Annotated in this window: 53 protein-coding genes; 8 read left to right on the plus strand and 45 right to left on the minus strand. The window is 57.1% G+C overall.

Features of this window, described 5'->3' with window-relative positions; genetic code table 11:
* Together ABFT80_RS19600 and ABFT80_RS19605 are read left to right on the plus strand one after the other, a co-directional pair.
* Positions 1–865, plus strand: an 865-nt coding sequence (locus tag ABFT80_RS19600; protein ID WP_347973631.1) for an NAD(P)-dependent oxidoreductase, incomplete at its 5' end; no start/stop codon positions are given.
* 88 nt (positions 866–953) lie between these two features.
* Positions 954–1,928, plus strand: a complete 975-nt coding sequence (locus ABFT80_RS19605) for a LysR substrate-binding domain-containing protein (RefSeq protein WP_347973632.1) — start codon at positions 954–956, stop codon at positions 1,926–1,928.
* A gap of 21 nt (positions 1,929–1,949) precedes the next feature.
* On the opposite strand, the gene ABFT80_RS19610 is transcribed toward ABFT80_RS19605, so the two are convergent.
* Genes ABFT80_RS19610 through ABFT80_RS19640 form a run of 7 tightly spaced genes read right to left on the minus strand, consistent with a single transcriptional unit; the run spans position 1,950 to position 10,070 of the window.
* Entirely contained in the window at positions 1,950–3,758 is a 1,809-nt protein-coding gene (locus tag ABFT80_RS19610; protein ID WP_347973633.1) for an ABC transporter ATP-binding protein, read from the minus strand.
* 4 nt (positions 3,759–3,762) lie between these two features.
* A complete protein-coding gene (locus ABFT80_RS19615; RefSeq protein WP_347973857.1) occupies positions 3,763–4,689 on the minus strand; it encodes an ABC transporter permease in 927 nt (308 codons plus the stop codon).
* Entirely contained in the window at positions 4,689–5,663 is a 975-nt protein-coding gene (locus ABFT80_RS19620) for an ABC transporter permease (RefSeq protein WP_347973634.1), read from the minus strand. The genes ABFT80_RS19615 and ABFT80_RS19620 overlap by 1 nt, the downstream gene beginning before the upstream one ends.
* A gap of 1 nt (position 5,664) precedes the next feature.
* Positions 5,665–6,639 carry a nucleoside hydrolase gene (locus tag ABFT80_RS19625; RefSeq protein WP_347973635.1) on the minus strand — a complete coding sequence of 325 codons (975 nt, stop codon included), beginning with the start codon at positions 6,637–6,639 and terminating at the stop codon, positions 5,665–5,667.
* Positions 6,636–7,595: a nucleoside hydrolase gene (locus tag ABFT80_RS19630; RefSeq protein WP_347973636.1), complete on the minus strand. Its 960-nt coding sequence runs from the start codon at positions 7,593–7,595 to the stop codon at positions 6,636–6,638. Before ABFT80_RS19630 ends, ABFT80_RS19625 begins: the two co-directional genes overlap by 4 nt.
* 35 nt (positions 7,596–7,630) lie before the next feature.
* Positions 7,631–8,512, minus strand: coding sequence for a dihydrodipicolinate synthase family protein (locus tag ABFT80_RS19635; protein WP_347973637.1), 882 nt, complete (start codon positions 8,510–8,512; stop codon positions 7,631–7,633).
* 7 nt (positions 8,513–8,519) lie between these two features.
* Positions 8,520–10,070 carry an ABC transporter substrate-binding protein gene (locus tag ABFT80_RS19640; RefSeq protein ID WP_347973638.1) on the minus strand — a complete coding sequence of 517 codons (1,551 nt, stop codon included), beginning with the start codon at positions 10,068–10,070 and terminating at the stop codon, positions 8,520–8,522.
* 138 nt (positions 10,071–10,208) lie between these two features.
* Between ABFT80_RS19640 and ABFT80_RS19645 the strand changes: the two genes are divergently transcribed.
* On the plus strand, positions 10,209–11,105 hold the full coding sequence (locus ABFT80_RS19645; RefSeq protein ID WP_347973639.1) for a LysR substrate-binding domain-containing protein: 897 nt from the start codon (positions 10,209–10,211) through the stop codon (positions 11,103–11,105).
* Positions 11,106–11,112: 7 nt separating this feature from the next.
* Here ABFT80_RS19645 and ABFT80_RS19650 read toward each other — a convergent pair whose 3' ends face one another.
* From ABFT80_RS19650 to ABFT80_RS19670, 5 genes are all read right to left on the minus strand, one after another.
* Positions 11,113–11,838 carry a ribonuclease activity regulator RraA gene (locus ABFT80_RS19650; RefSeq protein WP_347973640.1) on the minus strand — a complete coding sequence of 242 codons (726 nt, stop codon included), beginning with the start codon at positions 11,836–11,838 and terminating at the stop codon, positions 11,113–11,115.
* Between the two features lie 15 nt (positions 11,839–11,853).
* Positions 11,854–13,590, minus strand: a complete 1,737-nt coding sequence (gene araD, locus ABFT80_RS19655; protein WP_347973641.1) for an L-arabinonate dehydratase — start codon at positions 13,588–13,590, stop codon at positions 11,854–11,856.
* A gap of 39 nt (positions 13,591–13,629) precedes the next feature.
* Positions 13,630–14,499, minus strand: a complete 870-nt coding sequence (locus ABFT80_RS19660) for an ABC transporter permease (protein WP_347973642.1) — start codon at positions 14,497–14,499, stop codon at positions 13,630–13,632.
* Between the two features lie 5 nt (positions 14,500–14,504).
* Positions 14,505–15,323, minus strand: coding sequence for an ABC transporter ATP-binding protein (locus ABFT80_RS19665; RefSeq protein WP_347973643.1), 819 nt, complete (start codon positions 15,321–15,323; stop codon positions 14,505–14,507).
* A gap of 62 nt (positions 15,324–15,385) precedes the next feature.
* On the minus strand, positions 15,386–16,390 hold the full coding sequence (locus ABFT80_RS19670; protein WP_347973644.1) for an ABC transporter substrate-binding protein: 1,005 nt from the start codon (positions 16,388–16,390) through the stop codon (positions 15,386–15,388).
* 145 nt (positions 16,391–16,535) lie between these two features.
* On the opposite strand from ABFT80_RS19670, the gene ABFT80_RS19675 reads away from it, so the two are divergent.
* Positions 16,536–17,225, plus strand: a complete 690-nt coding sequence (locus ABFT80_RS19675; RefSeq protein ID WP_347973645.1) for a GntR family transcriptional regulator — start codon at positions 16,536–16,538, stop codon at positions 17,223–17,225.
* Positions 17,226–17,270: 45 nt separating this feature from the next.
* Here ABFT80_RS19675 and ABFT80_RS19680 read toward each other — a convergent pair whose 3' ends face one another.
* The 9 genes from ABFT80_RS19680 to ABFT80_RS19720 form a co-directional block, all read right to left on the minus strand.
* Entirely contained in the window at positions 17,271–17,684 is a 414-nt protein-coding gene (locus ABFT80_RS19680) for a type II toxin-antitoxin system VapC family toxin (RefSeq protein ID WP_347973646.1), read from the minus strand.
* Entirely contained in the window at positions 17,681–17,929 is a 249-nt protein-coding gene (locus ABFT80_RS19685) for a type II toxin-antitoxin system VapB family antitoxin (protein ID WP_347973647.1), read from the minus strand. Before ABFT80_RS19685 ends, ABFT80_RS19680 begins: the two co-directional genes overlap by 4 nt.
* A 128-nt stretch (positions 17,930–18,057) precedes the next feature.
* Positions 18,058–19,248 (minus strand): GGDEF domain-containing protein, encoded by a 1,191-nt coding sequence (locus ABFT80_RS19690; RefSeq protein WP_347973648.1) that lies wholly within the window; start codon positions 19,246–19,248, stop codon positions 18,058–18,060.
* 152 nt (positions 19,249–19,400) lie between these two features.
* Positions 19,401–21,818 carry an EAL domain-containing protein gene (locus ABFT80_RS19695; RefSeq protein WP_347973649.1) on the minus strand — a complete coding sequence of 806 codons (2,418 nt, stop codon included), beginning with the start codon at positions 21,816–21,818 and terminating at the stop codon, positions 19,401–19,403.
* 193 nt (positions 21,819–22,011) lie between these two features.
* Entirely contained in the window at positions 22,012–22,983 is a 972-nt protein-coding gene (locus ABFT80_RS19700) for an ABC transporter permease (RefSeq protein ID WP_347973650.1), read from the minus strand.
* A gap of 1 nt (position 22,984) precedes the next feature.
* Positions 22,985–23,944 carry an ABC transporter permease gene (locus ABFT80_RS19705; RefSeq protein ID WP_347973651.1) on the minus strand — a complete coding sequence of 320 codons (960 nt, stop codon included), beginning with the start codon at positions 23,942–23,944 and terminating at the stop codon, positions 22,985–22,987.
* On the minus strand, positions 23,941–24,678 hold the full coding sequence (locus ABFT80_RS19710) for an ATP-binding cassette domain-containing protein (RefSeq protein ID WP_347973652.1): 738 nt from the start codon (positions 24,676–24,678) through the stop codon (positions 23,941–23,943). The genes ABFT80_RS19705 and ABFT80_RS19710 overlap by 4 nt, the downstream gene beginning before the upstream one ends.
* Positions 24,671–25,408 (minus strand): ATP-binding cassette domain-containing protein, encoded by a 738-nt coding sequence (locus ABFT80_RS19715; protein WP_347973653.1) that lies wholly within the window; start codon positions 25,406–25,408, stop codon positions 24,671–24,673. Before ABFT80_RS19715 ends, ABFT80_RS19710 begins: the two co-directional genes overlap by 8 nt.
* A gap of 63 nt (positions 25,409–25,471) precedes the next feature.
* A complete protein-coding gene (locus ABFT80_RS19720; protein WP_347973654.1) occupies positions 25,472–26,662 on the minus strand; it encodes a substrate-binding domain-containing protein in 1,191 nt (396 codons plus the stop codon).
* 273 nt (positions 26,663–26,935) lie between these two features.
* Here ABFT80_RS19720 and ABFT80_RS19725 point away from each other — a divergent pair, with 273 nt between their 5' ends.
* Positions 26,936–28,036, plus strand: coding sequence for a lactonase family protein (locus tag ABFT80_RS19725; RefSeq protein WP_347973655.1), 1,101 nt, complete (start codon positions 26,936–26,938; stop codon positions 28,034–28,036).
* A 123-nt stretch (positions 28,037–28,159) separates the two neighbouring features.
* Here the strand turns inward: ABFT80_RS19725 and ABFT80_RS19730 are convergent, their stop codons facing one another.
* From ABFT80_RS19730 to ABFT80_RS19780, 11 genes are all read right to left on the minus strand, one after another.
* Positions 28,160–28,879 (minus strand): transporter substrate-binding domain-containing protein, encoded by a 720-nt coding sequence (locus tag ABFT80_RS19730; RefSeq protein WP_347973656.1) that lies wholly within the window; start codon positions 28,877–28,879, stop codon positions 28,160–28,162.
* On the minus strand, positions 28,876–29,856 hold the full coding sequence (locus ABFT80_RS19735) for an ABC transporter substrate-binding protein (protein WP_347973657.1): 981 nt from the start codon (positions 29,854–29,856) through the stop codon (positions 28,876–28,878). The genes ABFT80_RS19730 and ABFT80_RS19735 overlap by 4 nt, the downstream gene beginning before the upstream one ends.
* A 22-nt stretch (positions 29,857–29,878) precedes the next feature.
* The gene (locus ABFT80_RS19740; RefSeq protein ID WP_347973658.1) at positions 29,879–30,694 is read right to left on the minus strand and encodes an ABC transporter ATP-binding protein; all 816 of its coding nucleotides are present in this window, start codon (positions 30,692–30,694) and stop codon (positions 29,879–29,881) included.
* Positions 30,691–31,521 carry an ABC transporter permease gene (locus tag ABFT80_RS19745; RefSeq protein WP_347973659.1) on the minus strand — a complete coding sequence of 277 codons (831 nt, stop codon included), beginning with the start codon at positions 31,519–31,521 and terminating at the stop codon, positions 30,691–30,693. Before ABFT80_RS19745 ends, ABFT80_RS19740 begins: the two co-directional genes overlap by 4 nt.
* 9 nt (positions 31,522–31,530) lie before the next feature.
* The gene (locus ABFT80_RS19750) at positions 31,531–32,400 is read right to left on the minus strand and encodes a sulfurtransferase (RefSeq protein WP_347973660.1); all 870 of its coding nucleotides are present in this window, start codon (positions 32,398–32,400) and stop codon (positions 31,531–31,533) included.
* A gap of 40 nt (positions 32,401–32,440) precedes the next feature.
* Positions 32,441–33,817, minus strand: a complete 1,377-nt coding sequence (locus ABFT80_RS19755; protein ID WP_347973661.1) for an NtaA/DmoA family FMN-dependent monooxygenase — start codon at positions 33,815–33,817, stop codon at positions 32,441–32,443.
* Positions 33,818–33,970: 153 nt separating this feature from the next.
* Positions 33,971–35,401: an NtaA/DmoA family FMN-dependent monooxygenase gene (locus ABFT80_RS19760; protein ID WP_347973662.1), complete on the minus strand. Its 1,431-nt coding sequence runs from the start codon at positions 35,399–35,401 to the stop codon at positions 33,971–33,973.
* A gap of 23 nt (positions 35,402–35,424) precedes the next feature.
* Complete coding sequence (locus tag ABFT80_RS19765; protein ID WP_347973663.1) at positions 35,425–36,891, minus strand: NtaA/DmoA family FMN-dependent monooxygenase; 1,467 nt, start codon at positions 36,889–36,891, stop codon at positions 35,425–35,427.
* A 19-nt stretch (positions 36,892–36,910) separates the two neighbouring features.
* Positions 36,911–37,687: an ABC transporter ATP-binding protein gene (locus tag ABFT80_RS19770; protein WP_347973664.1), complete on the minus strand. Its 777-nt coding sequence runs from the start codon at positions 37,685–37,687 to the stop codon at positions 36,911–36,913.
* A gap of 17 nt (positions 37,688–37,704) precedes the next feature.
* On the minus strand, positions 37,705–38,706 hold the full coding sequence (locus ABFT80_RS19775; RefSeq protein WP_347973665.1) for an ABC transporter substrate-binding protein: 1,002 nt from the start codon (positions 38,704–38,706) through the stop codon (positions 37,705–37,707).
* Positions 38,707–38,735: 29 nt separating this feature from the next.
* Positions 38,736–39,593 (minus strand): ABC transporter permease, encoded by an 858-nt coding sequence (locus ABFT80_RS19780; protein ID WP_347973666.1) that lies wholly within the window; start codon positions 39,591–39,593, stop codon positions 38,736–38,738.
* A gap of 252 nt (positions 39,594–39,845) precedes the next feature.
* On the opposite strand from ABFT80_RS19780, the gene ABFT80_RS19785 reads away from it, so the two are divergent.
* Positions 39,846–40,868 (plus strand): aldo/keto reductase, encoded by a 1,023-nt coding sequence (locus ABFT80_RS19785; protein WP_347973667.1) that lies wholly within the window; start codon positions 39,846–39,848, stop codon positions 40,866–40,868.
* Between the two features lie 35 nt (positions 40,869–40,903).
* Here the strand turns inward: ABFT80_RS19785 and msuE are convergent, their stop codons facing one another.
* On the minus strand, positions 40,904–41,464 hold the full coding sequence (gene msuE, locus ABFT80_RS19790; RefSeq protein ID WP_347973668.1) for an FMN reductase: 561 nt from the start codon (positions 41,462–41,464) through the stop codon (positions 40,904–40,906).
* A 286-nt stretch (positions 41,465–41,750) separates the two neighbouring features.
* Positions 41,751–42,740: a hypothetical protein gene (locus ABFT80_RS19795; RefSeq protein ID WP_347973669.1), complete on the minus strand. Its 990-nt coding sequence runs from the start codon at positions 42,738–42,740 to the stop codon at positions 41,751–41,753.
* A 218-nt stretch (positions 42,741–42,958) separates the two neighbouring features.
* Between ABFT80_RS19795 and ABFT80_RS19800 the strand changes: the two genes are divergently transcribed.
* Complete coding sequence (locus tag ABFT80_RS19800; RefSeq protein WP_347973670.1) at positions 42,959–44,527, plus strand: hypothetical protein; 1,569 nt, start codon at positions 42,959–42,961, stop codon at positions 44,525–44,527.
* Between the two features lie 41 nt (positions 44,528–44,568).
* Here ABFT80_RS19800 and ABFT80_RS19805 read toward each other — a convergent pair whose 3' ends face one another.
* The 4 genes from ABFT80_RS19805 to ABFT80_RS19820 form a co-directional block, all read right to left on the minus strand.
* Positions 44,569–45,186: a hypothetical protein gene (locus ABFT80_RS19805; RefSeq protein WP_347973671.1), complete on the minus strand. Its 618-nt coding sequence runs from the start codon at positions 45,184–45,186 to the stop codon at positions 44,569–44,571.
* 152 nt (positions 45,187–45,338) lie between these two features.
* Positions 45,339–46,451 carry a CaiB/BaiF CoA transferase family protein gene (locus tag ABFT80_RS19810; protein WP_347973672.1) on the minus strand — a complete coding sequence of 371 codons (1,113 nt, stop codon included), beginning with the start codon at positions 46,449–46,451 and terminating at the stop codon, positions 45,339–45,341.
* A gap of 9 nt (positions 46,452–46,460) precedes the next feature.
* The gene (locus ABFT80_RS19815) at positions 46,461–47,231 is read right to left on the minus strand and encodes an SDR family NAD(P)-dependent oxidoreductase (RefSeq protein ID WP_347973673.1); all 771 of its coding nucleotides are present in this window, start codon (positions 47,229–47,231) and stop codon (positions 46,461–46,463) included.
* 140 nt (positions 47,232–47,371) lie between these two features.
* Complete coding sequence (locus ABFT80_RS19820; RefSeq protein WP_455189972.1) at positions 47,372–48,595, minus strand: ABC transporter substrate-binding protein; 1,224 nt, start codon at positions 48,593–48,595, stop codon at positions 47,372–47,374.
* 330 nt (positions 48,596–48,925) lie between these two features.
* Between ABFT80_RS19820 and ABFT80_RS19825 the strand changes: the two genes are divergently transcribed.
* A complete protein-coding gene (locus ABFT80_RS19825) occupies positions 48,926–49,657 on the plus strand; it encodes an IclR family transcriptional regulator (protein ID WP_347973675.1) in 732 nt (243 codons plus the stop codon).
* Here the strand turns inward: ABFT80_RS19825 and ABFT80_RS19830 are convergent.
* The 7 genes from ABFT80_RS19830 to ABFT80_RS19860 form a co-directional block, all read right to left on the minus strand.
* Positions 49,654–51,708, minus strand: coding sequence for an oxidoreductase (locus tag ABFT80_RS19830; protein WP_347973676.1), 2,055 nt, complete (start codon positions 51,706–51,708; stop codon positions 49,654–49,656). The two genes, ABFT80_RS19825 and ABFT80_RS19830, sit on opposite strands and share 4 nt — an antisense overlap.
* 85 nt (positions 51,709–51,793) lie before the next feature.
* Positions 51,794–52,567: an amino acid ABC transporter ATP-binding protein gene (locus tag ABFT80_RS19835; RefSeq protein ID WP_347973677.1), complete on the minus strand. Its 774-nt coding sequence runs from the start codon at positions 52,565–52,567 to the stop codon at positions 51,794–51,796.
* Positions 52,551–53,384, minus strand: a complete 834-nt coding sequence (locus tag ABFT80_RS19840) for an amino acid ABC transporter permease (RefSeq protein ID WP_347973678.1) — start codon at positions 53,382–53,384, stop codon at positions 52,551–52,553. Before ABFT80_RS19840 ends, ABFT80_RS19835 begins: the two co-directional genes overlap by 17 nt.
* Entirely contained in the window at positions 53,381–54,127 is a 747-nt protein-coding gene (locus ABFT80_RS19845; protein ID WP_347973679.1) for an amino acid ABC transporter permease, read from the minus strand. Before ABFT80_RS19845 ends, ABFT80_RS19840 begins: the two co-directional genes overlap by 4 nt.
* A 53-nt stretch (positions 54,128–54,180) precedes the next feature.
* A complete protein-coding gene (locus tag ABFT80_RS19850) occupies positions 54,181–55,041 on the minus strand; it encodes a transporter substrate-binding domain-containing protein (RefSeq protein ID WP_347973680.1) in 861 nt (286 codons plus the stop codon).
* Positions 55,019–56,629: an FAD-dependent oxidoreductase gene (locus ABFT80_RS19855; protein ID WP_347973681.1), complete on the minus strand. Its 1,611-nt coding sequence runs from the start codon at positions 56,627–56,629 to the stop codon at positions 55,019–55,021. Before ABFT80_RS19855 ends, ABFT80_RS19850 begins: the two co-directional genes overlap by 23 nt.
* Positions 56,630–56,736: 107 nt before the next feature.
* Entirely contained in the window at positions 56,737–57,639 is a 903-nt protein-coding gene (locus ABFT80_RS19860; protein WP_347973682.1) for a LysR substrate-binding domain-containing protein, read from the minus strand.
* Between the last annotated feature and the right edge of the window lie 32 nt (positions 57,640–57,671).

A 57,671-nucleotide genomic window follows, 5' to 3' on the forward strand; every position in this document is an offset into this window, starting at 1 on the left:
GTTCGTCGGGCTAGGCTCAATGGGCCTGCCTATGGCCGGAAATCTGGTCAAAGCAGGTCATGACGTGCGCGGTATCGACATGCGGGCCGAGGCGATGGAGGCACTGGCGGCATCTGGAGGAACCAGATCCGGCAGTGCGGCTGCCGCCTGTGATGGCGCAGATATGCTCATCCTGATGGTGGTCAATGCCGGGCAGGCGCGCTCTGTGCTGATCGAAGCGGGAGCGCTGGATGCATTGCCGCAAGGTGCCCACATCTGCCTCATGGCCACTTGCCCGCCGGATGAAGTGATCAAGCTGGCGGCGGAAGTCGAGGCATCCGGCAAAATCCTTGTCGATTGCCCGGTTTCCGGGGGTGTGGTCGGCGCGAAAGCGGCCGCCCTGACCATCATGGTGGGTGCGCCCGACGAGGCCTACAAAGCGGTCGCGCCCATCCTTAGGCTGATGGGCGACAAGCTCTACCATTGCGGACCGCAGCAAGGTCAGGGCGCAGTCGTCAAGGCCATCAACCAGCTTCTCTGCGGTGTGCATCTGGCTGTTGCGGGCGAAGCTTTGTCACTTGGACAGAAGGCGGGCGTCGATACGGCAACCCTGCTGGAAATCGTATCGGGATCGGCCGCTTCGAGCTGGATGCTGAAGGACCGCGGAGCACGGATGCTCATGGAAAAACCGCCCGTGACGAGCGCTGTCGATATTTTCGTCAAGGATCTCGGTATCGCTCTGGCTGCGGGACGCTCAGTCAGCATGTCTCTGCCGCTTGCCGCGATCGCCCATCAGATGTTTCTGGCGGAAAGCGGCAGTGGCAACGGCCTGGCAGATGACAGTCAGGTCATAGAAGTATATCGGCGCCTGAACGGCATCTCTTGACACAAGCAGCGTGCGGGCCGCATTGACGAAGGCTCGCGCGCTCGTTCTTCCATCAAGGAGTGCTCGAAACTCCGGACTGGAGGCAGGCTTGCCGATCAACCCAAATCTAAATTCACTGGCCTATTTCGAGGCGGTGGCGCGAACCGGCCGGGTTTCTCTTGCCGCGGCTGAGCTGGGGGTTTCGGCAGCAGCCGTCAGCCAGCAATTGAAGCAGCTCGAAGAACAATGGGGCGTGCTGCTTTTCCGCCGCAAGGACCGGCGCCTCAGCCTGACCATCGACGGCGAAATGCTGTTCCAGACAACGACGACCGCTTTCCGCATGATCCGCGGCGCCCGCTCGGCGGTCTTGCGTCAGGGCAATAACCGGCAATTGAACCTTCGCTGCAGCCCAAGCTTCGCAGTACGCTGGCTTACGCCGCGCCTCAAAGGTTTCCTCGATGCAAACCCGGAATGGGGCGTGCGGGTCGATGCAACACCGGAATTCTCCGATTTCGATACGGAGGTGATGGATCTCGACCTGCGATACGGTTCAGGCGCATGGGAACGGCTTCATACCGAATGCATCATCAACGATTTCGTCCTGCCCATGTGCAGTCCCGAATACCGCGACCGGTTGCGTGCAGTTAACGACGATCCCGCTCTCCTGTTTTCCCAGGCCCGGCTTATCCATTCCGTGAAGACGCTTTACCAATGGGATGTCTGGCTGGTGGTTCACGGCATCGATCCGCCCACCGAGCAGGCTCCGCTGCGCTTCGATCGCTCATCGATGGCGATCCAGCTTGCACGCGACGGCGCTGGCATCGTGCTGGATTCGGCAACTCTGGCGCAGGAAGACCTTGAGCGCGGCACTCTCGTCCCGCTCTCCACCGCATTCGACGTCGTGGAATTCCCTGCCTACTGGGCCGTCTGCCCTACCCGTCACACCAATCGACGTACGGTTCGATTGTTCACGGACTGGATACGTGCGGAAAGCAAGGAATTCGACAAGTCCGCCCGGGCGCTTCTCAAGAAGCTCGGATGCCGGCTTCGCATCGCGCGCGAAGAAGAGCCCAGCCTTCGCTAAGGCTCTCCACGATACGCGTTTTCAATCTGGAAGCTGGTAAAAATGATCCGCTCCAAGCTTCTCATACCGGCGCTTTGGCGGAACGAAATCTGCTGGCCGGTAGGGGCTTTTGATCTCGTCGTTGGAAATCCGCCGGATCTGACGCCGCTTGGGGTCGGCGATCGGAACCGCTGACATCAGGCGCTTCGTGTACTCATGCTGCGGATTTTCGAATACGGCATTACGCGGTCCGATCTCGACGATTTCGCCCAGATACATGACTGCAACGCGGTGGCTTATCCTTTCGACGACTGCCATGTCGTGCGAAATGAAGAGATAGGCGAGGCCATATTTCTCCTGCAAATCCAGCATCAGATTGATGACCTGCGCTTTGACGGAAACATCGAGAGCGGAGACAGATTCGTCGGCCACGATCAACTTCGGCTGCAAGGCAAGCGCACGCGCGATACAGACACGCTGACGCTGCCCGCCGGAGAACTCATGCGGAAAGCGGCTCGCCATCGATGCCGACAACCCGACCCGCTCGAGAAGGTCGCCAACGCGCTTCTTCGCCTCCGCTCTGGTGGCAAGACCATGCGATACGATAGGCTCAGCGATCGCAGAACCAATCCGAATGCGCGGGTTCAGGCTTTCGAACGGATCCTGAAAGATCATCTGCGCTTCACGACGAATGCCGGCAAGGCTTGATTTGCTGGCGCCGACAACGTCCTTTCCATCAATTCGAATCTGACCTTTGGTTGGATCGGTCAGGCGGATGATGGAACGGCCGGTGGTGGATTTTCCGCAACCGGATTCGCCGACAAGCGACAGTGTTTCGCCCTCACGCAGATCGAGCGAAATGTCTTCGACAGCGTGAATGCGGCCTACTGTTTTGCGCAAAAAGCCCTTCTTTATGTCAAAACGCGTGACGAGATGATCCACTTTGAGGATAGGCTCTGCATCGATTTTGACGGTATCGGCAGTCGGCTTGACCGGCTCTGCCATGCCCGTTTTCAAATCGACAATCGGGAAACGCAGAGGCTTGTTCGTACCGGTCATCGAGCCAAGCTGCGGAACAGCGGAAAGAAGTGCGCGCGTGTAGGGATGATTTGCCGAGGCAAAAATGTCTTCGGTCGTGCCTGTTTCGACCGCCTCGCCCTTGTACATGACGACGGTTCGATCGGAGATTTCGGCCACCACGCCCATATCGTGCGTGATGAAAAGGACCGACATTCCCTCCTCTTCCTGAAGGGTCTTTATCAGTTCAAGAATCTGCGCCTGAATCGTGACGTCGAGCGCCGTGGTCGGCTCGTCAGCGATCAACAGTTTCGGGTCGCACGCAAGCGCGATTGCGATGACGACGCGCTGACGCATGCCACCGGAAAAGCTCATAGGATATTCGTGGAGCCGCGACCTGGCGGAGGGTATCCTGACCTTCTCCAAAAGCCGAACAGCTTCGGCCTCTGCTTGCGATTGAGACATGCCGCGATGCTGTCTCAGAACTTCGGTGATCTGTTTCCCGATGGTCAGAACCGGATTGAGACTCGTCATCGGCTCCTGAAAGATCATACCGATGCGATTGCCGCGTACCTTCTGCATCGCATCCAGCGGCAGGTCGAGCAGGTTGCGGCCTTCGAACTCGATTTTACCGGTAACGCGCGAATTCGCCGGAGACAGAAGGCGCATGATGGACATTGCCGTCACGCTTTTCCCGGAGCCGGACTCACCGACCACGGCGACCGTTTCTTTGGGGCCGATGTCGAAGCTGACATCGCGCACCACATTCATCCACTCGCCGTTGACGCGGAACGACGTGTTCAGTTTTGAAATGGAAAGTATCGGCTCAACCATCGGATCAGCCCTCCCTTCTCGGGTTCAGAATATCGCGAAGGGAATCGCCGATGAGATTGATGGAAACGATCAGCAACAGAAGCGCGAGACCCGGAAAGAAGCTGATCCAGTAGCTGCCGGACAGGAGATATTCGAAGCCGTTGGAAATCAGGAGGCCAAGCGAGGGCTCGGTTACCGGCAGCCCTATGCCGAGAAACGAGAGAGTCGCTTCGAGCATGATCGCATAGGCCACGCGCATGGTCGCAACGACGATCAGCGGCGGCATGCAGTTGGGCAGGATATGCCGGAACAGAATGCGGCGATCAGGAAGTGCCATCGAACGGGCGGCATCCACATAAGCGCGTTTGCGCTCGATAAGTGCCGATCCGCGTATGGTTCGCGCGTAATAGGCCCATTGCGTGACGACCAGAGCGAGAATGATCTTGTCTACGCCTTGCCCAAGAATGGCGAGAAAAATCAGCGCAATGAGGATCGCCGGGAAGCTGAGCTGGATATCGACGATGCGCATCAAGATGGAGTCGACGCGATTGCTGGAATAGGCGCTGATCAGCCCGACTGACGCGCCGATGACAAGCGCAATTGCGGCACTCGACAAGCCGACGAGAATGCTGGTGCGCAGCCCATAAAGAATGGCGCTCAGCAAGTCCCGCCCCTGATCGTCCGTCCCCATCAGATAGACCAGGCCGTTCATGCTCTCGGAGCCCGGCGGCAAACGGTTGTCCATGATGTCGAGTTGCGCGAGATCGTAGGGGTTCTGAGGCGCGATCAACGGCGCGAAGATGGCTGCCAGAATGAGGATCGAAACCACGATTATCCCAATTAGTGCCAGACGGTCGCGCAGAAGTGCGCCGAGCGCTGCCCGGAAAGGCGACTGCGACGGTGGCTGCTGACCGGTATCGCGCGTGTGAACCGATGTGCTTTCCTGGCTCATCATGAGTTCCCTTCAAGGCGTACGCGGGGATCGACGACCGAGTAAAGAATATCGACCAGCAGGTTGATGAGGCTGAACATCACGACGGTAATCATCAGATAAGCCAGGATAACAGGCCGATCCAAAACGCTGATCGCATCGATGATGAGCTTGCCCATTCCGGGCCACGCGAAGATGGTTTCAGTGACAACCGCGAAGGCAATCAGCGAACCGAGCTCCAGTCCGATAACCGTGATCAGAGGGATCAGCGTGTTCTTCAGTACGTGGACAAGGACAATGCGGCTTTCAGGAAGGCCCTTGGCGCGCGCAAAACGAACGAAGTCGAGTTGCATCGTCTCCATGACGCCCGCCCGCGTTAGCCGTATGACCAATGAAATCTTGAAAAGTGCGAGGTTAAACGCGGGCAAAATCAAATGTGACAGCCCGTCGAGCGTTAGAAAACTCACAGGAATGCCCAATATCGGCACCGTTTCGCCACGCCCCGACGCAGGTAGCCAGCCTAACTGAACGCTGAAGACCATGATCATGACCAGCCCGATCCAGAAGGTCGGCAGGCTGAAGCCAAGGATCGAAAAGGTCATGATGGATTTTGAAATCCAGCCATTCGGGCGCAGCCCTGCATAAACGCCGAGCGGTATTCCGACGACCAGCGCCATAAACAGCGCCACGAATGCCAATTCCAGCGTCGCGGGCATGCGGTTCATGATGAGTGTGAGGGCAGGCTGATTGAAGACGAATGAGTTTCCGAGATCGCCGGAAAGCGCGCGTGACAGAAACAGCCAGTATTGTTCCCAAACCGGTTTATCGAGGCCGAACGACTGAATGACTTCCATTCGCTCCGCAGGCGTTGCCGTCGAGCTGAGAAGGACATCGACCGGATTGCCAACCAGATAGAGGCCGACAAAAACCAGAACGGACATGACGAAAAGCGTCAGCACCGTCTGCAGCGATCTGCTTAGCAGGTAACTTGACATATCATCCTCCCAGCGATTTTGACGCATCGGCAGACTGGCCGTACGTGCTTATTCGCTCGATCATCAGATTTATGAACCCGGCTTCATCGACATCGGAGATGACGAGTGAGTTCGCCGGGCGATCTGTTTTCTTGTAAAAGTCGGCATAGCTGTAACCAGCCGTCCTGCCGGTGACCTGCACGCCCACTGCGGCGGTTCGCCCGGAAAACAGCTCAGGTTTTAGAAGCCATGCGATTGTCGTCGCATCGTGCAAGGGGCCGCCGGGCCGGCCGAACCTAGTTTCATCGCTGCGGTCAAACGCGAATAACAGATTTGCAAGGCCACGTCCGGCGTCCCCGCCAAGATCATGAAATTGTTGGAAATGCTCTCTGGTGAACAGAGCCTGGAAGGTCATGTCGAGCGGCATAACGACAACAGGCACGCCGGACCCATAGACGATTTCGGCAGCATGCGGGTCGGCGTAGATGTTGAACTCCGCCCAAGGCGTACGGTGGCCCAACGCCGTAAAGGCACCGCCCATCGATACGATCCGTTCGATGCCGCGCGCGACATCGGGATGCTGGATCAAAGCCAAGGCGATATTGGTCAACGGCCCGATCGCGCAGATCGTAATCGGATCGTTTGCCAGTGCAGCTTCTCGCGCGGTGCGAATGAGAAAATCGACTGCATGCTCGTCCGATGGCTTGATATCGGTCGGCCTCACGAGCTGGTCGCTGAACGCGCCGATACGCGCATATTTGCCGAATACCTGCTCGCGCACCAAAGGACCGGGAGCGCCTGCGAAAATTTCGACATCCGTGCGGCCCGACATCCCGACAATCTTGCAAGCGTTGGCCAGCGTGTCTTCGAGAGGGACATTGCCACCCACCACGGAAATGCCGAGCACCTCTATTTCAGGCGAGGCCAGCGCCAGAAGAATGGCAGCCGCGTCATCGACGCCCGGATCGGTATCGATGATGATCCTGTGCTTTTTCATACGGCGGCTTCCAGTGCGTAACGCGACAACCGATCCAGAAACAAATCGATAACGCCTTGAGCATCAACCTTGGTGACGATCTCGGCATTGGGCTCCAGACCACTTTTGCCGTACCAGTCGGCGATGGTCTGGCCCATGCAAAGTTCGCTTTCGTGCTCGACGAAAATTCGCGCCTTCTGTGTTTCGAAAAGCTCAGGCGCCAGCAGATAGGCGACCACCAGAGGATCGTGAAGCGGACCGCCGCGCGACCCGTAGCGGGCGACGTCGTTGCGATCCCAGAAGGCCATGAGCTCGGAGAGTGTTTGGGAAATTCTGCCGCTGGCCGCAGCGAACTTTGCAACATGCTCAGGCTTGAGAATGACCTGATGCGTCGCATCCAATGACAACGCGACAATCGGAATGCCGCTCGAAAACACGATATGCGCAGCATGCGGATCGGCCAGAATGTTGAATTCGGAGGTCATGGTGCGGTTTCCCGCTTCCCGATAGGCACCGCCCATCATGACCACACGCTCGATGCCGTCTGCGATCGACGGCTTCATGCGCAAGGCAACGCCGAGATTGGTCATCGGCCCAAGGCAGCAAATGGTAATTTTGCGACCTGCCGACGCCGCAGCCTTCAGGCTTGCGATTAGGAATTCGACCGCCGAAGGAACTTCCACCGTCTTGGCAGGCTCCGGCAGAACCGTGTTTCCCAAGCCCGTTTTACCATGAAACTGGCCATAGATCGGCTCGCGGAAAAGCGGGCGAAAACATCCTGCATAAACGGGAATATCCGTACGATTGCCAAGTTCGCACACTTGGAGCGTGTTTTTCAAAACACGATCGAGCGGCTGATTTCCGCACACAGGTGTAATGCCCAGTATTTTGAGTTCCGGAGAGACGAACGCCGTAAGCAGGGCGATCGTGTCGTCGATGCCGGGATCGCAATCTATGATGATCGGAATTGCAGTCATTGGGTACTTTCGTGCGTTCAGTTGCCCAGCGCCCTTTAAAGAGCGCCTACCCCGCGCAGCACTTCGGCTATTTCCGACCGTGCGTTTTCATCCAGAGAGCGTTGCGGAGCGATAGGGTCGCCGACGGCAAAGCCCTGTAGGTCGAGAGCGGTCTTGATGCAGGCGGCAATCGAGTATTTCGCGAAGATTTCGTTCACGCGCCAAAGCGGCCGCTGCAGTTCCATCGCGCGCGACCAGTCACCGGCCTTGGCAGCCTCATAGAGCGCAATGCTCTGCCGCGGCACTATGCATGCGGGGCCAGCCATCCAACCCACGCCGCCTATCATCATCACGCAAACCGGGATGTGCGCGGAAGCTGCAAAGACTTCGAGACGACCGCGCGTGCGTTCGATGATGGATAGAAGGCGTCCCGTATTGGTCGACGCGTCCTTGATATAGCGGATGTTTTCGACATTGCTCAGCCGTTCGATGACCGGCAGCGTCAAATCCGAACGCTGGAATTGCGGGTTCGTGTAGATAACGACAGGGCGTCCCTTTGCAGCCTTCGCAATCGCCGTGAAATAAGCTTCGACGCCATCGTCCCCGACCGGGAAATAGGCTTCGAGGATCGCCAATATCCCGTCTGCGCCCGCAGCAACCATATGCTCGGTCTGGGCAACCGCATCCGGGATGCTTGTCGATGCAACGCCCGCAATGACCGGCACGCGGCCGCGATTGGCCGCCAGAACCGTCTCAACAACTCTGTAGCGCTGTTGGTGCGTCAGATAGGCGAACTCGCCTGTGCTCCCCAGCGGCGCAAGCCCATGAACACCGGATGCGATCAGATGCTCGACAAGGTCGGTGAGAACGCCATCCATGATCTCACCTGTCGGACCGACAGGTGAGACGAGATAGGGAAATACTCCGCTGAAGGACATTACGAACTCAGTTCGGCTTGACGTAGTAAGGAAGCGTGTAGCCGTCGGAGCGACCCTCATAGGTCAGATTGCTTTTCGTCGCCCATGTGTTCGCAAGGAAGAAAACCGGGATGACGCCGAGGTCCTTCATGGCGATTTCGGTGGCCGAGCGAAGAAGCTGCTCACGCTTGGCGTCGTCCAGCGTGGACCGCGCCTCACCAAGCATCTTGTCGAACTCCGCATTGGAGTAGCGTCCGCGATTTCCCTGACCGGCCTTGTCGCCGAAAGTTTCGAGGATAGGTCCGAGAACGCCAGAGGCTTCGCCGGTTTCTACGGCAGCACCACCCATGATGAAGCTGAATTCGAGATTGGAAGCGCGCGAGAAATAAACGCTTCCCGGCAGTGTGGAGACTTCCGTCTTGACGCCCGCACGGTTGAAGAACTGCCCGATTGCCTGTGCGATCTTTGAATCGTTCGGATAACGGTCATTGGAGGCATGGAAAGTCAGATTGAAGCCATCGGGATATCCCGCTTTGGCCAGCAATTCCTTTGCCTTTGCCGGATCGTACGGATCGACCTTGATGTTCGGATCGTAGCCGAAATAGCCTTCCGGCACGAGCTGACCGGCTGGCAGACCCTGTCCGTCCATGATGCGATCGACCAGCGCTTCACGGTTGATCGACAAGGACAAAGCGCGACGCACATCGGCGTTCAAAAGCGGGTTCTTGCCATCCGGGCCTTTTGCGAAAGGAGACTCTTCGCGGTCCTGATCCATATGAAGATACATGATGCGGTTGCCGGCGACATTCACGACATTCAGCGCGTCATTGCCTTCAAGATTACGGGTATCGGCGGTGGGAATGCTTTCGATCATATCCACATCGCCAGAAAGCATAGCGGCGACACGCGCGCTGCTGTTCTTGAAGATCTTGAACGTCACACGATCCCAGGCAGCTTTTTCACCCCAGTAATCATCCCAGCGCTCCACAACGACATTGTCGTCCGGTGTCCATGAAACGAATTTGAACGGACCCGTCCCGATGACGCCCTTGCCGGAATTGAGTTCGCCGGTCGGCGTTTTTTCCATTTCCGCAGGCAATATCGCGATGCGGCTGAGATTGTTCAGCAGCAGCGGCGTCGGGCCATCGGTTTTGATCCGAACGGTGAGAGGATCGACCGCCGTGATTTCCGTGATCGCTTTTACATAGGCTGCGAATGAGCTTGGGCTGTTGGTTGACGCAAGCGGCACGCGCTTGATGCTGGCAACCACATCATCGGCGTCGAAATCGCTGCCATCGTGGAATTTCACATTGGGCTTGAGTTTGAATTCCCATGTCGTGTCATCGATGATCGACCATGATTCTGCCAATGCCGGCTGAATTTGCTGTTTCGAATCCTGATTGACCAGACCATCGAAAATGTTACGCGCCATCGCGCTGTTCGGCCCGACCACGTAGAATTGCGGGTCCATCGAAGTCGTGGAGGCTGCGAGACCCACCCTCAGTTCGGCAGCTTTGGCAGATATTGGCGCGACAAAAACCGACACCGCCAAAGCGGCGGCAAATTTCGACATTCTCATGATTGGGTCTCCTGCCCGTTTCCTCCTGGGCGCCGATGAAGGCAGCCCATAGACCCTTTGCTTACAATAGCGTTCACTTGAGCTAAAATGGTATTTTCTGTTAATAGCATAACCAAATGTTATGCTGAGAGGATAGCCATGCGCATCAATCCGCGTCAGGTGGAAGCGTTCAGAAACGTTATGCTGAGCGGCAGTATCACCTCGGCCGCCGAGATGATGAACGTCACGCAACCAGCGGTGTCGCGGCTCATTCGCGATTTCGAATTCGCGACCGAACTGTCGCTTTTCGACCGGGAAGGCAGCAGACTGCTCATTCGCGCGGAGGCAATCGAGCTCTACCGGGAAGTCGAGCGGCTATATATCGGGCTCGACGGTATTGGACGCGCGGCAGACGACATCCGAACCGCGAAAGGCAAGGCGCTGCGAATGGTTGCGGTTCCATCGCTCGCATCGCAATGTCTTCAGGAGGTTGTTGCCGATCTGGCGATCTCGCACAAATCGCTGTCCGTTGTTTTCGACGTGGAAAGCACCGCTTTCGTCATCGATATGATGACGAGCCATCAATATGATCTCGGCTTCGCTTTCGGATCGCCCCGTCTCGCCGGACTACCCATTGAGATGCTTGCAGAAGCATATGCGGTCGCAGCGTTCCCGATCGACCACGAATTCGCCAAGCACAATTTCATCACCGTCGACATGCTGGCGAACACGCGATTGCTTCTGCCGGGGCGCAAAACGCCTTTGCGCCAGGCGCTGGATGCACAATGTGCCGCGACCGGCTTCCAGATATCGAATGCGATCGAAACGTCGATCATCAATTGCTGCGGGCTGGCCGCCAGAGGAACGGGCGTCGCTATTGTCGATCCGCTCATCGCCACGGAGTTTTCCGGGACGCTGCTGACGCGCCGCATCGAACCGCGAATATCCGTGACCTATGTAGCGGTTCGTCCGCCAAACGCGCCGAAATCCAGACTGCTCGAGAGCATCATCGACGACGCGCGAAATACCATCACCAAAGCTCTTGGCCCGCAGTGATCTACGGTTATCGCCCGTTTGATTTCCGCCATTCGGCAAATTCGTTACGCGGGGCATCGCTGGTGGGCGGGTAGAGACCGATTATGGTCGCTCCTGCCAACACTTTCTCGGCCACGAAGTCTTCATAGGCCGTCATTTCTACGGCTTCAGTGGCAATTTCGTCGGCAAGATGCGCGGGTATGACGATGACCCCCTCATCGTCACCAACCATCACATCACCCGGCCAGACCGCGACGTCGCCGCATCCGATCGGCACATTGATATCCAGCGCCTGATTGAGTGTCAGGTTCGTCGGCGCAGAAGGACGATTGTGATAGGCGCGGATACCGAGTTCGGCGATTTCGGGGCTGTCGCGAAAGCCGCCATCCGTGACCACGCCAACGACGCCGCGCACCATCAGACGCGATATCAGGATCGAACCTGCAGAGGCGGCACGAGGGTCTTTTCGGCTGTCCATGACCATCACCGATCCCGGCGGGCAGCGCTCGACGGCGGCGCGCTGGGGGTGTTCCGGGTTTCGGAATACCTCAAGCTGATTCAGGTCCTCGCGCGCCGGAATGTAGCGCAAAGTGAACGCCTGGCCGACCATGTTCCGCTTTTTTGCAGATAGCGGATGCACATCCTGAATGAATTGATTGCGGAGGCCGCGCTTGTAAAGCGCAGTCGCGAGCGTCGGCGTCGCAACCCCCATGAGCTTATCGCGCGTCGCGTCGCTCAAAACATATTCGGTCATTTTCGGTCCCCTTATTCAATAAATATCGGGCTCGGCTGCAGTGGGGCCGAAGCTTGTTTCCAGAAAATCGAAATCCGAGCCGGTATCGGCCTGGCTGACATGCCGGGCAAACATCCAGCCATATCCCCGGCCGATCTTGTCAGCGGGCTTGACCCAGGCCGCGCGGCGGCGTTGCAATTCGTCTTCCTCCACCAGCATGTCGATGCTGCGCGCTTCCAGATCGAGCCGGACGATGTCGCCGTTCTTGAGAAGCGCCAGCGGCCCTCCAACATGCGATTCCGGCGAGACGTGAAGAATGCAGGCCCCGTAACTCGTTCCGCTCATCCGCGCATCGGAAAGGCGCAGCATATCGCGATGGCCTTGCTTGAGAAGGGCTTTCGGGATCGGCAGCATGCCCCATTCCGGCATGCCCGGCCCGCCTTGGGGACCTGCCCCGCGCAGGACCATCACATGGTCCGGGGTAATGTCGAGGTTTTCGTCATCGACGGCGGCCTTCATCTCCGGGTAGCTGTCGAAAACGAGCGCGGGTCCTTGATGCCTGTGAAAGCGAGGATCGCATGCCGCAGGCTTTATGACCGCGCCATTGGGGGCTAGGTTGCCTTTCAAAACGGCAAGCGAGCCTTCGGGATAGACGGGGTTGTCCAGCGACCGGATGACATCGTCGTTGAAACACTCCGCGCCTTCCAGCGTTTCGCCAAGCGTGCTCCCGCAAACCGTCAACACAGACAGGTCGAGAATATCGCCAAGCTTCGCCATCAAAGCGCGCAGGCCCCCGGCATAATAAAAATCCTCCATCAGGTAGGTTTTGCCGGTTGGACGAATGTTTGCGAGCACCGGGGTCGTGCGTCCTGCACGGTCCAGATCGTCGAGCGTAAGATCGACCCCCGCCCTTCGTGCCATAGCCAGCAGATGCACCACCGCATTGGTCGAACAGCCCGTCGCCATGGCAACGGCAACTGCATTGTTCACCGCAGCCCTGGTGACGATCCTGTTCGGAACGAGGTCTTCCCAGACCATGTCGACGATCCGGCGCCCGACGGCCGATGACATGCGAATATGATTGGAATCCGCAGCCGGTATCGAACTCGCGCCGGGCAGCGTCAAACCGAGAGCCTCGGCAATCGCCGTCATGGTGCTCGCGGTGCCCATCGTCATGCAATGACCATAGGAACGGGCAATGCCGGCCTCGACCTCAACCCATTCCTTCTCGTTCAGCAGTCCTGCACGTCGCTCATCCCAGAATTTCCAGGCGTCGGAACCGGAGCCAAGTGCCTGCCCGCGATAATTGCCCCGTAACATCGGGCCTGCCGGCAGATAAATCATCGGCAATCCCATGCTGATGGCGCCCATGACGAGACCAGGCGTGGTCTTGTCGCAACCACCCATAAGAACCGCGCCATCGACAGGGTGCGAGCGCAACAGCTCTTCAGCCTCCATCGCGAGCATGTTGCGGTAGAGCATGGTGGTCGGCTTCACATAGCTTTCGGAAAGCGAAAGAGCCGGAAGCTCAAGCGGAAATCCGCCCGCCTGCAAAATACCGCGCTTCACGTCCTCCACGCGATGCTTGAAATGCGCATGGCATGGATTGGCATCCGACCATGTGTTGAGGATTGCGATGACCGGCTTGCCCATCCATTCTTCGAGTGCATAACCCATCTGCATCGTACGCGAACGGTGGCCGGAGCTTCTCAGATCGTCGGGCGCAAACCAGCGAGCGCTTCTCAGCGTCTCGGGAGACTTTTTCTGCTGCATGAGTTCTGCCTTATGATGAAACGCCGGAGTAAAGGATGCTCATTCCTTCATTCCCCATTTCTGGATCGTGTGACGCTCGATCGTCTGGAAAACGAGATTTTCGACCACGAGACCGATGATGATGACGGTGAGAAGCCCGGCGAACACTGCAGGAATATCGAGCAGATTGCGGTTCTCGAAGATAAACCAGCCAAGGCCGCCCTGGCCGGACGAGACACCGAAAACGAGTTCCGCCGCGATCAATGTGCGCCATGCAAACGCCCAGCCGATCTTCAGGCCGGTCAGGATCGACGGGAATGCAGCCGGTACGAGAATTCGCAAGACATAGGAAATTCCCGTCAGGCCATAGTTGGCGCCCACCATGCGCAATGTACGCGAGACACCCAGAAAGCCTGAATGCGTGTTCAAGGCGACGGCCCAGAGAACCGAATGGATCAGGACGAAGACGAGGCTGGACGCGCCTAGGCCAAACCAGATCAGCGCGAGAGGCAGGAGCGAGATCGCAGGCAGCGGATTGAACATGGCGGTCATGGTTTCAAGAAAATCCGTACCGATCCGCGTGTTGATCGCGAGCACCGTCAGTATCGCTGCGAGCACCGTACCTGCCGCGTACCCCATGGAAAGGATTTTCAGCGTCGTCCAGATCCGGTTCGGCAAGGTTCCGTCGACGAACCGGTCGTAAAGCGTGATGATCGTGTCGCTAAGCGTTGGGAAGAGCAGCGGATTGTCGAGGTAGGATGCATAAACCTGCCAGACGATCGCCAGAAAAACGATCAGAAGCGTTTTGCGGACGGCACCGACGCTCCACAGCGTTTCGAGCGGTCCAAGCTTCTGTTCAACCGCACTGACATTGTCGAATTGATTTGCAGCCTCGTTGTCCGAGGCGAGAATGATTTGCGGTGAGGTCATGACCGTCACTCCTTGTGGCCGGGCTCGGAGGAAAACAGCATGTTATGGATGTCGCGTTCCAGCGCAGCCGCACTGCCATCATCCGTGCGCGCCGCGTCTACATTCACGACTTCGGCTTTAACGCGCCCCGGATGCGGCGAGAGCAGCAGAATGCGGTTCGAAATCTTGATCGCCTCGGCAATCGAGTGGGTGACGAAAATGACCGTAAACTCGGTATCTTCCCACAATTGCAGCAGTTCATCCTGCATCTGACGGCGTGTCAGAGCGTCCAGGGCGGCGAAGGGCTCGTCCATCAAGAGAATGTCCGGCTGCATCGCCATGCCACGGGCAATGGCAACGCGCTGCTTCATTCCACCCGACAAAGTGTGCGGATAGCTGTCGATCGCGCGTGTCAGCTTCACCTTCTCGATATATTCGCAAGCAAGCTCTTTTGCCTCCTGCGCCGGCAGCTTGCGCGCCACCAGCAGCGGAAACATGACGTTTTCCAGAACCGTCTTCCACGGCATGAGCTGGTCGAATTCCTGGAAAACCATCATACGATCCGGCCCAGGGCGCTTGACCTGCCTGCCATTGATATGGATCGCTCCGGCCGACGGGGTCATGTAGCCGCCAATCGCCTTGAGCAATGTGGATTTTCCACAGCCAGAAGGCCCCAGAAGAACAAATCTGTCGGATTCGTTCACCGAAAAGCTGACGTTTTCGGTAGCGGTAATCAGAAGATTTGGCGTCTTGTAACGCAGCGTGACGTTATCGACCTTGAGAAGCGGTGCCTTGTCGGGCTCCAGCCTGCTTTTGTCATTGATGGCGGCGGTAGCCTGCAGCATTGAAATCCACTCCGTTCAGGATTCGGCGGCAGCGATATGCGCTGCCGCCGAAAGCGTTGCGATCAGTTGCCGTTCAGGTAGGCAGAGTCGGGGAGGTAATAATCGGTCCACGCTTCTGGCATGGTTTTCAGCGTACCGATCTTGTACAGATGCTCCGCGAATTTCATCGTGCCCTGAGGGTCGGTCCGCCATTCGTCCATATGCGGCTCGTTCAGCATGGCGAGCAGATCGTCGATGCTGGTCTTGTCGCCGGAAACCGTCTTGTAAGCCTCGAGCGCGGACTTCGGATCTTTCTTGATGAAGTCGACCGCCTCTTCCGTCGCCACACGCAGAGCTTTGACCAACTTGGGATTCGCGTCTGCGTAATCGGTCGTGGTGAAGAAGGTCGCCTGAGTCAGAGCACCACCGAGAATATCCCGCGAGTTGATGACCTCATGCACGCCTTCCTGTTTCAATTCGAGATACTGAAATGGCGGTGCCGCGAAATGGTTCTTCACTTCGTGGTTCGCATTGGCGATCGCAGCAACCGCATCCGGGTGGCCAAGCTGAACGGTGTTGGGATCGAACTTCTTGACCTGATCGTCACCGAACATCTTTGCCGCTGCCATCTGCAAAAGGATGGCCTGGGTAGAGACACCCACGGTTGGAACCGCGATCTTGTCGGTTTCCTGAATGTCTTCCAGCGATTTGATGCGAGGGTCGTTGGAAACCATGATCACCGGCTGGGCAGAGCTGGTGATGATTCCCTTCACCTTGCCTCTGGTCCGGTCCCACAACAAAAGAAGGTTTCCGGTGCCAGTGTTGACGACATCGACATTGCCGGCAAGCAGCGCATCGGTCTGCGCGCCGCCGCCGCTGAACGTGCGCCATTCGACCGTCACGCCTTCCACGCCATCCGCCGCCGCATGCTTTTCAATCAGCTTCTGCGTTTCCATCACGTGACTGGCAAGATAGAGGATCCCCGGCTGGCGGGTGATCGACACATTTGTTTTTTCCTGCGCCTGAACCGATGAGGCAATCCCCACGGCAAAGGCAATCGCAGCCAGACGGCTGATAAGCAGTTTCATTATTTCCTCCCAAATTTTGCGTCGAAACGGCAAAGCCCGCCTTCACTCCTCCAGCGAACTTTTTGCATTGAAGCACTAAAACATCAGTGCATCAACCTCCTTAATGGTCTATTGTCGTTTGGCACGGCAGTTGAGGAAAACCTCCATGAACGGAATTATCAGGGAAAGTCAGCTCGATCGGTCGAGGCAGGTTGCCTTGCAGATCCATGAGATTCTGCGCGATCGCATATTGAAAGTTGAGCTGGTTCCCGGATCGGTCCTGTCGCGCGCATCATTGCAGCTTGAATTCGGCGTCAGCCAAACGCCGGTGCGCGACGCCCTTATGCGGCTGCAGGAAGAGGGGATCGTCAATGTGTATCCGCAATATGCAACTGTCGTCGCGCGCATCGACATAAAACACGCGCGCCAAGCCCAATTCTTGCGATTGTCGATCGAACTCGAAGCCGTAAGACGGTTGACGCTCGAAGCGCCTGAGGAAACCGCTGCCGAGCTGTCCGGCATTCTGGAGCGGCAAAAGGCAGCGGCATCACTGGAAACTTACGACGTCTACGACAACATCGATCGGGAGTTTCATCGCAAACTCTACGAACGCTCCTCAATCCTGGAGCTTTGGGAGAATGTCCGCCGGCAAAGCGTGCATCTGGACAGGCTGCGTCGCCTGAACCTTCCAATGGCCGGGAAAATACAAACCGTTCTTGACGATCACCAGGCGATCATCGACGGTATTCGTTCAGGTGATCCTGACAACGCAACCGCGGCCCTGCGCAAGCATCTTTCGGGAACGCTCTCCATCATCAATGTGATCAGCGAGAAGTTCCCGGACTACGTTAGCTAATAGTTCTGTTACGCGGTAAATTCCGCCAAGCCCGCCTTCTATCGCTCAGAACGTCCAGGGAGACATCAGGTCGAGACCCGTTGTCTGAAAATCGGTCAAATTGCGGGTAGCCAAGCGACCGCCGTTCACACGTGCAATTGCAGCGATCATGCCATCCGGCGCTGACATGCCGCGACCCTGATGCGCAGCGTTACCCATGATTTCGCCATAAGCCAGTGCCGCTTCCTCCGTTAGGCCGAAAATGCGATCAGCAAACCGACGTCGCCAATCGAAAAGCCCCTGTTCCAGACGTTCAGCACGCTGATCGGGCCGTATTTTCTGGATACCAAAAGCAATCTCAGCAATCGTCACGGTGGGCAGAGCAAGCTCGGCGTCGTGCCGAACGAGCCAAGCCAGCACCGCCTCATCGGGTGCTTTTTTCAGCGTCTCGGAAATTACGTTGGTGTCGAGAAAGATCAAAGTTTGACACCCGGATGCGGCGCACGATTTTCGCGGATCACCGCTTCAAGATCTATATCCGTGCCGGACTGCGTGCAAAGCCGCTTGTAGAAGGCCAATGCAGGCTCACGCCCGGCCTCACGAATCTCGTAAGATTCGAGTGCACGCTCGACTATATCGGCGATCGAGCGGTTCTCGCGACGGGCAAGCCTGTGCGCAAGATCGCGGGCTCTGGCGCTGCGGACGGAAAGCTGAGGTTCTGCCATTTTGCGACTCCCTTTCAGCGAATATAGTCTAGCCATCATCTGCCATCAAGATGGCAGATGATGGCTAGACATCAAGATGCAGAACTTCAATCAGGACCAGAGGTGCCGAAGGGAATGCGCTCTCATCGTCACTTAGAGTGAGATCCGAACAAATGCACAATCTGGGCAGGATCGGCCTCGGTGCCATCCAGACAGCTTTGGTCCCGACCATTTGCTTTTGCGCTATAAAGTGCGTGGTCGGCCAGCAATAGAAGCTTCTCGAAACTGGCTGATCGAGCAGGAACGACCGCAATGCCGACACTGACAGTCGCCGCGATTTTGTATGTTCCGGCATCGATTGGTTTGCGCGAGAAGGCCGACCTTATACGCTCGGCGATCAATTGTGCCTCGACGGACTTTGTTGCGGGCAAAATCGCCGCGAATTCCTCACCGCCAATTCGCCCGAACAGATCCCCCGGTCGAAGCCCCTTGTTCGCGCCTCTCGCAAATTCGGCAAGCACACTGTCGCCCGCCAGATGGCCGAACCGATCATTGACCTTCTTGAAATGATCGAGATCGAAAATAAGCATTGCCACCGGCGTATCGTCATCGCGAAAAAGTGTTCTCGTCTCGGCGAATGCCTGTAGCAGCCCGCGACGATTGAAAACGCCTGTCAATGGATCACGCGCCGCCAGATCGCGAAGACTGCTTTGGGAACGTCCGATGAGCAACTGCATTCCAAGTGCGACGGATGCGACAAGTATCAGGAGCGCGCCGGCAATCGCGATCAGACCATACGAATAGCTTTTGAAGTCAGTCGGCGGGACCAAAACCGCGCTGAGCGCCACGCCTGCACTGACGATGAATTGCACTAAAAACACGGCAGCCAGAGCACGCCGCAGCCGATAACCGGGTTCCACTTTTCGCGGCAGAAGGGCCACCGCGCAAAGTAGAAAACCACAGGCAGCACCGACATTGAACAGGCTTACACGCGCCGCAAATTCACCGCGGATCATTGGCACGAACATTCCCGCGACCCAGATGGCGGGCGGAAGTAATACCCAAAAAAATATTCGCCTCTGATCGAAAATCAGAACACCCGAGAGCCACAGCGTCAGACCGAAGAGCACAAGACCGTTCGCAAATTCGATCGATAGAAAATCCGGAATCTGACCCCGCAGCGTGATCATGATGAGACCGACACTGGTGCAGAAGAATCCACCGCCCCACAACAGATAGCTACGGGCTTCGCGATGCTGAATCCAGGCAACGAACAGGATGGTTGCGACAGTCAGTGCCGCCGTTGCCCACAAGATATATGCTGTCTTGAAGTCCAGCATTCCTGCACCCCGGTCTTCTATCGCTGCACCGCCGCCTTATTGAGGTTTCGGTGCAGCGAAAGCAACCTATAAGTAGCGCCGAAATTTCATCTGATTTCACTACGGGTGCATTCTCAAAGCGCCAGACGTTCCCGACCTGGTTCCGATTGCCCTCAAGCGGCATCCGCTTTTGTCTGACCGAACGCTGTAGTGCTTTGATCTTCGGGGGTTTTCCCATGGGTGTGTTTTGCGAATGCAGCTATAGGTCGAGGCCGCCCGAGCAGATAACCTTGGACGGCGTCACACGCCTCGGCTCTCAAGAAATCGAGTTCCCCTTCGGTTTCGACACCTTCCGCCAAAACGGGCATTCTCAAGCCTCTGGCGAGGCCGACCACTGCCCGCATGATCGCGGCAGCTTCCTCGTTTTGATCGACGGCCCTGACGAGAGAGCGATCCACTTTGATCTTATCGAACGGAAACGACCGCAAATTTGCCAAGGATGAGTATCCCGTGCCGAAATCGTCCATTGCAATTCGCACGCCCAGCCGCTTCAGCTTGTTAAGAACAGCCAGAGCGCGGCCAATATCCTTGATCAGTGCCGTTTCAGTTATCTCGAGCTCAAGGCGCTGCGCCGGCAGGCCAGAAGATTTCAGGCAGCTCTTTACAGTGTCGACCAGATTTACGCTGTGCAATTGAACCGCCGAGACATTGACGCTCACGCCAAGATGGTTCTTCCAGGTTGCCGCTTCATGGCAAGCCTCTTTTATGACCCACTCCCCTATCTTCAGGATTGCCCCGCACTCTTCGGCAATAGGGATGAAGACATCTGGAGCTATGGCTCCGTGAGTCTTATGGTTCCAGCGCAGCAACGCCTCAAAGCCAACGATTTGATCGGATTTGAGATCGGCTTGCGGCTGAAACGCCAAGGCGAACTCTCCTCTTGAAATCGCCAGCCTCAAATCCTGTTCGAATTGACGCCGCGATTTAAGTTTGTCGCCCATGGATTGCTCGAAAAACCGGTAGACGCCCCTGCCGCCGAGCTTTGCTTCATAAAGAGCAGCATCGGCATGGCTCAAAAGCGATGTCCGGTCTCGGGCGTCCTCAGGGAAACATGCGATGCCGATACTCGTCCCGACAAGAGCATCTGCTGGAAGCTGGTTATTAGATTCGGTCAGACGTTTGAGAATGCTTTCTGCAATCTGCGCTGCATAGGCTTTCGAGCGAAGACGCGGCAGGATTATCGCAAATTCGTCACCACCAAGCCGTGCGGCCATCTGATCTGGTCCAAGCACATCGTTCAAAATATCCGCGACATGTTTCAGAACGGCATCGCCGACGAGATGGCCGTAAAGATCGTTGATTTCTTTGAAGCGATCGAGATCGAGGAAGAGGACAGCGACCTGATTTACATCGGCGTTATCCGCAAATTCCGCGTCGAGCCGCTTCGTAAAATATCTACGATTGGGCAGCTTGGTCAGTGCGTCGTGGTAGGCAAGGAAGTGAATCTCGGCCTCGGCATCCTTGCGTTGCCGAATGTCTCTGACGGCATAGACTTCATGCGGCCGGCCGAAATAATCGATTTTGTGCCTGATGATCTCGACGGGGATTTCCGAACCGTCAACCGCTTTCAAAAACACCTCAAGAGATGTCTCCGGAGCCACACGTGATTGATGTTCCAGGCTTGGAAAGAAATCGGAGATGGCCCGGCTGCCTGTCATGGCTTCCAAGCCCGCAAGTCTGCAGAAACTCCTGTTCACTGTAATGATTTCCCGGCTTTCGGGGTCACATACGACCAAGCCTTCGACGGCAGCGTCAGCGAGGCTCTGCATCCTGCCCGCCTCCTCCATTCGCCTCAAATCTCGGCGGTCGAGGATCAGGCCGACAGTCGCAAGACAAATAATGATCGTCGTTACGACTGCGATGATTACAGCCATCCATCCGGCAGGAAGGATATTCGCAGACAATTTGATCTGAGGGTCGATGACTAAGGTAGTCCCCGCCATGCCAGTGAAATGGTGGCTGCATATCGCGACGGTAAGAACGATGGCGGCCAAAAATCTGTGCTGCGCCGATTTTTCGGACATCGCAATTCGTAACGACAATGCAGCAAGCACGATCCCCAGCAACACCGAAGCAGCGACCAACCGGTAATCCCATTGAATGTAACCTGGGATTTCAAATGCGACCATGCCGGTATAGTGCATGACCGCTATCCCCGATCCTACAATTGCACCACCGAGCAAGTGATTGAATCTGGAAAGCGACGAGACTGCAATTGCGAGACCTGTTCCCGTCAAAGCAATGGCTGAAAGAAGTGAAATCAGCGTCCAATCCACATCGTAGCCAGTCGCGATTTCGGGCTGGAATGCCAACATCGCTATAAAATGCGTGGCCCAGATGCCAAAGCCAGTCGCTACAGCGGAAACCGCCAGCCATATCTTCTTCATGGCCGGTTTGCTTCGCTGCACATGCTGAAGAAGGCTGATAGCCGCGAACGCGGCCATTAAACAAATTATCGCGGCCAGAACTACAAGCCGTAAATCGTGTTCGTTGACGATACAGTTGTATATCTTAAGCAATTTTGCGCCCAATCAAGCAAACCCGCCGCCCGATATTCTTCCTTCAGTTATTTAGAAATCGCTAACGCGCGTCCTGCACAAAGTACATCGTAAACAAATTTCCAATTATTTATACGTACAATGATTGAAATCGGCAGTATTTTACGAGTTTCGAGTGACGGACTGTGCATAAGCGAGTGACCTGGATATGCCTGAGGTCATCCGATCATATCGTCTCGCGCACATGCCGTTCGCGCCCGTAAAGCGACACGAGCAGCAATATGACAAGACCGAGAGCGGCCTGAACCGCCGAGGGGCTAAAGCCGAGGCCGATCAGCAGTGTGTTGATCTGCGTAAGCACCAGCACGCCGGCAATCGTTCCGAGAAAGCTGCCTCGCCCGCCGACAAGTGCCGCACCGCCGACAACGACGGCTGCGATTGTCTGGAAGAGATATGGCTGTCCGACATCGCCATAGGCCGATCCGGTGAAACCCAGAAGCAGGACGCCTGCTGCCGCCGCGAACAGCGCGCTCAGCGCATAGGTGATTACCCACATGCGCACTGGATGAATGAGCGCCAGCGGTGCTGCGCGCGGGTTGCTTCCAAGTGCGTAAAGCCTGCGTCCATAGGTCGTGCGCGCCAGAACGAGCATGATCAGGATCGTGAGTACGACCACCGCTGGTATCAGCCAAGGAAATGGCAGCGGCCCGATCGATCCGCCGATGGAAACGAACTTCGAAACGGCCTGCGGCGCGGAGCCTGATGGGAAACCGGCCGTCCACAACAGCACGCTGCCCTGCACGACCATGCCAACGCCTAGCGTGACGATCAGCGGATGGATATCCAGCCCACGCGACAAAAGGCCGTTCAATCCACCGATTGCCGCGGCCATCGCTGCGACCAGCAGGCAGACGGCCACGAAGTTCCATCCGTCGCCGTAAAGCTGTGCTGCCACGACATTCGCAAAGCCGATAACGAACGGGATCGAGAGATCGATGCCGCCGAGTATGATAACCAGTGTTTGGCCAACCGAGGCAATTGCGAGCAGCGATGCGATGACCAGCATCGCGCGTATGGCGAAGGGCGCGCTGTAACCGGGAATCAGCAAGGTGCCGATCAGGTGCAATATCGCGGCAACGACGAAAGCGCCTGCTACGCGCGCATTGGTCGTGGCAAAAAGGTCTGCGAGGGCCTTCATCTCAGGCTCTCCTTTCTCGGAAACGCTCTTGCAAGGCCGTGAGTACGACAGCCGAAACGAGGATCGCGCCATAGGCGATCTGAAGCACGTAGGTCGATACGTTGAACGAGGTCAGTACGCTCTGGAGCAGGAAGATATCGATTGCACCTATAGCGGCACCCACGAGGCCTCCCTTGCCGCCTGCGAGGCTGACCCCGCCGAGTGCTACGGCTGCGATTGCGATGAGCGTATAGCTTAGTCCTATATTCGGGTCGGCCGAGCCGATGAGAGCAGTCAGCATGAGGCCCGCGACTGCGGCCAAAATGCCCGAAATCACATAGGCGCCGAAGCGTACCGCAGTCACATTTACGCCAGAAGTATAAGTCGCGCGATCGTCGCTGCCGACAGCCATCAACTGATCGTAATAAGGCGTCTGGCGCAGAAGCCACCAGAAGCCGAAAATCGCGATGAGCGGCAGGATGGACCACGTGCCCGACATCGACCGCAACCATCCCGGCGCCGGGCCAATCGGTGCGGGCAGGATGGTCAGCGTCAGTCCTGCAAGTACGAGGTAAGTGCCAAGCGTGGCGACGATGGGCTGAATGCGCAGGATGGTCGCAAGCATACCGTTGACCGCACCGACAACCGCGCCGATGAGCAGAGCGGCGGGTATGATCAGGAACGGTGACGATATTCCAAGCTTCAGAAAAAGAACGCTGATGACGATGGCGTTCACGAAACCCATCAGCGGTCCTACCGAGATGTCCAGCCCGCCGCGCCCTGCCAATATGACAGGTGTAGAGGCCGCCGCCGCACCGATAAGAGGCGCTGCGAGGCCGATCAGAGTTCCCCACGCTGCCGGGTGGAAGCGTGCGGGATTCAAGAAAATATTCGCGATCAGCAAGATGATCAGCAGGACGACGGCAAAGCCTGTCTGCCGCCAGATGCGGGCAAGCCGCGAGGGAGCAATTCGGTCCGTCATGCCGCCCGTCCAAACATCGCAGCAAGAACAGTGTCGGTCGTCATATCGGAACCTGTAATCTCGGCAGAAATTTCCTGCTCGCGGAACACGAGCACCCGTCCGCACAGCACCAGAATTTCCTCGATCTCGCTCGATAGAATGACGAGCGCCATGCCTTCCGCCGCAAGCTCGCGGAAGACGTCATAAAGGATGCGCCGCGTCGCGACATCAACGCCGCGCGTCGGGTCGTTGAGCAACAGAATTTTCGGCTCCAGCGCGAGCGCGCGTGCGAGCAGAACCTTTTGCTGGTTGCCGCCCGACAGTGTCGTGATCGGCGCGTTGGGATTGGGCGCGACAATCGAAAGCCTGTCTCGATATGCCTCATAGCGCCCGCGCCGCGCGGTCTTGCTGACGAAGCCCAGACGCGTATCGCGATCTATCGTCGAAACCGCAAAATTGTCGAGGATCGACATTGTCGGGAAGATGCCGGACGTGCGGCGGTCGCGCGGCAGATAGGCGATGCCGGAAGCGACTGCGTTCTTGAATTTCGTGATCGGCTCGCCGTTTTCGCCAATGACGACGCGCCCTGCCGCTGGCTGCTCCAGTCCGGCAAGCATTTGCAGGAACCGCTCCTGCCCATGTCCATCGAGGCCCGCCAGACCAATGATCTCGCCGGGTGCGATCTTTTGCGTAAACGGTGTTGCGCCGGGGCGCATTGCGATGTCGCGGGCAACGAGAAGCGGCGTGTCAGGCATGGGAAAGCTCTGCTGCAGTCTGCGGCGCCATTGCGCGCAGGAGGGCTGCGGGATCGGAAACGCCCTTCTCTTCGGTCTTCACAACCTTGCCGCTGCGCAAGATGGAGATGCGATCGGACAGCGCCATGACCTCGTCCATGCGATGGGTGATGAAAAGGATCAATACGCCGGCGCTCGCCATTTCGCGCATAAGCCGGAATACGGATTCGCGGTCGGCAAAGTCGAGAGCGGCCGTAATCTCATCGAGGATCAGGATGCGCGGCTTTCTAACCACGGCGCGCGCCAGAACGATCAACTGCTGCGCTGCAAGCGGCAGACTGCCAGCCTCCGCATCGAGCGGCACATCGGTGATTGCAAAACGCGCCAGCGCTGCCGCAGCCATTTCGCGCCTGTCTCTGCGCGCGATCACCCGCTTGAACGGACGATCGATCCCAAGAAGGATATTGTCCATCACATTGCGATCGGGCGCGATCAGCACTTCCTGAAAAACGGTGGCAAATCCCGCCGCCTGAAAAGTTGCGGGATCGCGTCCACGAAACGGCTTGCCGTCGAGCAATATGTCGCCGCCATCCGGCAGCACGACGCCGGACAGGAGCTTGACCAGCGTGCTCTTGCCGGAACCGTTCTCGCCGAGGATCGTGTGAATTGTGCCGTCGCGAAATGCGATGGTCGCGTCCGACAACGCAACGGTTTCGCCATAGCGTTTCGAAACGCTTGATACCTCAAGCATATATTCCTCCGAAAACAGGCCGACCCTCAATCTGGAGGGCCGGCCCAATTCTATGCCTTTTTGCTACTTGGCGCAGGCGTCCGGTGTCGACGCATAATCCCAGCCCTTGCTTGGGGCCGGATTTTCGAAATAGGCGTCGAGCCACTCTTCCGGCATCGGGTCCTTCGGCGGAACCGGGAAAACCGAAACCGCATCAGGCGTCATGCAGTCCTTGTACCAGCTTCCGAGATCCGCATTGTGCACGGCCGGGATTGGGATCATCAGCGTGTTGAGCTTCGGCTTCTGGCCCTCGAGCATGCGAACCGCGACGCGATAAAGCGTCTGGGCAGTCCAATGCGGAAGCAATGCGCCGCCTTCGAACTTGAACTTGTCAGGATTGGCTTTCCAATAGCCCAGCGCATCGCCGGTCAGCGAACCGGTGATCAATGGCGCCGGTCGGCCTGCTTCGGAGAAAGCTTCGGCCACGACGCGGCTTTCGCTGCCGGTGGTCCAGACGGCATCGATCTGCGCGGGGTTCGTCGCGATTGCCTGCAGCACGACGGTCTTCGTGACGTTTGCCGTCCAGTTGCCGTTGACGCTGCGCGGCACCTTGACCGATTGATGTTCAGCCAGTGCTTTGTCGGCGCCCTGCCGCTGCTGCGCGACGATGGGATGTCCGGCAATGCCTTCGACCATCAGTACGTTGCCGCCATCGGGCAATTCCTTGCCGATTGCGGACATCATGTCGTAGCCCCAGCGGGCATAGTTGGAATCGACGTTGATTGCCTTGGGGCTCGTTACCGAACCGGCTGCCGTGACAAATGGAATGCCTGCGGCAGCGGCAGCTTCAATTGCATCGTCGAGTGCCGTGGCCGAACCGGGTATCGAGGTGATGATCGAGCAGCCCTTGTCGATGAAGGCGCGGATCTGGTTGATCTGCTGGCTCGCATCATTGTTGGAATCAGACACTTCGAAGCTCGCGACCGATCCGTTTGCAATGAGACCATCGACCAGACGCTTGAGCTCCTTGGTAACAGTCACCCGCCATGGATTGCCCTGATACGATTCCGAATGGCACCATTTCCAAGGGCCCTGCGGCGCTTTCCAATCGCTCCAGGCCGACGGCGTAACCGTTTGCGGCGCGTCTTCATACTGAGCCTTGAGTTCCGCAGGCAGACCGTCAATCGCGGTCTGCGCCGCATCCTGCGCCAAAGCGACGGAACCAACCATCGTCATGGCGGTCGCAGCCAGAAGGCCGCCTATAATCCTAAGCATTGTTTTCCTCCACTCATCGAATTCCATTCGCCCGACACAAGATCGAGGAATTTGGCCGCGCTCACCGTGCGAAAGCGCAAAATGCAAATCGTCCCCTCCTCCGGGGTAGATCGCAATTTGCCCAAGCCTCCCAAGCATTCTCTTGTAAATTAGATTTTCACATATGAGATTAGATTGCAAGCAGCGCTTTTCGATGACAATGTGCGAATTATGGTTGCCGCGCGTCGCTGCAGGCGGTTGGAAACTCCAGGTTTCGGCGCAAGGGAGAAAAATATGACTGGAAAGATGCTGCTGTTCATTGGGAGCCTCAATCGCGAGGCGCCATACTTCCAGGGCGCGCGAGGAAAGGGCCTTTCGGTCTATAGTTTCAACGAAGAGACACTGGAAACGGAAAAACTCGCGGAAACGGACGGTGTCGATAATCCGACTTTCCTGTCAGTTTCCCCTGACGGCTCCCGGATTTACACGAATTCGGAGGTTTATCTCTGGCGCGAAGGTCTGGTCACCGCTTTCGCCTTTGACCGCGAAGCATCTGCCCTCACCCACATCAACATGCAGCCCGCGCTCGGAAGCATCACCGCGCACAATTCGATCACGTTGGACAACAAGCATCTGCTTGTCGCAAATTACGCGATGGGTGAAGGTGGACCGGACCAGTCCGTCGTGGCCTATGGCATAAGAGAGGATGGCGGCCTGGCGGCCCCATTATCCAGCGTTGCGCATAGCGGGTCCGGTCCAAACAAGGATAGGCAAGAGCGCAGCCACGCCCACAGCGTGACGCCGACCCTGAACGGATCAATGGCTATCGTTGCCGATCTAGGGCTCGACGCATTAATAACTTATCGCTTTAGTGAAGACGGTGCTTTGCAGGAAATCGCGCGCCTTCAGCTCGCACCCGGCGCCGGGCCGCGCCATGTCGCCTTGCATCCGAATGGACACCTCGTTTTCGTGATGAACGAGCTTGATTCAACCGTGGTTTCGCTATCGTTCGACGCGGAAACGGGACAGTTGGCGATCATCGACACACATCCCGCTGTGCCCGAAGAAGGTCGTGCCGAAAATCATTGCGCCGATATCCAGATTTCCCCGGACGGCCGCTTCATCTACGGGTCCAATCGCGGCCATGATAGCATCGCAATCTTCGAAGTTGATGCATCGAGCGGCAACCTCATCCCACGTGGATTCACATCCTGCGGCGGCGCGACACCGCGCAATCTGGCAATCAGCCCCTCAGGCCGGCATTTGTTTTCCGCCAATCAGAATGCGGACAGGATTTCAATTTTCGAACGCGATTTCGCAACGGGGCACTTGACGGATACTGGACGTGAAATCGAGATTGGCACGCCGATGTGCATCCGCATCATTTCCCTTTGATCCTTAAAGGCCGCTGCTCTCCATAATCAATTCGTGAGTAAATAAATAGATCATTTATGAATTGACTGTGTATTGGGAAACTCTTCGTTGGCATGGCCGCGCTTCCCGCCCAAGCTAAAATCCTCATTTCGCGACAAGGCGATCACTCATCCCATGATTTGAAACGATTTGCTGGATGAGGCCGCTGCTTTTTGCGTCCGCCACGAATTTCGCCAGAAATTCCGCTGCAGCCACTTTGCCGTGACGTACGCCAATGGCCTGCTGCACCGTAGTAAAATGGCCGTCAAGCACACGGCTTCCGGGAAATTCCTGAGCTATGCGCAAATGATCCGAGCGCAACCCGGCAAGCACTTCAAGTCCCTGATCGCGGAACAGGTCGAGCGGTTTTTCGCCCGGCTTCGTGCGCACCAGTTCGGCATGTTGAATGTTGCGGTCCAGCCAGAGATCATAGGCAGATTTGGCCGATACGGCGATCCTGTTGCCCGGTCGATCGACCTCGCCAACCGCCGATATTGTCGACACAGCAGGCACAAGATACCCGGCTTCGATCTCGACATAGGCGTCGGTGAACTGAATGGTGCGGGCGCGTTCCGGCTCCGCACCGATGAGGCCAATATCCCAGACATCGTCTTCGGCTGCATTTGCCAGCGCAAATGGCGTGTCGAAAGGTACAAGCTTCACCTCCACGCCAAGCGCCTTGGCGACTTCTCGCGCGACATCCGGCGCGACGCCGAAAGGCGCACCATCGGCATCACGCCCGCTCACCAGAAGGCCATTTCCCAGATTGATGCCGGCGCGTAAAAAGCCCGTCGGCGTCAGCTCTGTTTTTGCTGTCTCGCTCATGGAGCAAGGCGCGGATTGGCAGCGGCAAAATCGACTGGTGTCAGATCCGGCTCAAGTTCCAAAAGATCGGCCTCGAGCGTGCGAAAAGGCTGTTCATCGAAATGCCCGGTCGGGTTGAGTGCCTTTTCCAGATTGTCCGAACCCTTCTGGATCAGTTCATCGGAGATTTCGGGAAAGAGTTTCTTCAAGGCATTAACGCGGACTTCCCTGTCGCTCAGCAGAAGCTTCGTCGCGCGCTGTGTGGCAACGGCGATTGCTTTTGCCGTGTCGGGGTTTTCATCCAGCCATTCTTGCGTGGCGAGAAGGCCAAGTGCCGGAACACTTTCCTGACGCCAATCGACAACCGGAACATAGCCGGATTCCGTCATTGAAAGCGCATCGAAACCTGCCAGCATTCCGGCGGCAACATTGCCCGTGTCGATACCAGCCTTATGCGCCGCGCCAGCACCCAGCGTCACGATCTCAACGTTGCGGTCGGCATCGATACCCTCGCGCTTCAGTGCCAGACGCACGAGATTGTCAGTCAGACTTCCGGGTGTCGTGATCCCGACTTTCTTGCCCTTGAGGTCCGAAAGTTTGCTGACACCACCATCCGGCGCCGAGAGAAGAACGTAGGGAACCCGGTCGTTCAGAGCATAAGCGACGACGAGATTGATACCCTTAGAGCGCATGCGGATGACATGCTCCGGCGCGCACACGCAGAACTGAACCGCGCCCGAAGTTAACGCCTGAAGTGCCGGGCCGCCGCCTTTGAAAGCCACGACCTCCGCATCAATACCGGCTTCCTTGTAGTAACCTTCATCGATGGCCACCTGCACCGCCAGCGAATTGTCGGAAAGCCCGCCCGACGGTCCGAAAATGACCTTCGTCTGCGCCTGAGCGGGGAGCGCAGCGAAGGTGACTGCGACGGCAAGTGCGGACCCGGTGAATGCGCGAAAGACGGTGTTTCGCAAGCTGGAGATTGCGGGAGTTATCATTCTGGATTTCCTTGGATGTCGATCATAGGTCTGGCGCGAGATCGAGCCCGGCCCAGATTTCATCGACGAGTTGAGCAAAACGCGGGGATTTTCTGAGATCGGCCGGGTTTCTTGGTCGCTCCAGGTCGATTTTGACGTCGAGCTTGACGCGCCCGGGACGCGAGGAGAGGACGATCACGCGATCAGATAGTGTGACCGCCTCGTGAATGTCGTGGGTGACGAAAAGCACGGATCGGCGATATGCACTCCACACTTTCAGAAGCTCGCGGCCCATCGCGATTTTCGTCTGGGAGTCGAGCGCGCCGAACGGTTCATCGAGCAGGTACAGCTCCGGCTCGTAGGCAAGCAGGCGGCCCAGCGATACGCGCTGGCGCATGCCGCCGGAAAGCTGGTGCGGACGATGTTTTTCAAAGCCTGTCAGGCGCAGGAATGCGATCAGTTCGGCCAGCCGCGGCGCAATTTTCTCTTTCGGTAAACCGGCCAGATCGGCACCAACGCGTATGTTGTCTTCAACACTTGCCCACGGCAACAAGGTGTCGCGCTGGAACATGAAGCCGATGCGCTCGCGGTTTTCCGAAACCGGCCTGCCATCGATGCGGGCATGGCCGGAAGCAGGCACGAGCAGGCCTGAAAGGATGCGCAACAGCGTGGACTTGCCGCATCCGCTCGGCCCGACGATCGAGACGAACTCACCGGCGGCGACATCGAACGAAACATCATCCAACACCTTCACAGTGCCGGTAGACTGCGAAGCGAATGTGAGGCTAACGCCTTGAAGCGAGACTTTCGGCTGCGCAACCGGCGTGCTTGCCTGCGGCACTCTAAGGGCGACGTTCATGCCGCCCTCCACGAAGAGAATTTGCGCTCCAGCGCACCCACGATGAGGTTGCCGGCAACCGCGATGAAGGTCAGCGAGGTCAGTCCGGCGAAGACGCCGGTCGTATCAAGCCGTCCGGCTGAGTGTTCGATATACCAGCCGAGGCCCGCGCTTGCGCCGATGAGTTCGGCCACGACCGCGCCAATCAGGGCCAGACCGACGCCGATGCGCAGTGACGCTATCACCCAAGGCACCAGCCATGGCAGAAGCACCTTGCGGGCGACATAATGGCGGGGTGCCTTCATCGTGCGAAACAGATCGACCAGATCGCGGTCGATTGTTTTCAGACCCTCATGAATGTTCAGCATGAAAATGAACAGCACGGTCGAAAAAGCCATCATCACCTTGGAAAACAGATCGATGCCGAACCAGATGATGAAGAGCGGTGCGAGTGCCACGCGCGGCAGGCTGTAGAGTGCCATGATGAAGGGCTCGGCGACCGAGTTCGCATATTTGAACCGCGCCATTGCCATGCCGATCGGCACGCCGACCGCAAACGCAAGCGCCAGACCAAGGCCCGCCTCAAGCAATGTCCGCTGCATATGCCGCCAAAGGTCGCCGCTGGCAGCCAGCGAAATGAGACGCTCTGCGACGAGTGTCGGACTTGAGCTCCATATCTGGCTGACGCCCAGCCAGCCTGCGCCTTCCCACGCGATCATGATGGCCGCGAAGACCAGAATTCGGTCGCGGATGAGCCTTGCCCTTCCAGAACCGGAGATCCTGGAAAGCAACGATGGACGCTCCAATGCCTGCGGCGAGGTTTCGCGCGTGCCGTCTATGGCTGTCATTAATCCGTCCTAACCGCGTTCCGTGCCGGTCGCGACCGGCCGGGAAGGATCGGAACTCCACGCAGACCATGAGCCGGGAAACAATGCCGCCGGAATGCCGATGGATGCCAGCGAGATGATCTCATGCGTTGCCGATACGCCGCCGCCGCAATAGACGCCGACCTCTTCGGATCCCTTTATGCCCAATTTTTCGAAACGCTCGCGCAACACATCAGCACTCTTGAAACGACCTGCCTCATCGAGGTTTTGTGAGGTCGGCGCGCTGAACGCACCTGGGATATGGCCCTCGGTCAGTCGCCCATTCGAGCTTGCTGCACCGGCATAGGATTTCGCGTCGCGCGCATCCAGCAATATGCGCGAGCGCGCAAAGTCCTGGGCATCGTCGGCAGAGAGAACCGGTAAATTTCCGGCACTAAGCGAGACATTGCCATAATCCGGCAAAGGCACTTCGGTACTCAGCGACCTGCCAAGCGCTTTCCATGCAGCCAGACCGCCATCGAGCAGGCGCACATCGGTAATGCCTGCCCAGCGCAGCACCCACCATGCGCGCGCTGCCTGCTGGCCGAAATTGTCGTCATAGACAATAACTGTATCGCCTTCATTGATGCCCCAACGGCGCGCATCGCGTTGAAGGTCTGCGATTTCGGGGAGCGGCCTGCGACCGCTGAACCCTTTCTGTACGCCGGCGAGTTCGGTCGGGAGATCGGCATAAACAGCGCCTGGAATATGCCCCTCGCGATAGTGAGGGCGACCGTCGGGCGTCTGCAGATTGAAGCGGATATCGAGAATAATCTGCTGCTCTGCGCCATCGATACGCGCTGCCAGCTCCTCCGCAGTGACGAGCACTTTCTGGCGGTCAGAAGAATTGTCGTTCGGCATGGTTACGTCCTGAATTTCTGTAAAATTACACGGCCTGAAATCAACGGTTGGCGGCAGCCCGGAGTGTCGCATTCTGGCTTGCTGCAAAACGGTTTTCCGGGCGGTCAAGCCCGAAATGATCGCGCAGGGTCGAGCCCGAATACTCCTTGCGGTAAATGCCGCGACGCTGAAGCTCAGGGATGACAAGATTGACGAAATTTTCCGGTGCGCCCGGCAGGTATGGCGGGAAGATCATGAAGCCATCGACCGCTCGCTCTTCGAACCAGAGCTCGATCAAATCCGCGACCGTCTTCGGGTCGCCGACGATTTCCTTGAAATGAAGATTGCGCCAGAAGGCCAGGAAGATCTGGCGGATCGTCGGATCCTCGACACCGAAATTGTGGCGCGCTGCTTCGATTACGACACGCGCCTTTTCCGAAGGTGACGCAAGCGCCTCGACTTCCGACAAGGGCGTATCGTCGTGAAGGTCGGAAAGGACCGCACCGAATGCCTCGGAGAGCTTTTGAAGGTTCGTGACGACATTCGCCAAATCCTGAATGTGGCGATAGCGACCGAGCGCTTCGGAGGCGGTTTCGGCGGTGTAGACCGCAAGTCCGGGAATGATGAATTGCTGATCCGGGTTTCGGCCATAGGCAGCGAGGCGGCCTTTCAGCCGCGCATAGTATTCTTTCGCCCCTTCGAAGCCGAGCGTCGAGGAGTTGGTGAATTTGATATCGGAGAAGCGCGCACCGAACTCGACCGAACGATCGGATTTTCCGGCGTTGACGATTGGAATTTGACCCTGCACCGGGCGTTCTACATTGAGCGGTCCATCGATCTCGAAAAACTCGCCGCGGTAAGAAATCCGATGCACCTTGGACTCATCGACAAAAACGCCCGTCTCCTTATCGACGACTTTGGCGCCATCCTCCCAACTGTCCCACAACTGGGTTACGACGTCGGCGAATTCGGTCGCCCATTCATAGCGACGCTCGTTCTGCCAGTGCTCCTTGCGGTTATAGTTCTTCGCAGCGGCTTCCGCCTCGCCCGTCACGACATTCCAGCCGATGCGTCCGCCGCTCAAATGATCGAGGGTCGCCGTCGCGCGCGCAACGGAATAAGGCTCGGCATAGGTCGTGTTGACGGTCGTGACGATACCGATTTTGCTTGTCGCGGCCGCAATGAAACCGGCGAATGAAAGCGCCTCTGGCCGCAAGACCTGATTTGGCCTTTCGTGCTGCCATTCCGGCAGGCCAACCACCTGATCGCCGATGAAAAAGAAGTCCATCTTCCCGCGTTCGGCGAGTTGGGCCATTTCAATCAGAAGCTTAGGATTAGAATTCCCGTCCGTTCTGGCCTCCGGTAAACGCCATCCCGCAGGATGAAATCCAGTAGGCCAGATGGTAAATCCTAGATGGAGCTCTCTATTATGAGACATTTTTTATCCTTTTATTTCCCGCATGCTAGGCAATTATGAGAAAATCGAGGACACAAAATTTTCTAAAGTTTTCAATATACTTAGATTATATTTATCGAATATTGCGATGCCTTTGGTTTCCGGCACACCAAAATTCACTCCGAGCCACACGCTTTAAGCAACTTCCGAGATTTTCAAGCGCCCTGAAACCGTGAGCCGGTTCGGCGGCCGGTCCAGCTTGAGATGGTCTCTGAATGTCGGGCCGCTATAATCCTTGCGATATATTCCGCGCGCCTGAAGCACCGGAACGACAAGGGTCGTGAACGCTTCCACCGCGCCCGGAATGTAGGCCGGGAATATATTGAACCCGTCGGCAGCCTTCGCCTCATACCAATGCTGAATGTAGTCGGCGACTTCGTCAGGATCACCGACGACAATCGCGCCTCCCAGCGAAGCACCGTGAATCAGGTCGCGATAGATGATGGGTTTTTCTCCACCGATAGTACGTCGCGTGCGCCGCGTGATTTCGGCGAACAGGCGTTTTCCTTCATCGTTCGAGGCGTCGAAAGTCTGCTGATCCACCGGCTCGGCATGATCGCGACCGCGAACATCGACGCCGATAAGCCCGGATACGCGGGCGAGATTTCGATGCTTTTCGCGTCCGAGCCCGCCATAGCGCACCTCGCCGACGGCAATGTCTTCCGGGTCGAGTACCAGAAGGCTGTTCAGGTGATCGTAGATCGCCACCGCTTCCTCGGTCGTTTCTGCAACGATCGGGGTCAGACCGGGGAGAATGGAAATCTCACGGTCGGTGCGGCCATATTTTTTCGCCCGTGATTTGATGTCGGCGTAATAGGCCTGAGCGGCACCAATTGTCGGCTGCCCGGCGAAGATAACGTCGGCGTCGCGCGCGCCGAGTTCGCGTGATCGTTCGGACGTACCGGCATGCAGGATCACCGGATGCCCTTGCACCGGCCTTGCGACATTGAGAGGCCCGTCCACACTGAAATAGCGGCCGCGATGGTTGAGCTGATGCACCTTCGAAGGATCGACGAACCGTCCGCTTTCGGGATCGCGCACGAATGCATCGTCCTCGAAAGTATCCCACAGGCCTTTGACGACATCGACGAATTCATCCGCCCAATCATAACGCTTCTGGGTTTCCCAATGCTCGTCGCGGCTGAAATTTGCCGCCGCAATCGCATCCGCACCCGTCACGATGTTCCAGGATGCGCGCCCCTTGCTGAGATGATCGAGCGACGCAATCAAACGTGCCACCGTGTACGGGTCGTAATAGGTCGGATTGGCAGTCACCACGATGCCGATATGAGACGTTGCGGCGGCCAGACTTGCCGCGGACACGAACGGCTCCAGACGCGACATTTGCGCAGGGTTGGTGGTTTGCAATTCCGGGTCCGTCGCCAGCCTGTCGCCGAGAAAAAGGAAGTCGAATTTCGCGGCTTCGGCAAGCTGCGTGACATATTGCAGAAATTCGATGCCGAAAGCAGCATCCGGCTTGGAGCTCGGCATGCGCCATCCTGCCGGGTGCGTTCCTCCGGCCCAGAACATCAGGCCCAGATGCAGTTCGCGCTGTGGTGTTGTCATGTCGATAAGCCTTTCGGATATTTTCAGGCGGCCCAGCGGCTTCGAGGACGCTCAAGCCCGAGATGATCCCGCAACGTCTTACCTTCATACTCGTCGCGAAACAGGCCACGGCGGCGCAATTCGGGAAGAACGAGGCTGTTAAATTTCAGGAACTGATCGAAGACAAAGGCAGACTGGATGTTGAAGCCGTCGGAAGCGCCAGCGTTGAACCAGGCTTCAAGATAGTCGGCGATCTCGATCGGGCCGCCCACGACGATATGTCCGCCTACGATATGGTTATAGAGCAGATCGCGCAGCGTCGCCGGCCTGTCCGCTCCAATGCTTCGGCCGGTTCGGCTTTCTGTTATCGCCAGCAGATAGCGCCCGGTCGGATTGAAGCGTTCTGCAAGTTCCGCCGTTATCGGGCTGTCGGGATCGATTGCAGTCACGTCCACGCCAATGCGTTGAGAAAGCGCGCCAAGATTGCGCGTTCCCATTTCCGATGCCTCGCCTCTTACTTCCGGGCGGGAAACACTCAAATCCCAGAACGAAGCGCCCTTGCCACCGAAACGGATGTCGTCATCAAGCAAGATGAGCGCGTTCAGCTCGTCATAAATCTCTCGGGCCTGCTCCAGCGTTTCCCCGACGATCGGTGTCAGGCCCGGCAGAATTGAAACCGCCTCGGGCGCACGGCCATAGGCCGCCGCACGACGGCGAATGTCCTGCGAATAGGCGATACCGTTTTCGATGGTCGCAGCGGCTGCGAAAATCACATCGGCTTCGCGTGCGCCGAATTCGCGTGACCTGTCGGACGTTCCCGCGTGCAGAAGCACCGGTTGCCCCTGCGGGGACCGCGCAACGTTCAGCGGACCTTTGACGCTGAATGTCTTTCCCACATGGTCGAGAGGATGGATTTTCGACCCATCAACGAATTCGCCCGTTTCCTTGTTTCGGATGAATGCGTCGTCTTCCCAACTGTCCCACAGTCCACGAACTATGCCGATGAACTCGTCGGCACGGTCGTAGCGGTAGTTCGGGTCGCCATGCTCCGGGCGGCTGTAATTTTGCGCCGCACGTCCGTCCGCCCCGGTGACGACATTCCAGGAAGCGCGTCCATGCGTGACATGGTCGAGCGATGCGACGAGCCGTGCGAGATTGAACGGCTCGTAGTAGGTGGGATTGGCCGTGACCACGATGCCGATATGGCTCGTCCTGGTCGCGATATAAGAGGCCGCCGTGAAAGGCTCGATGCGAGCCAGCACAGAGGTATTCGTAAATTCATAGCCGAGCCCGGTTGCGAGCCGGTCACCGAAAAAGAAGAAGTCGAATTTCGCCTCTTCGGCGATCTGCGCAAGCCGGGTGATGTGCTCCGCGTCGAACGCGCCCTCATAGGCAGCGCCCGGATAGCGCCATCCTGCGGGGTGCGTCCCGTTTGCCCAGTACATATAGCCGAGTTTGAGATGCCCCGGCCTTCTCGCAGGCGACGACGCCTTTTGTGGTTCTGCGCTCATAAAATTCCTCGCATATAAATCAGGCGACCAGTGGACTTTGCGACGCGGCTTCCTCGACGGCATGGAGAACTTCGTAGATCGCCGCCTCCTGCTTCAGAAGGGATAGGTCGCCGCGCTTTCGCGGCCTCGGCAGATTGATTTCGAAAATCTCATGTATCCGGCCCGGCCGCGGCGACAGCAGAACGATGCGGTCCGCAAGGAAAACGGCCTCGCCGACATCATGTGTGACGAAGACGATGGTGCGCCGATGTTCCTGCCACAGCCGGATAAGATCTTCCTGCAGTTTGATCCGCGTAATGTGATCGACCGCGCCGAACGGCTCATCCATCAAAAGCACTTCGGGATCGTTGGCGAGGGCACGGGCAATGCCTGCGCGCTGCCGCATTCCACCCGAAAGCTGATGCGGATATTTTTCACCGAATCCGCCAAGACCGACTTGTGCCAGATGGGCCGCCACCGCCCTGCGCCGCTCTTCTTTGGGAACACCTCGAAGCTCAAGGCCAAGCTCGACATTGTTCTCGATCGTCCGCCAGGGAAGCAGCGACGCATCCTGAAAAACGACACCGAGGCTTGGCTGAGGGCCATTTATCGGACGCCCGTGAAACTCCACCTTGCCGTCCGTCGCACTTTGCAAGCCGGACAATATCTCGAGCAGCGTGCTCTTTCCGCAGCCGCTGGGGCCGAGAAGGACGATGAACTCGCCCTCCTCCACCTTCAGGCTGATATTTTTGAGCGCCACCACCGGCGACGTTCCCGGATAGACCTTGTTCAGATTTGCGACGTTGAAAACGGACATCGGTTCACTCCAGACGCTCAGTTTCCGACTTTCGCGGCACGTTCCGGGGATGCGAAAGGCTTCACATATTCGCGCGGAATGAAGCGCTCATCGATGAACGCCGCCGCGTCATAGGGTTCCTTCTGATTGCCAAGCTGGATTTCGACCTGCTGCGTATCGGCAATGGCCTTTGGATCGACCGCCGGGTTGTTGTCCCAAATGTCGTCTTCCTGCTTGATCGCCTGGCGCACCGCTTCCGGGTCGAGATGGAGTTGCGCCTGAAGCCACGGGATATATTCGTCGTGATGTTTCTTGGCGTAAGTGTATGAGCGGAAATAAGCGCGCAGACCCCTCTCCAGCAGATCGGGATCATTGGCGATGACATCGTTTCCGGCAATCAGCACTCCGGTGTGGTAAGTCGGCAGATAGTCCCAGCCGCGCGCGAGCGTCTTGGACTCGCCCTCCAATTCGCCAAGCGCCGGGAATGGCTGGTGAATGATCGTGGCATCGACCTGACCGGAAATCAGCGCGCCGTAAGCTTGCTGATTGGTGCCAGCGGCAAACAGCGTCACGTCCTTGGCCGGATCGACGCCGTTCTCGCGCAGAATGACCTTGAGATAGGCGTCCATATTGGAGCCCTCTACGGCATTGCCGATCGTCTTGCCTTTCAGGTCTTCGAAGTTTTCGATGCCCTTGCGGGCGATCAGGAAGAATGGGCCTTTGCTGCGGAAAGCGGAGGCAATAATCTTGATGGGCGAGCCGAGCGCCGCCGCACGAAGATATTGACTGGTTGGTCCGAAAGCGAAGGTCAGATCGCCGGCGGCGACCCCGGTCGGTACGTCGGACACATCGGTGAACTCGACGTCCAACCCTTCTTCATCGAAGAAGCCTTTCTCGACGCCAAAGCGTATCGGCTGCTGCGTATAGGATGTGCTTTCCGCTAGAGTAAGTGTTTTCCGCTCCGGCTTGTCCTCGGCAAAAGCAGAGTTTGCGACGAGAAGCCCGGTAACGAGCGCAATGCTGGCAAGAAGTTTTTTCATGGTGATACCTGTACTGATGAATGGGATGGCTAAGCGTATTTCCATCGAAGGAAGACGCGCCTTTCGAGAAGATTGACGAAGAATACGGTGATGAGTGCGACAGCCGTGATCGACACGACGAGCGCGAAAACACTGGCGGTGTCGTAGACGCCCACCGCACGATTGAGCATGTTTCCGAGGCCTGCCTTCGAAGCGACGATCTCTGCAAACAGAGCTGCGACAAGGCACATGGCGGCCTCGATGCGCACTGCAGCCATGATGGACGGGACTGCGGAAGGCAGGATGATCTTGAACACCAGTTGCAGCTTGGTCGCGCCAAGCGAACGAGCGACCTTTAGATGCCGGTCATCGACCTGCCGGATGCCGGCAATCGTGTTGAAGACGAAAAGGAAGTAGCCGAACAGGAAGACAATGAAGACTTTGTGAGAAAATCCGATACCCAGATAGAGCGTGAGCATAGGTATGATCGTGACTTTGGGAACCGCCATCGCGGCAACCAGAAACGGGTTCAGGAAGCGGTTCGCGTTTTCGAACAATCCCATGTAGACGCCGGTGCCGACACCGAACACAAAGGCCAGCGCAAAGCCGAGAGCAGCTTCAGATAGCGTAACCCGCAAATGGTAGAGAAGGTCGCCTTCATTCAACAAGCGCGGGAACGCGGCAGCCACCTGCGTTGGCGAAGCAAGATAGAGTTGCTTGATCGATCCGCTATCCACCAGATACTGAATGCTGCCCAAGATCGCCGCGAGCAACGCAATCTGCCCGACCTGAAGCCAACCGAGCTTCGGCAGCGTTATGCCGCTCGATATAGCGCTGCGACCCGACTGCTTTCGTGCATGAAAGCCTGTCGAAAGCTTCGGATTCTCTAAGTTTGAGGTAACGGACATGCTTGGCGTCAATCCTTCTTCCTGGATTTCCCCGCGCAGCCAAGCGCGGTCCCGATCAAGCCATCCAACCGAAATTGCCGGATAACTCGAACTGACCGCCAGCCTAAAATCTTTAATGTCTACTAATAAGGTAGATTAATCCAATCTGCCTCGGAAAGGGAAAAAACGATCCCTCGCCGCTTGCCCATGCAGGCAATACCGTCCGCGCGGAAAATCGCTTGTTCAGGGGATTTTGCAATCTGGAGATATTGCATGAGAACTGTCCAACTGGGCTCGACCGGGCTCAAAATTTCCGCCCTCGCCTTCGGATGTTCGAGCTATGGTTCGAAAGACTGGATGCCCTGGGCTTTGTCGGAAGAAGATGCGCAGCCGCATTATCGGCAGGCCTTCGAAAGCGGCTTTACATTCTTCGATACTGCCGATTCTTATTCCACCGGCCTCAGCGAAGAAATTCTTGGCCGCGCGCTGAAACGGTTCGGTCCGCAGCGCGATCAAGTGGTCGTCGCAACGAAGGTTTTCGGCACGATGGGCCCAAGCGCGAACCAGCGTGGTCTTTCGCGAAAACACATCCGCCACGCAATCGACGACAGTCTTCGCCGCCTCGGCACCGATTATGTCGACCTCTACCAGATTCACCGGCTCGATCCATCGACACCTGCTGAAGAACTGCTGCAGGCGCTGGACGATATCGTGCGGGCGGGCAAAGCGCTCTATATCGGCGCAAGCAGCATGCATGCCTGGCAATTCGCAAAACTTCAGGTGCTAGCTGAGAGCAACGGCCTGACCAAGTTCGTCACGATGCAGAACAAGTACAATCTGCTCTATCGCGAGGAGGAGCGCGAAATGCTGCCGCTGTGTCTGAATGACGGCGTCGGCGTTATACCGTACAGCCCGCTGGCCAGAGGCCTGCTCGCGGGAAGCCGGCGGCGCAATTCCGACCGTTCGCAGGTGGTGCGCGATTTCACGCGACCGCAGGACGAGGCAATTGTCGATCGTGTTATCGAGCTTGCCGAGAAACGCGATGTAAAGCCGGCACAAATCGCGCTGGCATGGCTGCTCGACAATCCAGCCGTCACCGCGCCGATCATCGGAGCGACAAAGCCTCATCATATCGAAGACGCTCTCGGCGCACTCGATATTGAACTAAGTGCCGACGAACGGCAGTTTCTGGAAGAGCCCTACACGCCGCAGCAAGTTCAGTTCGATCGTAACGAGACGCTGCTTCCGGGACAAACTGCGGCGCCCGATGTCCTGCCGCGTTTCAGACGCGGATAAAGCCAAAAATGGTCTCCTTACAAGGCGACCACAGATTACTCTGCCGCGACTTGCAGAAAGTTGCGCCCGTAGGTGGCAAGAACGGCTTCGGAAACGGCCTGCGTGGCACGATTTCGAATGGCCGGATTGCTGATTGCACCATCGGTGAAATCGCGGTCTGAGGCATAGATTGCCGTCGGCAGTGAGAAGGCTTCGAAGAAACCGAAAAGCGGGCGTAGCTGATGCTCGACGATCAGCGAATGACGATCGCCTCCGCCGGTCGCAACCAGAATGACCGGTTTTCCGCGCAGATCGCTTGGATCGAGCAGATCGAAGAAATGCTTGAATAGCCCGGTGTAGCTGCCTTTGAAGGTCGGCGTTCCGACCACCAGCAGATCCGCCTGCTTGAGTTCGGCAATGATGCCGGATGCCTGATCGTCTAGTTCCTTCGACCATCGGGCTGCGGGAAAAGACGGCCCAAGATCGGCAATGTCATACACCGATGGAGATGCCCCGAATTGCGCACCAGCCTCTGTCGCAATGTGATCGACAAAACTCTTTGTCTTCGAAGGACGGGTCAAATTGCCGGAAAAGCCGACAATGCGGAATTGGGTCATCGATAGTCCTCGAAATCGCAGTTTCAATTTCTACCAATCTTATCAACATCAGCCATCACGAGAAGGAAATGCGTGTCGCGATACGAGATGGAAGGAAACAATCTGCGCGTCGAAACTCGAAAATCAGCAAAGTCATTTTATACAGGGTGAAAATGTGCCGCTCGAAGGTGACGGGTCAAAGTGGAGCGCCATACGCTCGGCAACTTTGCGGAGGCGCGCCAGACGCCAATCGTCTGGATAAGAGGTTTGACGACTATCTCGACGGCTATCCTGCCGAGACGCGCCTTTATCGGCCCGGCAATTCCGGGAGTTTGAGGTTGCCGCGTGCGTCTTGAATGTCCGTAACTAGCGATACTTCGGTCGCTTTGTTGGCAGCCAGATCGTAGGTTATTCGAACTGCGAGGTCCGTTTTGCACCGACGCTGGCCAGGTGTGGATTCGCTGCAGGCAAGGATGTAGGTGCGGATGAGATCGATGCGCTGGCTGTCGAGCTTTGTATCGCGACCGAATGCAATAGTCGGAACATGCCCGCCGCCGGGCTGAGTTTTGAGGAAGTCCGCCGCGATTTCAGCCAATTTCTTATCCAGGCCGCTATTGCCGGCGTAATTCGGATAAAGGCGCAAATCGTCGGCCTTAACAACATCGCTGTTGACGACCCGATTTGCGAAATAGGTAACTCCATCATAGCGTTTTCGCGCCACGGAATGTTCACGGGTCAGCGGATCGGGCGCGGATGTCGGCTTTGCGCCGACCGTGGGGAAAATATGCAGCCGGAAATTCTCCAGGAGATTGAACGACGTGGTCTTTGATTCCTGACGGAAAGCTTTCAGGCAGGGGCTAAGTCGATCCAATTCCTCTTGCTGGTTTTCGTTGGTGAGGTTCAGTTCGATCTGCGGGTGAAAGTAAGCCGCTCCTTGTCCAAGATCGGCAACCGCCAGCAATGGCACCCCGCATGAGCGAAATGATCGAGACAAAGCTTTCAGTACTTTGCCGTTTTCCATACCCACGGCATATGCCTTGCGAAATCGATCCTCGCACTTTGTTCCAAGGCGACAATCCGCCGGTTTCGGATCGACATTGAGATCGATGCGCGTGACCGGGTCATTGCGAACTGCAAACGTCACAATGTAATGGTCTTTCTGAAGACTGGTCCCGTAAAGTTCGAGTTCACCGGGATAGAGCGCTTCGGAAAGTTGCGTTGCCGCTTTGATCGAGGCATCGCGGTCCGCGCAGCCAACAAGGCCCAAAGACAGCGCGACGAATGACGCATTCAACATGACCCGCATGCTGCGACCAAGCTTCATTCAGCGGTCACTGTCGAAAAGCGCTGTGGACCTCGCCAGTTTCAATGATTTCATCCCATCCATCTAAACGTGCATTGAATATTTGACATAAGAATTCCGATTATTCAGAACCTTGGAGTGCGATACAAGGTATTTCCCGACCCGGAATTCCAGAAAACCAGCGGCTAACAACGATCTCCAGGGAATAGCTGATGAGGGCAATTTTTCTTTCTCTGATCTTATTTGCTTCCGGCCCGGCGCTTGCCGCTACCGAAGCGGAGTTCAATTCAGCCCTGAGCCAAACAGCAAGCCGCGTTCTCACAGCGCGCGTACTCACAAATCTGTGCGACACGCGCGATCCCGAAGGTGCGAGTGCGCGCAAAGACGCTCTTTCGAGCTGGCTCCATCGGCATGATGTCGCGAAATACGATGCGCTGATGGCCGAGCTCGTCCGTCGTAGCGCCATTTCGGAAGCTGAAATGGCGGCAAACAACGAAAGGGCGCGGGAGCAAATTGATGCTTCGCTAAACGAAGATGATTCCGACTGCGCAAATCTGGCTGGCTTCCTGGCGGATAAGAAATATGAGATTCGAAACCTGATCCGCGATCTGAGCCGCTTCACGCGCAATCTAGGCATCCGCATCAGCGATCAAGCCGTCACCACAAAAACAGATAATGTCGAAATCACCGGATTGGCGCAGTTTTCAGTATTGGCGGAAGCTGAGATGTCAAAAGTCGGCTCTCGGGAAGGCGCGCAAAGTGACCGCCATCTCCGCAACGCGCGTGAGCAGCATCTTGAGGCCTACCTCGCACGATACGCCGGAATTGCTGGCTTCGGTCGGGTATTTAAAGCCGACGAGATACGCGAATGGCGCGGCGACAAGCAGTCCAGATTTTCATTTCGATGCCGCAGTTTCAAAGATCCCAGCCACGAAGCGCGCATGAACGCCTCGATCGGACAAGACATGGTCGTTCTAGGTACGCCACGTACCGTCCTCGATGCACACGACCCTTCAATTGTTCTCGTGAACTGCGCTATTTTTTCCTTGTCGGAGATCGGCGAAACGATGCCCGTTTTTGACGATGCATCCGGTCTTGTTCTTCGACCTTTGGAATTCGATGAGGCTTATGCCGGGCCGAATGCAGGTATCGCGAAGAAGGATGTGGATCGTGTGCTCTATGTGGCCGATTTCGAGAACCGAATGGATGGCTTCGGCAACGGATACACTCACCGTGAAGAGTACTTCTACGTGCTTCTGAACGATGGCAGCGCCTACCAGCACCAGTGGAGTTTTCCTTTCACGGATTTGAATGTGGCGCTTTCGAAGTCCCGCGAACCGGAGCGTTGGATGACATGGTCGAAAAGCTGGACTGGTACCATTACGCTCACCAGGGACGGTTCGGAGATCGATCTTTCCGCGGCTCAAGAAATCAAGCCGATTGCCACGGGAACGCGGCTCGACAGGTCTTATTATTTTTTGAATGTCGGCTCTGGCGGCGTTAGAAGGGACCGCTCCTACGTCTTTCAGCCTAGTGGCAAAGTCACGCACTCACGCGGCGGTTTCGTCGCGGGAAACTTTGCCACCAGCTATATGATAGTGACCAACGATCGCGATGACAGCGCGACATCGAGTTATCGTTTCGAGGATTATGCTCTGGTCCTCTCACATCCCAATGGAGAAGAACGACATTTCTTTGCCGTTCTGGCTGATGCTGACTCGAAAGACCCGGAAGACATAATCGTCAGCGGCAATATCTACTGGACGAAAAAGAATGACTAGATACGCGTTCTGATTGGCGAGGCTAAACTCGCTCCTGTTCGCTAATCCATTCCCCATGGTCGCGCCGTTTGACTGGAGTCATTCCAGCCAATGCGATCGATGCGCCACTGGCCGTTCGACAACTGAACCATTTCCATAAGGATCATGTGCGGGTCGGAGCCGGTAGCGATTTCAAGGCGCGCCTTGCCATTTGTATGATCAATGGCTGTCACCGCAGCGCCGGGGCCAAACGTGAATGGCAGCATTCGGTTCTGTTCGGCGCTCAACATCAAATCATCGAATACCAGCACAGCGTCGTTGCGTATGTCAGCGAGCAAATCCGCATGGTCGCTGGATACTTCTGCGAACTTCGAACCCGGAATCGCGCCGGAGCCGGCCCCCGGAAATAGCCGTGTCTGGTCATCTTGTGCCGTTTTCAGGAAGCCTTCCTTCGCATCCGGTGAAAGCAGAAAGTATGCGGTGAAATAATCGGACCTGATGTTGGCGTTGATAAATGTCATCGCACTGTTTTGCGGGGTGCTCATGTCGAGGGCGCTGATTGGCGTTCGCTGCGCCATGTATTTCTCGTATTGCGCGGCCTCACTTGTGCTGTCGATTTCTTGCGCCGCACACAAAGATGACGAGGCCAACAACAGGCAGATCAAGCCGAGCTTGCGCATAAGGACTGGTCCTCCAAACAAAGATCAGGCAGCGATAATTGCGGTCCGCAAACACCATCCAGCACTGGGACTACACCTCTTTGACCATAATGTAACCCAAGGTTTACTGGTGCGCGCTTGTTTCAATCAGCCCGGCTGAACCAAGAGTGTGGTCAGTTGCTTTTCGTTGGGGCCAGCTTTCGCGTAGCGGCAGGGGTAGCAGAGAACCGCACCGGCGGCCGGACGTTGAGCATCTCGCCTTCACTTGGATGCTCGACCTTTTCGAAGAAGCCTACGGCCTTGAGGTGCGGGTCTTCGAGGAGGTCATCGATGGTATTGACCGCTGAACACGGCACCTGCAACGGCTCGAGCATGGCCAACCATTCGGCTGTACTGCGGCTTGGCAGGCATGAGGCAAGACGCTCGTAGAGCGTGCCGACCATTTCGGCACGCGCGCCGTCCGAAGCCAGCGCTTCCTCACTGGCCCAGTCTTCACGATCGGCTGCGCGGAAAAATGCGCGCCAGTGCGATGCGGTGTAAGGCATCACGGCAATGTAGCCATCGGCCGTTTTATAGGGACGACGGTGACGTGAAAGAATGCGCGAATAACCGGTCGGTCCCACAGGCGGCACGAAGCTGCGTCCAGCCAGATGCTCGACCATCAGGAAGGAAGCCATCACCTCGAACATCGGCACTTCGATGGCCTGCCCTGCTCCCGAGGACGCGCGATGGAAAAGTGCTGCATTGATAGCAGAAACGGCGAACAGACCGGTCGTCTTGTCCGCCGCAATGGTCGGAGCATAGACCGGCTCGCCGCCGAACTGCGCCGACAGCCCGGCCCATCCCGATGCCGCCTGGATAATATCGTCGTAAGCGGGGCGGTCGCTATAAGGCCCATCCTGTCCGAAGCCGACGATCGCGCAGTAAATTAGACGCGGATTGCGCGCCAGCAGCGCCGCCGGATCCAGCCCGGCACGCCGCGCTGCGTCCATGCGCATGTTGTGAACGAAAACATCAGCGTCATCGATCAGCGCCAGCAAACGTTCCCGGTCGACGGCCTGTTTCAGATCGAGCGTGATGCTTTCCTTGTTGCGGTTGCAATTCAGGAAAGCTGCGCCCATTCCTGCCGACCGCGCAGGACCGGGCGCACGCATGATGTCGCCCGACGGCGGCTCGACCTTCACAATGTCGGCCCCCATATCGCCCAGCATCTGCGTGGCGTAAGGCCCCGCAATGACGGTCGAAAGATCGATCACCTTGATGCCGTCGAGAGGTCCGCTCATCATTCGCTCCTGTCAGCGCGCGGTGAAACCGCCATCCACCGGTAGCGCAACGCCGGTGACGAAGGATGCATCGTCGGAGGCGAGCCACAGCACCGCATGGGCCACTTCCTCGGCCTTGCACAGGCGGCCCATCGGAACGGCACTAAGCATGCGCGCCTGATTGTCCTCCGCCTCCTTCGGATCGCCCGAGCGGCCGGTGAAGCCGATCTTCATGGGCGTGTCCGCCAGACCGGGGCATACGACGTTGACGCGCACATTGTCCGCCGCGAAGCGCTGAGCGAGCGACTTGGTCAATCCAACCACGGCGAATTTCGCCGCCGAATAGACGGGGCTGAACATCGAACCGACGAGGCCGGAAACAGAGGAAGTGAAGACGATCGAGCCGCCGCCGCGTTTGCGCATGTGGCCGATCACCTCGCCCGCAGCAAGCGTGGCCGACGTGATGTTGAGCGAAATTGCCTGATCGTAGGCTCCCAGATCGAGGTCTTCGACACCGCCCGGCCCCGGAATGCCTGCATGCGCCCACAAAATATCGACGCCACCCAGCGCATCCACCGCCTGGTGAATGGAACTGCGAGCCTCCTCAGGCTTGGAGAGATCGGCCTGGATCGTCACGATTGAGTGGCCATCCTGTTTCATGTCGGCGGCAAGTGCGGCCAGACGATCGGGATCGACGTCCACCGCTGCGACGCGAGCACCTTCCTTTATAAAAAGCTCGACGCCAGCCCGGCCCATGCCGGAAGCCGCCGCAGTTACGATCACAAGTTTATCCTTCAGCCGCATTTCGGCGCTCCTTACCTTTGATTTCAATTGACGTAGGCGTCAGGGAAGCGCCCGTGTGCACTCATTATTCTGGTGCGCGGATCGAGATAGGCCGCAATCGCCCAGGGAAATGGATGGCCCTTGCGCAGGCCATCCAGGCGTTACTGAACGAGCGGGCAACCACCCTCTTCGATTGGCCGGAAAGCCCTCTCGGCCGGAATTGTCGAGCGGACGGTGTAATAATCCCAAGGCTTCTTGGATTCCTCCGGCGATTTGACTTCAACCAGATGCATGTCATGAACGACCCGGCCGTCTTCACGCAGCCAGGTCTGTCCAAACAGCGGATCATCAAACTGGCCTCTTTCGCGCATGGCCTTGACGACCGCAGCACCATCTTCCGGCGAACCGACCTGCTTGACGGCTTCGAGGTAGGCGAGCGTGGCCGAGTAGGCACCTGCTTGGTTCATCGTCGGCATCCTGCCCTCGTTGCGCTCGGCATAGCGCTCTGAAAAGGCACGCGTCTCGTCGTTGAGATCCCAGTAGAAAGCGGTCGTAAGCAACAGTCCCTGTGCGGTTTCCAGACCCAGCGAATGAATGTCGGAAATGAAGAGCAGCATCCCGGCAAGCTTCTGCCCGGCCTGAACGATGCCGAACTCCGATGCCTGCTTGATCGCGTTGATCGTATCGCCACCGGCATTTGCAAGCGCGATGACTTGCGCCTGGGTTGCCTGTGCCTGTAGCAGATAGGATGAGAAATCCTTGGTGTCGGTCGGATGACGGACCGCACCCCGCACCTCGCCTCCATTGGCCTCGATTACCGCAGTAGCGTCGCGCTGGAGCGAATGGCCGAGCGCGAAATCAACGGTGATGAAGAACCAGGATTTTTCACCTTCACGCGTGAGCGCGTCTGCCGTTCCGTGCGCCAATGCCCAAGTGTCGTATGTCCAGTGAACCGAATTGGGACTGCAAGCTGATCCCGTCAGGTCGGAAGTACCGGAAGCGGTAAGCAGCGCGACCTTGTTGGCCTCTTTGGCGAGTGGCGCGAGCGACAGCGAAATCGCGCTTGTGGGCATATCGACAAGCGCGTGCACCCCATCCGCGTTCAGCCATTGGCGCGCGATTGCATTGGAGACGTCAGGCTTGTTCTGCGCGTCCGCTGCAACGACCTCAACCTTGAAATTCTCCGAACCGGGCCGCTTCATGAAGTCTTCGGCAGCCATTCTGGTAGCGTTTGCAGCGCCCGCGCCGCCGATGTCGGAAAAAATCCCCGACATGTCGGCCAGAACGCCAAGCTTCACGTTGATTTCCTCGGCCACAGCGGCAGCACCGTAACCTGTAACGACAATTGCCAAGCCAAAGGCCTGGAGACACCTTTTCATTCCCATATCAAAACCCTCCCAAGCTCCTCCGACATCCGGGGTACACAAGTAGCGCTTGCCGGATGCCATAAAATTCCATTACATGAATTTAATATTCTTGTACATGAATAAATGGCTCGCAATTTACGGGTTTGACTTGGCCGCTTCACTCAAGGACTGCATGGCGTGAGCGGAAATTTTGCTGTACGCAGAGGATAATCCGAGGAGGTGTTCCCTGAATCCCCATCCGCCGACAGACGCGCAAAATGGATCGCCGAAACGAGGCAATCCGCTTCCTATGGATTTCCCAATGCGCCTATATGTGGCGTGCGGTAATTGTCGCCTTGCGTGGTCCGAATGCTTGTAAAACAGGCCGCAAACGTCGTTGAACTTCTCGAGTTCTTTGCCCGTCACCGGCAACCCGCCACGATGGCGGAAATCTCCGACATGCTGAACTGGCCGCGCTCCAGCACGTTCAATCTCGTGGGTACGCTTGCCGAGAAGGGCTATCTTTACGAGCCGCGCGGACGCGGCGGTTACTACCCCAGCCCGCGATGGATGAGCACCGTACGCGCGGTGGCGGATGCCGACCCCTTGCCTGTCGCTTTGATTGAGGCCGTCGCGTCCATTCAGGCGCGGACGGGCGAGACAACTGCGGTGGGCCAGGCAACCGGAACGCATGTCATTTTCGTCCATGTCTGTGAATCGGAGCAACCGATCCGGTATTTCGCGCAGATTGGTACGCGTGTTCCCATTCATGCAAGTTCGGCTGGCCGCGCAATCCTGTCTCACTACAGCCGGCGCGAACGGGAGGCTATCTATCGCCGAATTGCTTTCACCGACTATTCCAGCACAACGCCGATGAGCATTGACGCGGTGGAGGCCGAGCTGGAAGAGGCCATCCAGCTCGGATACCACCAGAGCAATTCCGAGTTCATTCCCGATCTGGCGGGCGTCGCGCTGCCTCTCACCCTTGACCATCGCAAGCTCTCGATCGTCGTGGCGGGGCCGACGTCGCGTTGCCTGCAGCGGCGGCCTGAAACTGCTTCGATAATCAAGGAAGAACTGGCCGCCAGCGGACTGGCCTAAAGCGCACTACAAATGCGCAGCGAGTCGAGGATCGCGGCGTGGATGTTCCTGCTTGAGACGGCATCTCCCACCCGATGAAGCTCGAACCCATCGGCGGAAAGCTTGGGTTGCGGCTTCACATCGATCAGCGCATCGAGATTTGTCACACCGGCATTGGATGATTTCTCCCGAATCTCGAAATAGAGATCGTCCATGGGAATGCTGCCCTGCTCCACTATCACCTGATCGACGGTGATTGTCGTGCTTGTCTGGGCGATCTCGTTCAACAATGTCGCCTCCAGACGGTTGTCCTTCCGGCTCACGGAAACAAGTCGCGTTTCGGCAATCGGCTTGACGCCTATTTCAAGAAAGCGTTTTTTCCAGCGCAAGCGCTCCGCATAGGTAAGCTCTTCCGAGATCGTGGCATCGATCGTGACATAGGTGACTTCCGCACCAGCATCGCGTGCCCGTTCCGCAGCCAGCGGCCCCGGATGCCTTCCAGTGCCGTCATAAACCAGAACATCGCCAAGTACCGGCGTTTGGCCGGTCAAAACATCCCACGTGCTGACACAAAGTTCACCGCCCGTCTCCAGATCCAACTGTGGAAGGCCGCCGGTCGCCATAATCACAACGTCAGGTTCGAGCGCCCCGAGGTCCGAGCCATCCATGTAGCTATTGGTATGAATCGACACTCCCAGCCGTTCGAGTTCGCTTACCCGCCATTCGACAATGCCTGAAAGGTCGCGCCTCCAGGAACCGGTTGCACCGATGCGTATTTGCCCTCCGAGTTGATCGGCCGCCTCGTAAAGCGATACTTTATGACCACGCTCCGCGCTCACCCGGGCAGCTTCGAGGCCTGCGGGTCCCCCGCCTATAACGATAACTTTTTTGGACGGGCCGGATGTTTTCTTTATCACGTGGCTAAGCGTTTTCTCGCGTCCGGTGGCCGGATTATGGAGACAAGACGGCCGGTAAGGAGACTGACAATGCGTTGCACCAACGCATGGGCGTATTTCCGTTTCGCGGCCGCCGGCAAGCTTTTCGACAAGGTGAGGATCGGCGATCTGGGCTCGCGTCATCCCGGCCATATCTACCTTGCCTTCTGAAATTGCATATCTGGCAGATGCGACGTCCGCGATACGTGCGGCGTGAAATACCGGAAGCCCGATTTCGTTTCGGAAAGTTCCGACAGGCTCCACCCATGGCGCAAGCGGCGAACCCATGCCGGGCATATTTTCTTCGACAAGCGCGCGCGTCGTATCCATCGTCCCGTAAATTGCGTTGAAGAAATCGACCGCTCCGGCCTTCTTGAGGATGAGCGCTGCCTTCACGCAATCGTCAAAGCGCAAACCACCATCGGGGCCTTCGTCCACCACGAACCGCATGCCGACAATGAAATCATCATCGTCGACTGCCTTTCGGATCGCCTCATGCACAAGCAAGGCGAAACGGCAGCGGTTTTCCAGGGAACCACCAAAACGATCGGTGCGCCGGTTGGTTTTGGGCGACAGAAATTGTCCGATCAAATGGCCGGCGGCCAGCGTCTCAATGCCATCCAGCCCACCTTCCTTGCAGCGTCGTGCGGCTTGGCCATACGCATCGACGATGCGCTTTATGTCGTATTCGTCCATTTCCTTTGGGATACTGCGATGCAGCGTTTCCCTCAGCGGCGATGGAGCAACCGTTGAAACCCAATCGCCAGCGTAAGGATCGCCACGACGCCCAAGGTGCGAGATTTGACACATGAGAGCAGCACCTTGCGCATGCATTCTTTCCGAAAAACGCTGGAAATGCGGGATAATGGCGTCAGTACCGACATTGAGCTGTCGGAATATGTTCGGAGAGTCGCGGTCCACGTTGGACGATCCGCCAAACATCGAGAGGGCCAAACCGCCTTGGGCCTTTTCCTCGTGATAGCGCTGATAGGCCTCCTCCGGCATGCCGCCAACCTCAAGGCCGCAGGCGTGACTGGTACTCATTACCCGGTTTCTAAGCTTCAGTTTCTTGATGGTCAGCGGCTGCAACAAAGGATCTTTGTTTTTAATGCCATTTGTCGGATTGGATTCAAGCATCGTTAGCTCCTGTAAAAAAGCCGAGCAGCGTCGTTCGCGCGGGCTGCGCTGCCCGAGCGTCTGACTTCGGCAATGTTGTTTTCTGCTACAGAACCTGGCTTAGAAACTGCCGGGTTCTGGGGTCTTCGGCCTTGGTGAAGAGCTTGTCCGGCGGACCATGCTCGACGATTACGCCTTGATCGGTGAAGTAAACATGGTCGGCAACCTCGCGAGCAAAACCCATTTCATGAGTGACAAGAATGCAGGTCATTCCTTCGGCCGCGAGATCCTTGATGGTAAGCAGAACGTCTTTCACCGTCTCCGGATCCAGTGCTGCCGTCACCTCGTCGAAGAGCATTACCTCGGGACGCATGGCCAGGCTGCGCGCGATGGCGACACGCTGCTGCTGGCCACCGGAAAGCTCTCCGGGATAGGCATTTTCCTTGCCGCCAAGGCGCACCTTGGCGATCAGAGCGCGGGCACGCGCTTCGACCTCCGCCTTGGGCTCCCTCAACACGAGTACGGGCGCCATCATGACGTTCTGCAGTGCGGTCTTGTGGGGAAAGAGGTTGTATTGCTGGAAAACGATACCGACCTTTCGACGCAAGGCGAGCTTGTCGAGATTTGGATCGTTGACCTCCTGCCCCTCCACCTTGATCGAACCCTTCTGAATTGTGTTCAGGCCGTTGATGCATCGAATGAGCGTGGACTTGCCGGAGCCGGATGGCCCGATAATGCAGATCACCTCACCTTTGCGAACGTCAAAGCTGACGCCCTTCAGCACCTCAAGAGAACCGAAGGATTTGTGCACGCCGGCAACTGAGACGATGGGCTCGGAGAATCGAATTTCTCGCTCAATTTTTTCAGTTTGCGACTGCATATTTCATCTCCAGTTTCCTGGTCCAAAGCGCGATTGGGTAAATGTAGGCGAAGAAGAGACACATCAGGAAAAGGTAGAACGGGATCAGGAACTCCGGTCTCGAACCCGCCGCTTCCATTGCCGCCTGCGCGTTACCCACAGCCTCTTGAACACCAAGAATGGAGGCCATGGGCGTGGCGAGCGCGAGCAAGGCATACCAGTTCATCCATGATGGGATCATGCGCTTCACGCATTGCGGAAGGATGATCCATCTCAGAGTCTGCGCCCGCGTGAAAGCGAGGCTTTCTGCAGAATCCCATTGGCCTTTCGGTATCGAGCCGACAGCGCCTCGGAGAATTTCACTGATATTGGCCATGACCGGAAGGGCAAAAGCGAAGGTGGCTTTCCACCAATCGGGTATCGAAACCAGACCAAGTCCGGGAATTCGGAACTGAAACGGCACCAGAAACATCACCATGAACAGAATGACCAGCCATGGGGAATTACGGAACAGATGGGTGACGTACCGCGCGGGCATGCTGACGGCCCTCAACTGGCTTATCTGCATGAGCCCCAGACCGACACCCAGAACCGTGGCGAGCGCCATCGCGATGAAGCTCATACCCAGATTGAGCAGGAAACCCTTCAATATGAATGGCAGCCAGACTATCAGCGTTTGCAAAGCTGTCTGCCGGTCTTCGCCGGAGGTTTGCGCCTGAGCCGCCGCAACCGTAAGGCACAGCATGACCACAAGGGCAATTCCGTGCCAGAGGCGCAACCGGCCCAGCCCTTGATCGCGAAGGCGCGCAACGTCTATCTGAAAAGCACGCTGCGTCATTGTCCGTACCCCGGAAGCGCCAGACGCTTTTCCAGCCAGTGAAGGCCTGTTGCCAGAACTGTCACGACCACGATGTAAAACAGGAAAAGCAGAAGCATCATTTCCGAGACATTCACATTGTCCGACCAGACCTGATTGAGCGTGTAGGTCATTTCAGGGACGGAGATGACGTAGGCCAGCGAAGTTGTCTTCGCGAGGCTGACAAGATTGTTGGTCAGTGCGGGAAGGCTTATGCGAAACGCCAGCGGCAGCGTTACATACGCGTAGGTCTGCCACTTGGAGAATCCGAGGCTTTCAGCCGCCTCTTTGGTCGAAGAAGGAACCGCTTCCAACCCCGCCCTGAAAATCTCGACGTTGAACGCTCCGCCGAAAATTCCCAAGGAAATCAAGGCCCAGCCAAAAGCCGAGATCATCGGCTCGTAGTAGCCTCCGGCATCGATCTGCGGTGTGTAAGCACCCAGCGCAAAGTAGAAAAACAACATTTGCACCATAGGCGGCGTATTGCGGAATATCTGGATGTAGACATCCACAAACCCGCGAATTGCTCGAGATTGAGCACTTTGCGCCCATGCGCCCGCGACACCTACGACCAGTGAAATGATCAGAGACCAAACGATCAACTGCAACGAGTAGGCGATTCCCGACAGGAACCGCCCAAACTCGTATTCGTCATAAAACACAACGAAGTTGAGCCCCGTCGTCTCGTACAAATCCCTAAAAAACGGGGCGATGAACTCTAGCACGCCTTACTCCGCAGCTTCATTTTCAAACTTTTGTTTGCTGACAGAAAGGCCACTCAGTTACTCTTGAGATAGCTGGAGTCCCACTGGTGTTTTTCGTGCTGCTGGGCAATCCATTCGGATGGCCGCACGCCCCACTTCTTCTCGAGTTCCTGCAGATAGCCGGTGGCGTGCCAGCGATAGGTCATTCCCGATACGAACACACCCCAGGCTCCGTCGCGGTCTTCCGTCGGAACCGCCGCTCCCCACGGATTATTGAAGACGACCGGAACCGGCATCTCATAGTCGTCCCATTCACCTGAGGCGAGATCGGCCATGATGCTGGCGTCGTCATATATCCACGCGACGCATTTGCCGGAGCGTAGCGCTTCCTTGCCCTCGGTATTTCCGGCGAATGCCACGACCTTCGCCTTGTATTCCGTTTCGGCAAGCTTGTTGTAATAGACGCCCTGCTTCGCGCAGATCGGTTTGCCTGCGATATCGTCCCAGCTCTTTATGATGCCCTTCTTTGCCATCAGGGTCGGCCCCGATGTCCAGTATGCGGGCTCTATCACGCCGATCACCTTGCGGCGCTCTTCAGTGTCGTACATTCCGCCGATGATGAGATCGATCTTGCCCTGCTGAAGGAACTCCATGCGGTTGGCGGAGGTGACGACGACCGGCTCAAGTTCGACTCCGAGCGTGTCGGCAACATTTTTCGCCAGATCGAGCTCAATTCCTTCCAGCGAGCCATCTGGAGCACGGTATGCCCAGGGCTTGAAGGCGCCCAGGACACCTACCCGCAAAACACCCCGCTCCAGAATTTCCTTGAAGTGATCATTTGCGGCGAACGCTTGTGCGGACGGGACGACCGTCGATATTGCCGCTCCAAGCGTCAGAGCGATAACTGTGCGTTTAAGAATGCTGTTGAGTTTCATAGATTATTTCTCCCATTTTTAATTGGATATTGGCGTCTTGCGCCAAATTCGTCGTCGCATTGCGAAATACGGTTCTTTGATAATCGAGGAATTCATCGACCTCGCGCCGCTTGCGTTCGTCATGCCATTTAAGAAGTCGAGCGGCAGTGTTGGCCGCTTGCTGGACCAGCGATCGCTCAAGGTGGCCACGCCAGGCAATGCCGGTCCGCGTGTAAAGGATTCCCTTCAAATCGCGTGCATGTTCATTGGCAATCGAATTGCGAACCCACTCGTCAAGCTTGTCCGAGGAGATCGGATCGCCCGACACGCAAGGCGCGTTCGAAATGCGATAAGAAGGCGTGAGTGTCTTGGGTTTATCTGGCGCCTTCAAAACTGCCGAGACACGCTGCAGCATTTCCCTGGCCGCGCTGCGATGGGTCATCAGCGGACCCGCCGTCATGGCAAAGACATTCGGCAATCCACGATCCGACAGTTCATGAATCTCGCGAGAGCGACGACCCATATGCTCCTGCCGATCGAATGTCAGCGGCCTTACACCTGCCCAGGTAAAGGCAACATCGCTACGCTTCAGCTTCAAAGCCGGAAGCATGTAATTGGCTTCGTCCAAAAGAAAATCTATGTCGGCATTGCTGGCGCTGACATTCGTCGCATCGCCTTCGAACGGCGTTTCCGTCGGGCCGAAATAGAAATAATCATCATGGGACGGGAGGCAGTAAAACGGCATGCCGTTGCGATTGATCGTAGCAATGCCGAAACCGTCATAGGCCGATGGCAAGCGAACGACTATGTGCGCACCCTTGGTTCCGCGTATCAGCGGAAGCGTTTTGTCATTGTCGATATGTACGCCATTGACTTCGTCTATCCACGAACCCGTCATGTTCAGCACGAGTTTGCAATGGACCGCCGCTCGCCCATCGCGACCTGACAATTCCACGCACCATTTGCCGTCTTTAGTTCGCTCGCCCAATCGAGCCAGACAAAAGGTCAAAACATCCGCACCCTGCTGCTCGGCAGCAAGCACGGCATCAACGCAAAATCGCTCCGGCCAGTCGAAGACATACTCGCGATATGTGGCAATGGCCGAGAGCCTGTCGCGATCCCGCAAATCCCGCGCGAAGGGCAAATCGGCCTCGAAATCCTTTGCAATCTTGCGATAGTCGAGCGGAGGATTTGCGCCACCAAGCGCGCGCAACAAGCCGAAACCACGGTCGAGATGCCAACCCTTGATCCCGCCGCCCCGGTAAAGTGGGAAACACATCGTAAAGGGCTTTACGCTGCTTGGCGCGGTTTCGACGATTTCTCTTCGCGCCTGCATCGAAGCACGCGCCATCTTCATCGCGTTGACGAAGCGTGAGGGATAGCGGGCAAATGTACGGACTGGATTGGGGGTCTCGAAATAACGCAGCCCGCAATGCAGCATTCTTGAAGACCGGCTGGACGCACCGGCAGCGATGTCATGTTTTTCGACCAAAAGCACCTGGTACCCGGCGCTCGCCAATTCGAAAGCAGTTGCCGCACCATTAATGCCAGCTCCAATTACGACCGTATCGTAATTCTTGCCTTGCATCTCGGATAGCGTGGGGCTCATGCGCCTTGCGTTCTCTCGCTGGGAAGTCGGCGCAGTTAAGCAGGACGTTTGAAATGCTCAAAATAGAATCATTGTCGATCGTTATGCATAAAATGCATAACCTAAATCTAGGATGGAAGTCGTGCTTTCATTTTGTCCCGCTCGTCTCCCATAAGTTGTAAGAGCGACTCGGTTGCAGCGTTGATGCTTCTTGAATCAGGCCTGAGCAAAGCCACGTTGAACGGCACCGTAGGTACGAATGGAAGAAGCGTCGCTCTCTCATCCAACTGTTGAAGGGCCGTGAATGGATCGATAATGGCAATGCCAATTCCGCTCTTCACCATCTCGTAGGCCGTCGCCGAGAAAGTCGTCTCGTATGCGGCCTCTACCTTTACGCCTGCGGACTGGAAAACCTGATCGAACAGAGGGCGAGCAGGCAGAAATGAGGTCCAGTAGATGAATGGCGTATTCTTGAAATCCTTTGGGACGATATGCTGCCTGTCCTCCAAGGGATGCCCTCTGGGAACAGCGACTACATAGGGAACATCGCTGAAAATCTCGGTGCTGAAACCCGAGCGTCGAAAAGGCGTTTCTGCAAGTCCGAAGTCGATTTGTTGAGCCGCAGCCCATTCCTCGATTTTCAGCGACATTCGCACACTTAATGTCACCTTGGTTTTCGGCCAGCTTTCGCGAAAGCGGCAAAGGACACGCGGCATGAAGTTGATGCCTAGCGCCGGCATAACGGCCACGCTGATCTGACCGCCTTCGCCCTTTTTTAAGCGCGTTGCGAAAGACTGAAGCGAATCCAGGGACACATAAGCCCGTTCTATTTCGTCCAGCAAAATTTGCGCTTCCGGCGTAGGGGTAATCAGGCCTTTGCGACGTTCGAACAGAGCGATGCCCAGCTCGTACTCAAGCTTGTCCAGCAAACGGCTCACCGATGGCTGACTTCGGCCGAGCATTTCGGCAGCGCCACTCACAGTCCCGGTAAGCATGACAGCGCGGAATGCAGCAAAATGGATGAGGTTCATCTTAGCGATTGTAACCGTTGAACAAATAAATG

This window comes from Foliimonas ilicis (genome assembly GCF_039939195.1).
GTDB lineage: Bacteria > Pseudomonadota > Alphaproteobacteria > Rhizobiales > Rhizobiaceae > Foliimonas > Foliimonas ilicis.

Excerpts from the sequence above, each read along its gene's own strand:
- ABFT80_RS19610 (WP_347973633.1), bottom strand. The coding sequence starts at position 3,758 with ATGGTTGAGCCGATACTTTCCATTTCAAAACTGAACACGTCGTTCCGC.
- ABFT80_RS19615 (WP_347973857.1), bottom strand. The coding sequence starts at position 4,689 with ATGAGCCAGGAAAGCACATCGGTTCACACGCGCGATACCGGTCAGCAG.
- ABFT80_RS19620 (WP_347973634.1), bottom strand. The coding sequence starts at position 5,663 with ATGTCAAGTTACCTGCTAAGCAGATCGCTGCAGACGGTGCTGACGCTT.
- ABFT80_RS19625 (WP_347973635.1), bottom strand. The coding sequence starts at position 6,639 with ATGAAAAAGCACAGGATCATCATCGATACCGATCCGGGCGTCGATGAC.
- ABFT80_RS19630 (WP_347973636.1), bottom strand. The coding sequence starts at position 7,595 with ATGACTGCAATTCCGATCATCATAGATTGCGATCCCGGCATCGACGAC.
- ABFT80_RS19635 (WP_347973637.1), bottom strand. The coding sequence starts at position 8,512 with ATGTCCTTCAGCGGAGTATTTCCCTATCTCGTCTCACCTGTCGGTCCG.
- ABFT80_RS19640 (WP_347973638.1), bottom strand. The coding sequence starts at position 10,070 with ATGAGAATGTCGAAATTTGCCGCCGCTTTGGCGGTGTCGGTTTTTGTC.
- ABFT80_RS19645 (WP_347973639.1), top strand. The coding sequence starts at position 10,209 with ATGCGCATCAATCCGCGTCAGGTGGAAGCGTTCAGAAACGTTATGCTG.
- ABFT80_RS19650 (WP_347973640.1), bottom strand. The coding sequence starts at position 11,838 with ATGACCGAATATGTTTTGAGCGACGCGACGCGCGATAAGCTCATGGGG.
- araD (WP_347973641.1), bottom strand. The coding sequence starts at position 13,590 with ATGCAGCAGAAAAAGTCTCCCGAGACGCTGAGAAGCGCTCGCTGGTTT.
- ABFT80_RS19660 (WP_347973642.1), bottom strand. The coding sequence starts at position 14,499 with ATGACCTCACCGCAAATCATTCTCGCCTCGGACAACGAGGCTGCAAAT.
- ABFT80_RS19665 (WP_347973643.1), bottom strand. The coding sequence starts at position 15,323 with ATGCTGCAGGCTACCGCCGCCATCAATGACAAAAGCAGGCTGGAGCCC.
- ABFT80_RS19670 (WP_347973644.1), bottom strand. The coding sequence starts at position 16,390 with ATGAAACTGCTTATCAGCCGTCTGGCTGCGATTGCCTTTGCCGTGGGG.
- ABFT80_RS19675 (WP_347973645.1), top strand. The coding sequence starts at position 16,536 with ATGAACGGAATTATCAGGGAAAGTCAGCTCGATCGGTCGAGGCAGGTT.
- ABFT80_RS19685 (WP_347973647.1), bottom strand. The coding sequence starts at position 17,929 with ATGGCAGAACCTCAGCTTTCCGTCCGCAGCGCCAGAGCCCGCGATCTT.
- ABFT80_RS19690 (WP_347973648.1), bottom strand. The coding sequence starts at position 19,248 with ATGCTGGACTTCAAGACAGCATATATCTTGTGGGCAACGGCGGCACTG.
- ABFT80_RS19700 (WP_347973650.1), bottom strand. The coding sequence starts at position 22,983 with ATGAAGGCCCTCGCAGACCTTTTTGCCACGACCAATGCGCGCGTAGCA.
- ABFT80_RS19705 (WP_347973651.1), bottom strand. The coding sequence starts at position 23,944 with ATGACGGACCGAATTGCTCCCTCGCGGCTTGCCCGCATCTGGCGGCAG.
- ABFT80_RS19710 (WP_347973652.1), bottom strand. The coding sequence starts at position 24,678 with ATGCCTGACACGCCGCTTCTCGTTGCCCGCGACATCGCAATGCGCCCC.
- ABFT80_RS19715 (WP_347973653.1), bottom strand. The coding sequence starts at position 25,408 with ATGCTTGAGGTATCAAGCGTTTCGAAACGCTATGGCGAAACCGTTGCG.
- ABFT80_RS19720 (WP_347973654.1), bottom strand. The coding sequence starts at position 26,662 with ATGCTTAGGATTATAGGCGGCCTTCTGGCTGCGACCGCCATGACGATG.
- ABFT80_RS19725 (WP_347973655.1), top strand. The coding sequence starts at position 26,936 with ATGACTGGAAAGATGCTGCTGTTCATTGGGAGCCTCAATCGCGAGGCG.
- ABFT80_RS19730 (WP_347973656.1), bottom strand. The coding sequence starts at position 28,879 with ATGAGCGAGACAGCAAAAACAGAGCTGACGCCGACGGGCTTTTTACGC.
- ABFT80_RS19735 (WP_347973657.1), bottom strand. The coding sequence starts at position 29,856 with ATGATAACTCCCGCAATCTCCAGCTTGCGAAACACCGTCTTTCGCGCA.
- ABFT80_RS19740 (WP_347973658.1), bottom strand. The coding sequence starts at position 30,694 with ATGAACGTCGCCCTTAGAGTGCCGCAGGCAAGCACGCCGGTTGCGCAG.
- ABFT80_RS19745 (WP_347973659.1), bottom strand. The coding sequence starts at position 31,521 with ATGACAGCCATAGACGGCACGCGCGAAACCTCGCCGCAGGCATTGGAG.
- ABFT80_RS19750 (WP_347973660.1), bottom strand. The coding sequence starts at position 32,400 with ATGCCGAACGACAATTCTTCTGACCGCCAGAAAGTGCTCGTCACTGCG.
- ABFT80_RS19755 (WP_347973661.1), bottom strand. The coding sequence starts at position 33,817 with ATGTCTCATAATAGAGAGCTCCATCTAGGATTTACCATCTGGCCTACT.
- ABFT80_RS19760 (WP_347973662.1), bottom strand. The coding sequence starts at position 35,401 with ATGACAACACCACAGCGCGAACTGCATCTGGGCCTGATGTTCTGGGCC.
- ABFT80_RS19765 (WP_347973663.1), bottom strand. The coding sequence starts at position 36,891 with ATGAGCGCAGAACCACAAAAGGCGTCGTCGCCTGCGAGAAGGCCGGGG.
- ABFT80_RS19770 (WP_347973664.1), bottom strand. The coding sequence starts at position 37,687 with ATGTCCGTTTTCAACGTCGCAAATCTGAACAAGGTCTATCCGGGAACG.
- ABFT80_RS19775 (WP_347973665.1), bottom strand. The coding sequence starts at position 38,706 with ATGAAAAAACTTCTTGCCAGCATTGCGCTCGTTACCGGGCTTCTCGTC.
- ABFT80_RS19780 (WP_347973666.1), bottom strand. The coding sequence starts at position 39,593 with ATGTCCGTTACCTCAAACTTAGAGAATCCGAAGCTTTCGACAGGCTTT.
- ABFT80_RS19785 (WP_347973667.1), top strand. The coding sequence starts at position 39,846 with ATGAGAACTGTCCAACTGGGCTCGACCGGGCTCAAAATTTCCGCCCTC.
- msuE (WP_347973668.1), bottom strand. The coding sequence starts at position 41,464 with ATGACCCAATTCCGCATTGTCGGCTTTTCCGGCAATTTGACCCGTCCT.
- ABFT80_RS19795 (WP_347973669.1), bottom strand. The coding sequence starts at position 42,740 with ATGTTGAATGCGTCATTCGTCGCGCTGTCTTTGGGCCTTGTTGGCTGC.
- ABFT80_RS19800 (WP_347973670.1), top strand. The coding sequence starts at position 42,959 with ATGAGGGCAATTTTTCTTTCTCTGATCTTATTTGCTTCCGGCCCGGCG.
- ABFT80_RS19805 (WP_347973671.1), bottom strand. The coding sequence starts at position 45,186 with ATGCGCAAGCTCGGCTTGATCTGCCTGTTGTTGGCCTCGTCATCTTTG.
- ABFT80_RS19810 (WP_347973672.1), bottom strand. The coding sequence starts at position 46,451 with ATGATGAGCGGACCTCTCGACGGCATCAAGGTGATCGATCTTTCGACC.
- ABFT80_RS19815 (WP_347973673.1), bottom strand. The coding sequence starts at position 47,231 with ATGCGGCTGAAGGATAAACTTGTGATCGTAACTGCGGCGGCTTCCGGC.
- ABFT80_RS19820 (WP_455189972.1), bottom strand. The coding sequence starts at position 48,595 with ATGGGAATGAAAAGGTGTCTCCAGGCCTTTGGCTTGGCAATTGTCGTT.
- ABFT80_RS19825 (WP_347973675.1), top strand. The coding sequence starts at position 48,926 with ATGCTTGTAAAACAGGCCGCAAACGTCGTTGAACTTCTCGAGTTCTTT.
- ABFT80_RS19830 (WP_347973676.1), bottom strand. The coding sequence starts at position 51,708 with ATGCTTGAATCCAATCCGACAAATGGCATTAAAAACAAAGATCCTTTG.
- ABFT80_RS19835 (WP_347973677.1), bottom strand. The coding sequence starts at position 52,567 with ATGCAGTCGCAAACTGAAAAAATTGAGCGAGAAATTCGATTCTCCGAG.
- ABFT80_RS19840 (WP_347973678.1), bottom strand. The coding sequence starts at position 53,384 with ATGACGCAGCGTGCTTTTCAGATAGACGTTGCGCGCCTTCGCGATCAA.
- ABFT80_RS19850 (WP_347973680.1), bottom strand. The coding sequence starts at position 55,041 with ATGAAACTCAACAGCATTCTTAAACGCACAGTTATCGCTCTGACGCTT.
- ABFT80_RS19855 (WP_347973681.1), bottom strand. The coding sequence starts at position 56,629 with ATGAGCCCCACGCTATCCGAGATGCAAGGCAAGAATTACGATACGGTC.
- ABFT80_RS19860 (WP_347973682.1), bottom strand. The coding sequence starts at position 57,639 with ATGAACCTCATCCATTTTGCTGCATTCCGCGCTGTCATGCTTACCGGG.